Genomic DNA, 49,011 nt, shown 5'->3' with positions numbered 1-49,011 from the left:
TGGAACACCAGACGGCGCCAGATACGACTCGAGGGACACACCCCGGAGGAGTTCCGGAGCATGTCCCTCGCGGTCTAGGGCTGTATCCTAATTAACAACGTCCAACAAACGGGGCGCAGTTCATCGTGGTCGGGGCATCTGATCGTCCATCATCGCAATGATTACTTGGTGACAGCCTTCTTCAGCAGGGAACCGGCGGAAATGCGAACACCGTAGGTTGCCGGGATCTCGATGGTTTCGCCGGTGCGCGGGTTGCGTCCGGTGCGTGCGGCGCGCTTGACGCGCTCAGCGGAGAACAGGCCGGTCAGCTTCAGGCCTTCGCCGGACTGCATTGCCTCGACGAACACGTCCTGGAAAGCGTTCACAGCTGCCTCAGCCTGTGCCTTGGTCAGGTTAGACTTCTGAGCGATCTTCGAGACGAGATCAGACTTGTTGTATGCCATAAAGCATCCTTCTTGGATCAGGGGACATTCTGATTACGAACATCCACGTTCTTTATGATATTAGCGCACTATTATGAGGGAAACGGCATTTTATAAGGGCTTTGGGCGCTTTTTTTATAAATAGGGGGTAAACCGAAGCGTACGGGGGCGTTTGTCAGATCAAATTGTGCCTGTCGAGCCATTTCATAGCCAGCGCGCCGACCGGAATTCGCAGCCAGTAGAAGGCGATTCGGTAGACGAGAGTAGCGGACACGGCAATGGTGGAGGGAATGCCCACGGCGGTGAACGCCACCGACAGCGCGGCTTCCACGGCACCCAGACCACCAGGTGTGGGAACTGCGGACCCCAAAGTATTGGCAAGCAGGAAGATGAACGTGGTCTCTATGGGATTCGTGTGATACCCAAACGCCATCAACGCGGCCCAGAAGCCCAGTCCGGTCGCAAGGTTGAGCACCAAAGCGCCCGCTATGCCGAAAGCCAGTTCCTTCGGACGTGCGAGAACGTCGACTAGATTGCGTGCGTAGGCCTTTGCCATCGGAAGATATTTCTCGGTCACCAAATGACGTACCGGAGGAATCGCCATGGCCGCCGATACGACCAGCGCGACGAGGGCGATCACCATGATCAGCGTATTCGTCGGAATCATGCCGGACAAGGTATTGCGCCCCGTGAACAGGCCGATCATCAGCAGCAGCACGATGGTGGTGCCTCCCTGCACGGCCCAGACCGCGCTCATAACCGCCGTCGCAGCGGTGCTACGATAGCCGCTTTTACGTAGGAACTGAAGGTTGACGAACGCGGGACCGACACCGGCCGGCATGGAAACGGCGGTGAAGCCGGATGCCATTTGAGAGCAAAACAAGCCGATCGTATTGCGCTTGTCAGAATCCATGAACACACCCAAGGTGATGGCGGAACCTAGCCATGCGATAAAACCGAGAGCAACGCAAACCAAGGCCATAGCAAGATTCGCGTCTCTGACCGCTTTGATCATCTCGGCCGGCTGTATCTGTGTGAACACCACATATACGGCAACCACCAGCAAGGCGATGGCGAAGAAGGAACGGAAGCTGAATCGCGATAGCGTGACCTTTTCCATCGAATCCGCAACATCCTGCGGGGCGAGCGCGGAAATCCGTGTACGTAGATCGGAAAGCATCTTCTTATCCCAACCCGGCAGAGTGCGCGTCGCGGCGGGAACGGCGGCTTTTTGCACAAAAGGCGCCAGATTGATGAGCTGCTCATCGCCCCAGGTCCTGCGAGCGCAGGCGATCGCACGGTCGACGCCGTTCAATGTCGCAAGCAATACGAGAAGCTGTACTTTGTCAAGGGCGAAGTTTGGCGATGCGCTGCCGTAGTCGCCATTCTGCCATCCGGCAATTACCGGTTGATTGTTTTCCATGCGAGACAAGGTGTCGGGGGTGATGCGCCGATGTGTGAAACCATGGCGATGTGCTGCTGCGAGGTATTCCATGAATGTTTCCATGTCATGGTCGGACATGGTGTTTTGGTTGCATTCCAATGGCATGTGGTTGCGGTGGAATACCAGAATGGAGGATTCTCCATAGTCGGCCACGCCGTATACGCTCGGAGTTTTCAGGCCGGCGTTGGCTAGGCCGAGAATCATGGCGTAATGGTGGTGCGTGGCGTCGACGGAGGAACGGTCACGGCGCATGGAAACACCGGTCAGGCGAAGCCACTGCCACACCTGATTGAGGTAGCCGGCTGCATGTACCTGATTGTCGAGCACGGAAACGGTGTATTGCGTGCCTTCATAATCGACGACATCGTAAATACGGGAATTTTCGATTAAATCATCATCTAATGTGGCTTTCAATACTCCTGAATCGGCGTATGGGGCGACTCTGCGTGTAAGTAGTGATACGTCAATGCCGATGGAACGTAATGATTGCTCGATCTGTGTGCCCCAGGCGCCATTGTTCTGCGTGCCGATGGCGAAACGAATCAGCATGCCGATAACGCGGCCTATGGCATAGGATGTAATGGCGCCGGCCAGCGAATTCCATGAAAGCACAACCATCAGCATCGCCACGGCGTACAGTACGTTCCATCCCCATTTGGTGCATGAGCGGATACGACGTGGGCCTGAAACGGTGAGGAATGACGTCATGGCGGCGTAAAAATCGGGAAGCAGTCCGGTGCCTACGGATGTGCTGTTGGATTGTAGCGGAATGATCAGCATGGCATTGTTGGAATTGCTGATCAGTGCGGATACGCCCCATACTGCGAAGAATCCGAAGATGAGGGACATCACGGAAACCACGCTTTGCAGCCATTCTTTGGATGCGAGCAGCTGGATGAGCACGCTGACGGTGATGCATACGATGGCAAGTTGCTGCAGTAGGGAGGATGGCACATCCGTCAGCCAGCTGACCACGCGTCCTGCGGAGCGAACGTCGGATTCCACGCCGGATGCGGTGCCGTGCAGATACACGGAGAACAGTATTACGCCTATGCCGAGCACCAGTGCGAAGAACGCATGTGTTAAATCGGCGAAATCACGGCTGCGTTTCGGTGGCACATCGTCGATATGCGGTTTGGGCTTATTGGCTTCGGGGGAGTGAGACACTGTTGACTTGCTCCATACGTATGAGATTGGCTTCAGGTGGGTCATATTGCCCCACTGCATTCGATAATACGCCTTGAGGGTGGCTACGAAATACGTGGCCACCCTCAAGATGCATGGTTTTTAGTGTTTATTCGACAGTCGTGATTCAGCGGTCGAAATCCACCAGCTTGCCGGCGACACCGGTATATGTTGCCGGAGTCAGTGCCTTCAAGCGAGCCGCTGTGGCATCGTCGAACGCCTGCTGGTCGATGAACTGTTCGACGGCGTCCTTGGAGATTTCATGGCCGCGCATGAGTTCCTTGACCTTCTCGTACGGCTTGTCCATGCCTGGCAGACCTGCCAGTTCGCAGGCGCGCATGGCGGTCTGAATCGGCTCGCCAAGCACCTCCCAGTTGGAATCCAGCTCGGCTTCGATGGCGATGTCGTTCGGATGAATGGAATTCAGGCCGCCCATCAGATTGTTGAGTGCCAGCACGGAATAGCCCAGTGCGGAACCGATATTGCGCTGTGTGGTGGAATCGGTCAGATCGCGCTGCCAGCGGGACTCGACGAGCGTTGCGGACAAGGTGTCAAGCAGCGAGCAGGAGATCTCCAGATTCGCCTCAGCGTTTTCGAAACGGATCGGATTGACCTTGTGCGGCATGGTAGAGGATCCGGTGGCGCCCTTGACGGGAACCTGGGCGAACACACCACGGGAGATGTACATCCATACATCCACACACAGGTTGTGCAGAATGCGGTTCGTATGGCTGATGGTACCGTACAGCTCGGCCTGCCAGTCGTGCGATTCGATCTGCGTGGTCAACGGATTCCAAGTCAGACCCATGCGGTTGGTGACGAACTCACGGGAGACGGCAACCCAATCCACGTCCGGGCATGCGGCCAAATGCGCGCCGAACGTGCCGGTAGCGCCATTGATCTTGCCGAGATATTCCTGAGCCTTGACCTTGTTCAGCTGGCGGTTCAGACGGTACACGTACACCGCAAGCTCCTTGCCCAGCGTGGTCGGGGTAGCCGGCTGGCCATGGGTCAGCGACAGCATGGCCTTGTCGCGGTATTCCTCGGCCTTCTGAGCCAGATGGTCGAGGATGGCCTGTGCACCCGGCAGCCACACGTTCTCGATGCCGTTCTTCACGCAGCGGGCAATGGACAGGTTGTTGATGTCTTCGGATGTGCAGGCGAAATGCACCAGGGTCTTGAGCCCGGTCAGCTGGGTTTCATGGCCGAGCACGTCGGCGGCCTTGTCAAGCTGATCGTCGATGTAATATTCCACGGCCTTCACGTCATGATGGGTTTTGGCCTCATGAGCAGCATGCTGAGCGATGCCTTCGGCGCCGAAATCCTCAGGAATGGAGCGCAGGAACGCCTGCTCCTCATCGGTAAGCGGCTTGACGCCCGGAACGATGGTCTGGTTTCCGTTGCCTTCAAAACCGTTGGCAAGCAGAATCATCCATTCGACTTCCACACGCATGCGCTCGCGGTTCAATGCCGGTTCGCTCAAATATTCGACAAGCGGAGCGGTCTGCCCATGGTAGCGGCCGTCAAGAGGGGTCAGTGCGATTGCAGGGGAAATATCAGTAAGCTTCATAGGCAACAGCATACGTTCAGCCGTAAACGAGATTCGGATATCTGTCCGTTCGGTGGATGACGCCTATCCTGCGTTATCGGTTCCGCTCGGCTGCGGCTGACCGCTGTGTGCTTTCATTTGCTCATGCGTCCTTCGAAATACATGACCTCCTGCAGGTCGCCGTCGAGAATCTCATCGAAATGTCGTTCGTGGGTTTTCACGGCGGATGATCCCATATCGGTTGCGTTCTGGTATGCGGCTTGATGATATTTCAGCCAATGCGTGATCTCCTTGTTGTCGGGAGCATCTGTGACGGGAGTTCCCGCGAACGTTGATTCCGGATTGTTGTCGGACTTGCTTGCGGTGCCGCGTACGGTCAGCCAATGTTCGGAATTGGGGTTGGCCGCGCCGTCGAGGGCTGCCACAAGCTCGTCGTCCATTTCCACGCTGGTCACCCACGTTTTGTCTGGAATCGGATGGTTGGCGACGGGCGATCCGGCGGTGACCACATGTTTGATGTCATAATCGTCCTTCAGATCCGATGCGATGGTGGCGGCGACGATGCCGCCCTGCGAATGCCCGATCAGTGCGACCGGCTCATCGGATTTGATGCCGGCCTGCTTCAGGGCCTCCTGGACCATGCGTGCGCTGTCCGCCTCCATACGCTGCTTGCTGTGGGAGCTCATAAGCTCAACGTTCTGCGGCCATCCGAACGGGGAGTCCGGCTGGCCGTCGGTACCGGGAATGGTGACGAGCCATGAGTTGGTGCCATCGGTTCTGCGGTATTTGGAGATGGCGATGGTACCGTACTCAAGCCCGCTGTCGAGATCGGCTTTGCCGAGACGTTCCTCGCCGAGACGCCGAAGATCTTCCATCGCTTCGCTCACGCTATGCGATTCTCGAACCACTTCGGTTTTCGGCCGGACTCGGGTGACGGTGAGGTTGTTGCCCTGAATCAGGTTGTAGCCACGCGACGTTGCGTTGGAAATGGTGCCGGCCGCATGGTTGACTTCGTCGGTATGCAGCAGGCCTTTGACCTTGCCGTATCTGCTGAGCGCGGCGCCGGCCGCGCCCATAATGCCTTCCTGCGCCCAATCCAACGAATCCAACAGGTAGATGGGGTTGGATTTGCCTTCGTTGATGGAACCCATCACGTATCCCAAGGCGGACATGGCCGTGCCGATAAGTATCGACTCCTTCGGGAATGCTGTGATCGTCAATTGCAGAAGTTCGTTCAAGGCCTTTCTGCCGGCGTCATCGACATGGGAATACAGGGATTGCGCACGAATGATCAATGCCGATAATTCAGACAATCGTGCCGCCATCGCTCCCAGTGCGCTCGCGTGGCCGTCGCAACGTTCGATGAGTTGATCGTATGGCAATTCGATATGATCTGCGGCATTGCAGTAGGAGTTTGATCCGGATAGCAGGACGACGGCCGATGACGCATAGGGATAGGTGGAAAGCTGAAGCCTCAATGCCCGGAACGAGTCATGGGCGCGGTTTAGCTCGTCGGCCGCATGGCTGAGCGCTTTCGCGGCACGCAGATAGGCTTCGGTTTCCTCTGTGGAATATTTGCATCCGCCGCTGACTCTGGCGGTCACTTGCCAGCTCATACCGCACCTACCGACCATAGGATGCGTGAGGTGTCGTTGAGCGCGTCTCGCAGCGCCAAGGATTGCTTGCGTAACTCATCGAGCCGCGCGCGATATGATTCGGCGGCGATTCCCGCCCAATTGGGTAGTGAACTGGATGCGAGCGCGGCGTCGAGATCGTCGAGGCGCTGTGATGCGGAAGTGAGTTTGGCGTTGATCAGCGTTTGGGTGGCATGTATGCCGGTACGGCAATGGCAGGGCATGCCTGGCATCGAGGTCAGGGCGTTGATGGGGTCGTAGCCCAGTGAGGGGACAAACGGGTATGCGATTGAAGTGTTCATAGCTGTATTGGAACACGTCGGTCGGCTGTCGTGGTGTGGAGGGCGAGGCCTGTGGTCGGAGGATGGTCAAAAAAACAAGTTGCCGGCGTGTCGTCGTTGGAAAATCAACGAGAGCACGTCGGCATGCCTGTGGATAACTCTTTGAAAGAGACCCCCTTTACCAAGGTTTTGCAGGTGAGGACGTTCCGTCGGAATCCTGTTTGGCGGCAGAACCGGAATCATTGGAATCGGATTGGGTGGATTGCGCGTTCTGCGCCAGAAGCTCCTCGACTTTCTGACGCTGCTCGTCGGTCAATGTGCTTCCGTTGCCTTGATTGCCGTCGGTGACGGACTGCCTGCCTTCGATGGCGGTGTCGGTATCGGATTTTCCTGAATCCTGCATTGAATGGATCTTCTTGCGTATGGATTCGGTTAGTTTTGCCGAGATGGCGGCGTTATGTTCGATGGATGAACGCACGTTCGGCAACAACAACACGCCTGCCGCTCCGGCTTCACGGAATTGGGCGTCGGTCTGCTGCTGTTGGGTCTGCAATTTGTCGAAATCGGCGTCCTGCTGCTGGCTGGCCTTGATATTCGCGTTCAGGCTGTTCGTGGCTTGATTGTAGTTGCTTACGGAAGCGAGATTCACTATGGCAAGCGCGCCCACGGCGATTGAAATGGCCGCGGTGACGGCGATGATGATGCGGACAGGCAAGGATGCGCGTGCTTTGACGGTCGTGTTCACAGCAGCCTCCTGGATTGCGTGATCCATGCTCCGGCTTCGAAAGCCAGGAGCAGCGCCACGGCAATGGCGAACGGCCAGACCACGGCGACGGTTCTCGTGCGTTGTTTGGTGGTTTGTGTGACGCGCCATTTGTCGGATGCCTCTTTGGAGGCTCCGTCGTTCATGGTTGTTGTCGCATTGAGTTGGATGGCGGTTCCGCTGAGTTCGTCGGCGATGGTGTTCATTTCGTCGGCGTTCATGCGCGATACGCCGGGTTCGCCGGTTTCCGGATCGGTGACCCACTGGCCGTCTCCTTCGTTCACGCCGTCGCCGGTCACGGGGATGTTACCCCCTTGTTCGCTGCCGACGGCAATGGTGAACGCGTCGGAAAGGTAACGGCGTAATGATGAGAACGTACGACGTGTTTTCGAAGATGTTTGTTCGCCGTCCGAAATCAGGTACAGCACAATAGCATCATCCGGATGCTGCTCATGAATCGACTTGCATGTCAACAGCAACTGGTCAATCGGCACATCCAAAGTCGAACCGGCCGAAACGGAAGTCGATTCCGGTGCGAGCGTATCCGCCCAATTGTCGATCGCTTTCGAATCGGGTGTCAATGGAACATCCAATGTCCCCGAAGCTCCAAATCGCAATGCCGCGAAACTGGAATTCGGGTACATGGCGGTGATGTCTTTCACGGCCTGCTTGGAAACATCCAGACGGCTGAGTTGCTCGGCGGAACCGTATTGCGCGTCCTTGACCGCCATGGAACCGGTCACGTCGACCGCCACCACCACATCGGTGGCGTTGATCGCGCGGCTATTCGTGGACGAGACGATGCTTGGGGTCAATGCCATAACGGCCACGAGCATGCAGGCAAGGGAACGTCTTGCGCAAGCCCAGACGGTTTCGTCGCTTTGTCCCCGTCTGCGGATATGCAGCACGATCTGCGCGACTGCGCAAGCCAGCATGGTCACGGCGATCGCCAAGCCGACGGGCCAACCCAAAGCGGGGGAGAGCGTCAGATGATTCATCGCTTCAACCTCCAAGCCAATATCAGCCAGAACACCATTACCACAGCCAGCGCCAATGTCCACCATCCGGGCGCGTCCGACATGGCGGCTCTGCTGCTTGACGCGCTTTCCTGGCTGCGGCGTGATTCGATTTGTCTGACCAGTTCGGCAACGGAAGCGCCGTTCGATTGCGTGAGAAACACACCGTCATGTGATTCGATTTCGGATTTGAACTGATTGGTGGTCTGCTCCGATTCGCTTTGCTGTGGTCCGGAGAAAAGCCCGTCAACCGTGATTTCCGCCTGTTTGGTCAGGTCGAGTGCTTCCTGAAGCGTGTATGTCGGATCTCCTGAAACGACATTATCGGTGGCGAGCACAATGGAAGCGGCACGTTGGCGGGACGAGGTGTCCGCATTGGCGCTGCCGTAGGCGAAGCCGGGCAGCATGGCCGCACAGCTCACTACGCCGTCGCCGATCAGGGAAGTGGCGTCCTTGCGATTCTGAGTGCCCTCCAGCCAGTCGGAAATCGCCTGATAGTCGCTGTCTTTCATCTTGTCGATATCATCTTGCGATTCAACGCCCTTCAGTATCGTGCTGGCCTTGTCGAGCTGCTCGGATACCAGCTCATAATCGTCGGTCAGCGGAAACACGGTACGTGACGTGGAATTGAAAATACTCAATCCGATGCGTTCGCCCTTGAAGCTATCAACCAATCTGCGGTAGGTGTCGATCACTTCTCGGTCGTAAGGCAACGTCGATCCAGACACGTCCAAGCACAGCACGATATCGCGGCTGCTTGCGCGTTCCTCTCCTTCGTCCACGGTGCTGGGGCGTGCCACCAGTGCTATCGTCAGTGCCAACGCGACCACCAGCAGAACAGCGGCCATGCGCGACAGCGTGCGCCACTGCCGGAACAGCTTCGACGCGGTTTCGGTGTTGAGATCGTCATCCAAGCTGAACGTTCGTGCGGCTCCAGTATCGGCATGTTTGCGTTTTGCGTCGACCAGCACCATGACGGCGACGACGGCCAATGCCACGATCAGTCCTGCGAAACCGGCCCACGGCCAGTGCCATGACAATTTCATTCATCGCCACCTTTCCACAAGATTGGCAACCCACTCTCCAGCTTGTTCGACAGTGGCCTCCCCGGCGGTGTGATTGCGTTCGGCGTCAGCGAATTCCAGAGGATACAACGCTTCGATGGTCTGCCTGAGCAAGGTGAGACCATGCTGATTGCCTGTCGTGCGTGGAGTCGCTTCAATGTCGGTGAGCGTTTGGCTGCGCACATCGCTGCCGGTGGCTGCGGATGCGAAATCCCTTGCGATGGCTGCAAGCAAAGCGAACGCGTTCTCCCTTGTAAGATCGCCCTTGGCGTGACGGGCAACCACATCATCGATGCGTTCGTGCCATACCGACGTGCCCGTGGCCGCATCATGACGTCCATGATTGGCTTTTTTCGTGGGCTTGCGGTTCGGACGCGACAGCCACACCACGAGAATGACGAGTGCCGCGGCAATGGCGAGGCACACTGCGATGACGATGCCCAGGCCCGTTTCGATATGAATCGGATCCATCGTGTCGAAACCGTTGTCGGACAAGGTGATGATCATGCCTTGCCTCCCAGGGTGAGTGCGGACGGGGCTTTCAGCTGATTGCGCGTGGAGCGGGCCAGGGAAACGGATACCATCCGAACGAATTCGCGGAACATGCGTTCGCTTGAATCGGCACGGATCACGGTGGAACCGCAACGATTCAACTCATGCCGGACGGATGCGGACAGATATTCGCGGTGCGTGCGAACCTCCTGTGCTGTTTTGCCAGTGCGTAGGAACGCGGGGACGCGACGATCGCTGCCCGCGTCGAACACCGTGCGTGCGTGTGTGTCGTCGAATGGATTGATGGTGGCCACGTCGATAAGCACCATAGGGTGGGTTCTTGCGATCCTGCGGATGGATTCCATATGACGTTCCTCGAGTGCGTGCTCGTCGGTGGCGAGTATGACCAGCGCATCCCTGTCGCGAATGCGGCGGGCATACTCCAGCAGGGCGTCGATATTGCGGGGCTTGCTCCAATCACGTTGCAATGCATCGTCCAACGTATGCTCGAATTGCGCGAGTCCGCCATTAAAAGGCACGCGAGTGATCGAGCCTGCGTCGCCGAACACGATGGACACTTCGTCCCCTCGGCGCAGGCTGAGTGCGGCGAACATGCACAAGGCGTTGGCTGCGACTTGGTGCGCCTGCTCACCGGAAACGCAGGTACCGGTCATCTCCTGCCCGACATCGAGCAGAAGCCAGGCCCGCGAGGTGCATGGGCGTTCCCGCTGCACCACCATTGGGCGTCCGGCACGGGCACTGGTCTTCCAATCAATCCGTTTCGCCTCGTCTCCGGGCTCGTAGACGCGGATGTCCATGACATCGTCGGCGCCGAAACGTTTGTCCGATGCATGTGCTCCCTCAAGAGTGCCAAGTGCTTTACGGACGGTCGGCAGACTCAACGTGGTTCCGAGAGCCTCGATCTTGCTGCGGATCGGATCTTCGGAACGAATTGCGCCGATCATGGAACGGGAACCGCCTGAACGATGGAGTCCACCACCTGGTCACTGGTGATGCCGTCGGCAAGAGCTTCAAACGTTAGCAGAATGCGATGGCGCAGCACCTCATGGGCGAAGGTTTTGACATCTTCCGGAATCACATAGTCGCGTCCCTGCATCAGTGCGTTGGCCTGTCCGATGCGGATCAGCGCGATGGATGCGCGCGGCGAGGCTCCGAGACGCACCAGCGTGGACAGTCCTTGCACCGGCTTGGTGCCTGCCCCTCGTGATGTGGCCGCGATATCGACCGCATATTTCATGATCGCGTCGGAGACATGCACGCGGCGGGCGGCGGAGCGCAGGAATTCGACGTCGCTGATGGATACGACATCTCCGGTGAGCACTCGTGAATCGAAGGTGTCGGAACCGCGATGGGTAAGCATGGAGAGCATGCGCTGCTCTTCTTGGGCGGTCGGATAGGTCATGACCGCCTTCATCATGAAACGGTCCATCTGCGCTTCAGGAAGGTTGAATGTGCCTTCCTCCTCGATGGGGTTCTGCGTGGCGATGACCATGAAAGGCTTCGGCAGCGCAATGCGCTGGCCTCCGATGGTGGTGGCTCCTTCGGCCATGGCTTCAAGCATGGCCGACTGTGTTTTCGCGTTCGAACGGTTGATTTCGTCGAGCAGCACGAAATTGGCGTGGATGGGTCCGATCTGCGTGGAGAACTTCTGTGTGGCGAAATCGAAGACCTGGGTGCCCACCAGATCTGACGGCATCAGGTCTGGGGTGCACTGCACCCTTTTGAACGATCCGGACACAGAGGTCGCCAGCGTTTGCGCTGCCGTGGTCTTGGCCAGACCAGGAACGGATTCGATGAGAATGTGGCCGCCTGCCACCAGTGTGGTGATCAGCGATTCGCGAAGATTGTCCTGCCCCACCAAGGTCTGTGCGAAGCGTGCGCGGATTCGTGCGCCGATCTGCCTCGCGCGGTTGATGTCTTCCGTAGACAACGTGCTTGGTTTGCTGACGGCCGGCATGGGAATGGGGACCGGGGCCGGTGCCGGATTTTTTGGAGGGAATAAAGCCATGATTGCTACTGTAACGGGTTAAGCTGACGGAAGGGACCAATTCACAGGCTTTTCACCTGCGGCGATGAGCGCTTGATTGGCGCGTGAGAACGGCTTGGATCCGAAGAATCCATATCGTGCTGACATGGGGCTTGGGTGGGGCGACTTGATGATGAACGCATTGGTGAGCAGCGGCTCCAACGTTTGCGCCTTACGTCCCCACAGAATGGCGACCAAGGGTTTGACGCTGCCGTCGGGATTGCAGCGGTTGTTGAGCGCCCTGATCGCAGCGTCAGTGACGATCTCCCATCCTTTGTCTTGGTGGCTGCCGGGCTTGCCCGCTTCGACGGTCAGACACCTGTTCAGCAGCATGACGCCCTGGTTCGTCCAAGGCGTCAGATCGCCGTTCGCTGGCATGGGGATGCCGAGATCATCCGTCAGTTCCTTGTATATGTTGGTCAGGCTGCGAGGTATCGGCTTGACTTCCGGTGCCACGCAGAAGCTCAGTCCCACCGGATGTCCGGGGGTGGGGTAGGGGTCCTGTCCTACGATAAGCACCTTGATGCTGTCGAACGGAATGGTGAACGCGCGTAGAATATTCGCGCTAGCCGGAAGGTATCGGCGTCCGGCTGCGATCTCCCCTCGGAGAAAATCGCCCATGTGGTGCACCTGTGGCTCGACTTCGGCGAGGGCGTCCGCCCATCCGGACTCCACGAGGTCTTTCAATGGTTTGATGTGCGCTTGTGTCATGAACCTTACTGTACGACGTGTTGCGGTCCAGACGGTTGGCATGGTCTGGTTTTCACGGGATGGTTTCACGAACGTGCGGAATAGGGTGGGAATGCGGTTTGATTGCGTTCTGACTGAGGTGGTCGGTACACTTGGCAGATAAGTGTGTGAGAAACGAGGTTTGCAATATGGCTAAGCAGGACAAGGAGACCTACGATTCCTACGAGAAGGATGTGTACGATAATCCTCCGTCGGGGCCTATGGGCGTTCACCGTGGCGCGCGTTCTGCGGCGTCCCGTGCCGTGCCGTACGTCATTGTCATCATCGTGGCGCTGCTTGCTGGTCTGCTGTTCTGGGGCGTTTACTCGGGTGAGATCAACAATCTGAAGATGCCGTGGTCGTCGCAGGAGAGTTCGACTGCTTCAAGTGCCGAAAAGGCCAAGAGCGCCAAGAGCGGCAAGAGCGGCAAGAGCAAGTCCGAGTCCCGATCCGACTCCGCTTCTGGCAATGAGGCGGACGCATCCAATACCGATTCGTCGACCGGCTCGCAGCAAAGCGAACAAAACGAGCAAAACGCCGAACAGAATGCCGAGCAGACGGATAACGCTACTGCGCAGCAGGTCGTGAACACGGGCACCGAGGTGCGCGTGGTGAACGCGACGAACATCACCGGTTATGCGCAGAGCAAGGTCGATGTGCTGACCCAAGCCGGGTACACCAGCGTTTCCGCCAGTAATCCGACGGGAAACGTTCCCTCGCAGACCGTGGTTTGGTATCAGAACGAAACCGATAAGGCCACCGCCGAGAATGTCGCCCAGACCTTGGGAATCTCGAATGTTCAGCAGAGTAATGGGCTTGTCACGCCGATCGTCGTGGTGTTGCTGGACTGAAAAACGCCGTGGCAAACATGTGAAGCCTTGTTCTCCTCGTGGGGGGCAAGGCTTTTTGTTTCCTTGAAATTCCAATGATTATGGCGTTTTTTATGAGGTTTGGTTTCTTGCTTACAGCGCAACCATCGACATTGAGTTTGGCACTCTCGTCCTGAGAGTGCTAATCTGCCAATTAGCACTCGAGGAGTGAGAGTGATAACTGGCAGCTGACGGCTGGTGCGTTCTTCGCTTCGAAAGTGGGAATAATACCGTGTAGCCATATGTGGAGGAACAATGGCAAAGATCATTGCATACGACGACGAAGCTCGTCAGGGAATGCTCGCGGGTCTCGACAAGCTCGCTGACACCGTCAAGGTCACCCTCGGTCCGAAGGGCCGCAACGTGGTTCTCGACAAGACCTACGGCGCTCCGACCATCACTAACGATGGCGTTTCCATCGCCAAGGAAATCGACTTGGATGACCCGTACGAGCGCATCGGCGCCGAACTGGTCAAGGAAGTCGCCAAGAAGACCGACGACGTCGCTGGCGACGGCACCACCACCGCAACCGTGCTCGCACAGTCCCTGGTGCACGAAGGCCTGAAGAACGTCACCGCCGGTTCCAACCCGATCGCTCTGCGTCGTGGTATCGAGAAGGCTTCTGAGGCTATCGTCAAGGAGCTTATCGCAGCTGCCAAGGATGTTGAGACCAAGGACCAGATTGCTGCCACCGCAACGATTTCCGCAGCCGATCCGGAAGTCGGCGAGAAGATCGCCGAAGCGCTGGACAAGGTCGGTCAGGATGGTGTTGTGACCGTTGAAGACAACAACCGTTTCGGCTTGGATCTGGACTTCACCGAAGGCATGCGTTTCGACAAGGGCTACATCGCCCCGTACTTCGTGACCAACGCCGAAGATCAGACCGCAGTGCTTGAAGAGCCGTACATCCTGCTGACCTCCGGCAAGGTGAGCTCCCAGCAGGACGTCGTGCACATCGCCGAACTGGTCATGAAGACCGGCAAGCCGCTGCTGATCATCGCCGAGGACGTCGACGGCGAGGCTCTGCCGACCCTGATCCTGAACAACATCCGCGGCACCTTCAAGTCCTGCGCCGTCAAGGCTCCGGGCTTCGGTGACCGCCGCAAGGCCATGCTGCAGGATATGGCCATTCTGACCGGCGCACAGGTCGTGTCCGACGAACTGGGTCTCAAGCTCGACTCCGTCGACATGTCCGTGCTCGGCACCGCCAAGAAGGTCATCGTCTCCAAGGATGAGACCACCATCGTGGCCGGCGGCGGCTCCAAGGAAGACGTGGCTGCCCGCGTGGCCCAGATTCGTGCCGAAATCGCCAACACCGATTCCGATTACGATCGCGAGAAGCTGCAGGAGCGTCTGGCCAAGCTGGCTGGCGGCGTTGCCGTCATCAAGGTTGGCGCTGCTACCGAAGTCGAGGCCAAGGAACGCAAGCACCGCATCGAAGATGCCGTGCGCAACGCCAAGGCGGCCATCGAAGAAGGCCTGCTGCCGGGCGGCGGTGTCGCTCTGGTTCAGGCTGCTGCCAAGGCCGAGAACGACGTCAAGCTCGAAGGCGACGAGGCAACCGGTGCGGCGATCGTGTTCCGCGCCATCGAAGCTCCGATCAAGCAGATCGCCGAGAACGCTGGCCTGTCTGGCGATGTGGTGATCGACAAGGTCCGTTCCCTGCCTGACGGCCAGGGCCTGAACGCTGCAACCAACGAGTACGAGGACCTGCTGGCTGCCGGTGTCACCGACCCGGTCAAGGTCACCCGTTCCGCTCTGCAGAACGCAGCTTCCATCGCTGGTCTGTTCCTGACCACCGAGGCTGTTGTGGCCAACAAGCCGGAACCGCCGGCAGCCGCTCCGGCCGCTGGTGCTGACATGGGCTACTGATCCAAAGGTTCGGCAAAGCCTAACGGCATAAGCGAAAAGCTATCAGCGGAGCCCGCTTCCCAAGGTGGAGGCGGGCTCCGCTTCTCTTTGTGCCTGCTACTGCTTTGACCGTATCGGAAGCATCTGCCGCTACTGCGCGAACAGACGCGACGCCTGCATTTCGGTTTCCGAATAGAGCATGGACGCTTGCGAAAGCGCATGTTGAATCGATTCAAGCGACTGCTCCATCTGCTGCTGGGCTGCCCGCCATTGTTCCGCCACCGCATTGAATTGCGTGGCGGCTCCGCCGCGCCAAACGCTTTGCAGATTGTTGAGATTGGCGTACATGCCTTGCACCGATTGACGAATCGCTTGGATGGAGGCGTTCACTGCCGCGCTTGAGGATTGAATCTGTTCGCTGTCCACCTGATACTGTGCCATGATGATCCTTTCGTTGCTACGTTTTGTATGATGGTTTTCGCCGTTCCTCATGCTTGACGCATCCGAACGGTAATGTGGACTGTATGGCAAGAGTGAACGCGATGAACGAAAAAACCAGGGTTGTGGTCGGAGGATGGCCGAATTCGTGCCCTACCGGCGTGTCGCAACAGGGGAAAAACTTTAAAAATCGTTGGAACGAAGCGCTTTGTGCGCTTCTTGCCATGATATTGTGCTGTACTGCGATGATGTGGATAACTCCCGTCGGCAATGCGGATGAGGGTACCGGCACCGGCATCACGGCTACTGAAAACATCACTGACACCCAGAATCTGCTCGGATCGAATGTCGCTGAAATCACGGACGCCATCAGCAAAACGAAGCAGGAAACCGGGGTTTCCGTGCGTCTGCTGTATCTGGCGAGCTTCAACAGCGACGAAAAACCTGCGAAATGGGCGAGTGCATTGTTGGAATCGCTTGATCCGAAGCCGAATACGGTGTTGTTGGCGGTCGCTTCGAATGACGGCAATCTGGTGGTTGCCGTGTCATCGAATTCCGACGAATGGCTGAAAAAGAAGTCGACCGTCGATGCGCTTTCCGATGCCGCGCAGAAACCTCTGATGGAAAGCACCCCGAATTGGTCGAAGTCCGCGACCGATATGATGGATCAGATCGTAGTGCAGAAGAAGACCTCGACGTCGTCGCAGACGGTGCTGTTGGGTGTTGGCGGCATGATCGCCGTATTGGTGTTGCTGATTGTGATTATGGTGGTGTTCCATATTCTGCGCAAACGTGGCGTCATCAAGCGTAAGGTCCGTAAGCATGCGGGGAGGCATGCCGTGGTTACCATGCGTTCCGAGCCGGTGAAGGCGTGGAGCGTTGATGACGAGCCGTTCGCTGATGCGCCTGATAAGGAACCGACGCCAAAGGAAGATTCAGAATCCGTTCAGGAAACATCCAGTGAAAAGAGTGATGCTTAAGGCATGAGCAAGCCTATTGAAGCATCCATTGTCGTTGTTGATGACGAACCGTCCATCCGCGAACTGCTGGTGGCGTCCCTGCATTTCGCCGGTTTTGAAGTGAATACCGCGGCTTCGGGATCCGAGGCCATCGAGGTTATCGAAAAAATACAGCCTGATTTGATCGTGCTTGACGTGATGCTCCCGGATATCGACGGCTTTACGGTGACTCGTCGCATTCGTCAAGAGGGCATCACCACGCCGGTGCTGTATCTGACGGCTCGTGACGATACGCAAGATAAAGTCATGGGCCTGACCGTGGGTGGCGATGATTACGTGACCAAGCCGTTCAGTCTTGAGGAGGTTGTCGCGAGAATCCGCGCCATCCTGCGCCGTACCCAGGAGCAGGTTGAAGACGATCCGATCATTCGCGTCGCCGATCTGGAAATCAACGAGGATTCGCATGACGTGTCCCGCGCCGGCCAGCCGATCGACTTAAGCCCCACCGAATACAAGCTGCTTCGTTATCTGATGGATAACGAGGGACGTGTGCTTTCGAAAGCGCAGATTCTGGATCACGTGTGGCAGTATGATTGGGGCGGAGACGCTGCGATCGTTGAATCGTATATTTCCTACCTGCGTAAGAAGGTCGACGGCCTTACGGTTGAGGATGAGAACGGCGAGAAGCGCAAAGTGGCTCCACTCATCGAAACGAAGCGTGGCATCGGCTACATGATTCGCGCGCCGAAGAACTAAACGGTTCCTACGATGAGTCAGGATATCCGTCAGCCGTCAGCTGACCCGCAGAACGCGCAGAAGAACGCCGCCCAGCCGTGTCCGCAACGTGTGCCCTTGCGTCGGCGGATCGGCAGGAAGGTGCAGGCCATTCCACTGAGTACCAAGCTGGTCACCTGCATCATTGTGCTGCTCACCATTGGCACCATTGGTATTTCCTTTTCCATTCGTACACTTGTAAGCAATTATCTGCTGCAGAAAACCGACAATCAGTTGGTGAATCAGGCGCAGATGATCTTCAATAGCATGGATTCGCTGGACAGCACTACAAGCGAAGATGGCAGGAGCTTGGTGAACACGTACTATGTTGAGGTACGTGACAGCGAATACAGGCGTACGGGAGCGGGATCGGTGCCCATGCTTCGGGAGGGCGTGGTATCCGAGCCGAGCCTGCCCTCCGACGGCAGTATCGATGGGGTTACGCTAGGAGAGCCGTTCACCACGCAGGCGGTGGTGCATGTCACCACCAGTCGGATGCCAGATCATTCCATCATGCAGGCCGCGCAGTCGCCATGGCGTGTAGTGGCGTTGCCCTGGAGCGAGAAAAGCAAAACCGGTGAAGTCAAAAACAGTGGCGTCGTGTTCATCGGATTGTCTCTCAGCGACCAGATTGACACCGCGAACACGTTGACGCGGTTCTGCGCCATGGTCGGCATCGCAGTGGTGCTGATCGGCGTCATCCTCGGCACCATCGTCGTGCAAAGCACGCTTGCTCCGTTGAAACGTATCGAAAAGACCGCGGCGAAGATCGCGGCAGGGGATTTGAGCCAGCGCGTTCCCGACTTGCCGGAGAACACGGAAGTCGGTTCGCTGTCCATGTCGTTGAACGCCATGCTGACGCGCATTGAGGAAAGCTTCCACGCGCAGGAGGAAACGACTGAGAAGATGAAGCGGTTCGTTTCCGACGCCAGTCATGAATTGCGTACCCCGCTTGCTGCGATTCATGGTTACGCGGAACTCTACAAAATGCAGCGTGACATGCCGGGGGCGTTGGAGCGTGCCGACGAGTCCATCGCGCATATCGAGGCGTCCAGCGCGCGTATGACGGTGTTGGTGGAGGATCTGCTTTCTTTGGCGCGTCTTGACGAAGGTCGTGGCATCGATATCACCCAGCAGGTGAAGCTCACTTCCGTGGTGAAGGACGCTGCCGACGATTTGCATGCGCTTGATCCGAATCGTGGCATCACCTGCGGCCAGGTGGTGCTGCAGCCAGGGCAAGATATGAACAATCCCGCGAGGTTGACGTTCCAACCGGGGCAGATGCCGGATATTACGCTGACGGGCGATGCTTCAAGGTTGCGTCAGGTGGTGACCAATATCGTTGGCAATATCCACCGCTATACGCCGGCCGATTCGTCGGTGGAGGTTTCGATGGGCGTGTTGCCGGCTTCCATCAGCCCGGAGTCGTTGTCTCGCATGCCGTCGAACGAGCAGTCGCTGCGTCACTTGGTCGAAGCCATCGAAGTCGGGCAGTCGATGCAGGTGGGTATGAACTATGCGATCGTTCGCTTCAGCGATCATGGTCCCGGCGTTCCGGCCGAGGCGCGTTCAAAGATTTTCGAACGTTTCTATACGGCTGACCCGTCCCGAGCTCGGCAGAAGGGCGGCACCGGCCTTGGCATGGCGATCGCGCAATCCGTGGTCAAGGCGCATCACGGTTTCATCTGCGCTTCCGGCAGCGAGGGAACCGGCTTGACATTGACGGTGGTGCTTCCGGTGGCTCCGGTGGAGCCGCGTCCGTTGACGCAGGCCAGTGACGAACGCAAGGGTGACAAGTGGGGCCGCAGGTCGAAAAAGCAGTGATGCAAACGCCTGAAAAGGCCTGATTTGACGGTTATTGGCGCAAGAGATGGTATATATCCCACCTCTTGCGCTAAACTGTATCTTTGATTTGTAATCGGTGAGCGGTTTTCTTTCGCTTGCCCGAAGGTATGTGGATTACGTAAGAGTGAGGTGACAATGCCTAGCGGACGCGTTCGTTGGTTCGATGCGAACAAAGGCTATGGTTTTATTCAGAACGAGCAGGGCGCCGATGTGTTCCTGCCTGCAGCTGCCCTGCCGGAGGGCGTGAAGACGTTGCGTAAGGGCGCAAAGGTCGAGTATTCCGTGGTGGAGGGCCGCCGTGGCCCGCAGGCGATGGGCCTTACGCTCGTCGCGTCCGCTCCGTCTCTGGTCAAGGCGACGCGACCGAAGCCGGATGATATGGCCGCCATCGTGGAGGATCTCATCAAGCTTCTGGATTCCGCCGGAAACCAACTGCGCCGACATCATTACCCGTCGCCGGCCGAAAGCAAGAAACTGGCCACGCTGATGCGTGCCGTGGCCGACAACTTCGACGTACAGGAATAATTCATGTCCGATACCACAATGGATCCCAGGGCGATCGCTCAAGCGGCGGCCATTGAAGTCGCCGATGAGGATAGTCAGGTCGGCGACTTCGTCGAAGCCATCGATTTGGGAGACAACGTCACTGATTTTCGTTTCGAAACTCGCGTGCGCGGGTATGAGGGATGGCAGTGGTCGGTGACGTTGTATCACGATGTCGAGTTGGATCATTGGACGGTCAATGAGTCGTCGTTGGTGCCTACCGACAAGGCGTTGCGTCCACCGGAATGGATTCCGTGGAAGGATCGTCTCGAACCGACCGACTTGGCGGTGACCGATTCGATCGGCACCGATCCCGACGATCCCCGTATGGAGGAGGGGTTCCGTAAGACGGAACCTGCTGAGACGGGCGAAAACGTTTCTTCCGATGCGGAGTCTGCCGAAACGACGAATGCCAGCGATAATGCCGAGACGGACGCTGACGGGGCTGCCGGCTCGCAAGGCGAGAGCGCTGCAGCATCGGTGACTTCCGAAGAGGATATCGACGAGGCGGTTGAGGAATTCGACCTGTCCCGCCGACACGTGCTTACGTCTTTGGGACGTTCCCAGACCGCGAAACGTTGGTATGAGGGGCCACGTGGACCGAAGTCGTTGTCCACCAAGACGTCGGATGGCAATCCGTGCTCGACGTGCGGATTCTTCATTCCCCTGAAAGGCGAGCTGAACCTCCTGTTCGGCGTGTGCGCCAACAAGTGGAGTCCTGATGACGGTCGTGTCGTGTCCATCGACCATGGCTGTGGCGAGCATTCCGAGATCGAGCCTCCGGAACCGTCGCATCTGTGGGTGCAGTCGAAGCCGGCCTTCGATGATCTTCATATCGACATCATCGCGCAGGCTCCGCGTGACGAGCGCAGTTCCGTCGAACTGATCGAACGGTTGTCAGTGGACGAAAGCAACAATCCGAACGATGAGGAGGAAGCCTCCGAAGCCGATATCGAAGCCAATACCGTGGATGACGACGCGAATCAGGAAGAAGTGCTCGAACACACGGCCCCGCAGGACGAACCTGAAGTGGAAGCCACCGTTGAGCTAGGCGGTGACGAGGATTCGGAAGCCGAAGAGACGCCTGAAAACGATTCGGAAGCCGAATAATCCGGTTTTACTGCAGATAGGGGAGAAGCCCGCATTCCCAACTTGGGGGGCGGGCTTCTCCCCTATCTGCAAACGTTGCAAATGCTTAGTGCACGACGGTGACGGTGCAATCGGCGAAATTGACGATCTGTTTGGAAACGGAACCGAGGAAATGCGCATCCAATCCAGACAGTCCGCGGGAACCGACCACCAAATGGCGTGCGTAACGGGAAGCTGCGATCAGTCCCTTCGCCGCGGAGATATGGAAGGCGTGCGATTCGATCTGGAAATCGTCGGGAATGCCGGCCGTGGGAATCTCCACCGAATCGAGCAGCTCGTCAAGAATGCGTTCCGCACGCTCCTGACCTACGGCTATTGGCGCGATGGCGTTCTCATACCCTTCGATGACACCGAGATCTTTCAGCTGCCAGCAGAACATCACCTGCAGGGGAGCGTGATGCAGCGCAGCCAGATCGATGGCGAACCGCAGGGCGTGTCGCGATGTTTCCGATCCGTCGACGCCAACCACAATCGGACGCTGGCTTCTTGGCAGCGGGGAACCCGGCAGGTCGTATGTCACGGTGTTCTCCGAGGGCGTAAGCGCATTGGCGATGGCATCCTGCACGCTGGATTCCTCGTTGTCGAGAATGCGCACCACGGTGACCGGAACCTCCGCAGCTTCGGCGAGCGAAGCTGAAAGAGATCCGAGGAACCAGCGCGCTACGCGGCCAAGGGAACGGCGTCCTACCACAATCTGCTGCGCGTCCCTGCCTATCTCCAGCAATGCGGATGTTCCTGTGGCCTTGACCGATGTGAGTTTGACATGATCCTCATTGATGGTCATGCCTTGCGAAGCCTCGGAAACCCAGTCACGAAGCTTCTGCGCGATATCATGACGGACTTCGGCCCATTGTTCTTCGTCTTCCGGCTCTGATCCCATATCCCAGGAATGGGACCAGGCGAACACTGCATTGACCTGCTGGCCGGTAAGCGATGCCTCGTTCAGCGCCCAGCGTAATGCGGCGAAGGATTCGTCGGAACCGTCAACGCCGACGACGATATCATGGAGACGAGTGTCTGCGATCGATCCGGAACCGGCCGCATTTAGGGTGGTGTCGCTCATCTTGGTGACCTCCTTGGTCGTTGCTATATGTCAAGCATATACGTTCGGTTGCGTCGAAAGCGCAATTTACGCGCGGATGAAGCAAACGTCACCGCGAATCGGTAGAGTGTTGAAGGACTAACAAGAGTGGAAGGACAAGCATGTTCGAACGGTTTACCGACCGTGCACGGCGCGTGATCGTGCTGGCGCAGGAAGAAGCTCGTACCCTCCAGCACAACTACATCGGTACCGAGCATCTGCTGCTTGGCCTGATTCGCGAGGGTGACGGCGTTGCAGCCAAGGCGCTGGCCTCAAAGGGTGTGACCTTGGATGACACCCGCAAACAGGTCGAAGAGATGATCGGCAAGGGGAATGCCACGCCGAACGGCCACATTCCCTTCACCCCGCATGCCAGGCAGGTGTTGGAGCTGTCGCTGCGTGAGGCGTTGCAGCTGGGGCACAGCTATATCGGCACTGAGCATATCCTGCTCGGTCTGATTCATGAAGGCGAAGGCGTAGGCACTCAAGTGCTGATCAAGATGGATGTCAATCTTGGCGAACTGCGCAGCGCCACCATCGACTTGATCCGTGGCAATTCCGGTGATGGCAAGGGCGACGGCAAGGGTGATTTGGCCAACGCCGGTGGCGTACAGGATCGCCGCAACCAGACCGGTTCCGCGATTCTTGACCAGTTTGGCCGCAATCTGACCGCCGAAGCTGCTTCCGGCAAGCTTGATCCGGTGATTGGCCGCTCGAGTGAGATCGAGCGTGTGATGGTGGTGCTGAGCCGCCGCACCAAGAACAATCCGGTGCTGATCGGCGAGCCGGGTGTCGGCAAAACCGCCGTGGTCGAAGGCTTGGCGCAGAAGATCAACGCCGGCGACGTTCCGGAGACGTTGAAGGGCAAGCAGGTCTATTCGTTGGATCTGGGCTCCATGGTGGCTGGTTCGCGTTACCGTGGCGATTTCGAGGAACGCCTGAAGAAGGTGCTCAAGGAGATTAAGACCCGCGGTGATATCGTGCTGTTCATCGATGAGATCCACACCATTGTGGGCGCTGGCTCAGCAGACGGTGCTCTTGGCGCTTCCGACATGCTGAAGCCCATGCTGGCCCGTGGCGAGCTGCAGACCATTGGCGCTACCACCACTGACGAGTACCGCAAGTACATCGAGAAGGATGCGGCTCTCGAACGTCGTTTCCAGCCGATCCAGGTGCATGAGCCGAGCATTGCCGAGACCATTGAGATCCTTAAGGGCTTGCGTTCCCGTTACGAGAACCACCACCATGTGACGATCACCGACGGCGCGTTGCAGGCCGCGGCCGAGCTGTCGAGTCGTTACATTCAGGACCGTCACCTGCCCGACAAGGCCATCGATCTGATCGATGAGGCTGGCGCGCGCCTGCGCATCCGTCGACTGACCGCTCCGCCGGAACTCAAGGAACTCGACACGAAGATCGCCAAGCTTGCCGAAGAGAAGGACCAGTCCATCAAGGATCAGGACTTCGAAAAGGCCGCTGAGCTGCGTGATAAGCAGGAGAAGCTGGAATCCGAGCGCAAGCAGAAGGAATCCTCATGGCGTGAAGGCGAATCCGACGTGAAGATGGTCGTGGATGAGGATGTCATCGCCGAAGTGATTTCCCAGACCACCGGCATTCCGGTGTTCAAGCTCACCCAGGCCGAGTCCAAGAAGCTCATGACCATGGAAAGCGAGCTGCACAAGCGCATCATCGGCCAGGATGAGGCCGTGTCCGCATTGAGCCGTTCCATCCGCCGCGCACGTGTTGGCTTGAAGGATCCGAAGCGTCCGTCCGGTTCGTTCATCTTCGCCGGCCCCACCGGTGTTGGCAAGACCGAGCTGGCCAAGACGCTCGCCGAATTCCTGTTCGACGACGAGGACGCGCTGATTCGTGTCGACATGTCCGAATTCTCCGAGAAGTATGCGGCTTCGCGCCTGTTTGGTGCTCCTCCGGGATACGTCGGCTACGAAGAGGGCGGCGAACTCACCGAGAAGGTGCGTCGCAAGCCGTTCTCCGTGGTGCTGTTCGATGAGATCGAAAAGGCCCATCCGGATATCTTCAACACGCTGCTGCAGGTGTTGGATGATGGTCACCTGACCGATGGGCAGGGCCGCAAGGTGGACTTCAAGAACACCATCATTATTCTGACCACCAATCTTGGTACTCGTGACATCGCCAAGGCCGCCAACACCGGCTTCAACTTGGGCGTCAACACTGAGTCGAGCTACCAGCGCATGAAGGATCAGGTCTCCGCGGAGCTGAAGCAGCAGTTCCGTCCGGAATTCCTGAACCGTCTGGACGACATCATCGTGTTCAAGCAGCTCACCGAGCCACAGGTGCGTCAGATCGTCGATCTTGACGTCAAGCAGCTCAATGAACGCTTGTTCGATCGCCACATGTCGCTCGAGCTTACCGACGCTGCCAAGGATCTGCTCGCGCAGAAGGGCTTCGATCCGTTGCTGGGTGCGCGTCCGCTGCGTCGCGTGATTCAACGCGACGTCGAAGACGCCATTTCGGAGAAGATCCTGATGGGCGAACTCGAAGATGGTCAGCGCGTGAAGGTCGACGCGGAAGGCGAAGGCATTCTGGGCGAGTTCACCTTTACCGGTGAGACGTTCGAAGAGCCGAATGCAGAGCCTGCTGAAGCTGAAGTTGCACCGGCTGAAGCTGAGGCACCTACCGAATCGACGGAATCCGCCGAGTAAACAGATCAAACTGGCACGTTGTAGTCGCAACAACGAAAGGTCCTGAAATCTTGGGAAAGGTTTCAGGACCTTGTTTTTATTATTGGAATCTCATATGACTGCATTCGCGGATGCAAATCGGTTCTTTCGTCATGTGAAGCCATATATGAAATCGCATAATATGAAAGATGCAAAAGGGCTGGTATGCCAACGGTTTCGTCGCATACCAGCCCTTTTTGATACAGTCGTCGGATCCAGGGAATTTACTTGATGGCGTTCAGCCACTGCTCCTTGGTGGCCTTCTCGGATTCAAGCTTGGCTTTCTTCTTCGGATCGGATTCGGCTGCGATCTTCGCGTCAAGCTCGGCGAGCTGTGCGTTGAGCTGCTCCTCGAAGGAGGACTTGCGGGCGTCGGCTTCCGGATCGGACTGCTTCCACGCGGCATCCTCGACAGCCTTGATTTGCTTGTCGACGGCGTCGAGGCGACCCTCGATGCGGCGTACTTCGTCGCGTGGCACATAGCCGATCTGATCCCATTCCTCCTGAATGGCGGCGAGGGCCTGACGAGCCTGCTTGGCGCTTTCCTCATCCTTGACGGGAACAAGCGCCTCGGCCTTGACCAGCAGTGCTTCCTTCTTGGCGAGATTCTCCTTCTCAGAGGAGCTGATCTGATCACGATCTGCCTGACGCGCGTTGAAGAATGCGTCTGCGGCGGCGCGGAAACGCTCCCACATGGCGTCATCATCACGACGACCGGCACGACCGGCCTTCTTCCAACGATCCATCAGCTCGGTGAACTTGCGGGAAGTCTCAACCCAAGCGGTGGAATCCTGAAGCGCCTCGGCCTCCGCGATGATGGCTTCCTTGGCCGCCTTGGCGGAATTGCGTTCTTCGTCACGGCTCTGCACCCACTTGCGGCGAGCGAAATTAAACTTGGTGCGGGCCGCGGAGAAGCGGGACCACAGGGCATCTGCGTCTTCCTTGTCGATGCGGATGTTGTTGCGCTGGTGTTCCTGCCACTGCTGGAAGAGTGAACGGAACTTGTCGGCAGTGGAACGCCAGTTGGTGTTTTCGTCAAGGGAATCAGCCAATGCTTCGGCCTTCTCCACAATGACGGTGCGCTCCTTAAGAGCCTTGGCGATGGCGGCCTTGCGTGCCTCGGTCAACGCAGTTTTCTTGGCTGCGCCTTCCTCCTTCAGTGCCTCGAACTGGGCCTTGAGAGCGGCCAGATCGCCCACCACTGCCGGCTGTTCGGTTTCCGCGGACAACGCCTTGATGGTTTCGTCGATTTCGCGGGACTTCACACCATTGGACTTGAGCTTGTTGGCGAACAGGTCCAGCTTGGCCTTCAGATCAAGGTAACGGCGGGCATACAGGGCCAGCGCCTCTTCCTTGGAGACGTCAGGGAACTGGCCGACCTCGCGTTCTTCTTCGCCGTCCTTGACGAACACGGTGCCATCATCGGCGACACGGCCGAACGCTTCGGCGGCCTTTACATCAGCATCGGAGAATCCGGTGGACGCTGCCGCCGGGGCGGTGTGCTGCGGAGCCTTCTTGGCGAAGGCCGCAGGGCTCGGAGCGTGCGGCTTCATTGAAGCAGGGCTCGGAACGGCCGGTTTGCTGGCCTTGACTGCGGGCGTCGTCGCCTGCTCGGTGGTTTCATTAATGTTCTCGGACGCGGTGACATTCTCGTCGGCCATGGCCAGCTCCTTTAAGTAAGCTTCATGTAGTGCAGGGGATGCGAATCATGCGAACGTGCTTCCAAAGCCTGAAAAACGCGATGCATTTTCCGCAACCTCATTTATTATAGGGAATCGTGGCAAAAGGCGCATCTATTTCAGGATTTCCAGAGTGGCTCCCCTCTGAACGTGTTGTGGAGCAGCGTGTTATCGACACGCTCCGTGAAGTATTCGAGCTCAATGGCTTCATAGGCATTGAAACTCGTGCGGTTGAGCAGGGTTCGAGCCTGCTCAAAAAAGGCGAAACCAGCAAGGAGATTTACTTGCTGAGCCGTCTTCAGGAGGTCGGTCATGAGTCCGACACTCCGATTGAAGATCGTCTTGGTCTGCATTTTGATTTGACTGTTCCGCTGAGCCGTTATGTCGTTGAGCATTCGGGTGATTTGGCGTTCCCGTTTAAGCGTTGGCAGATTCAGAAGGTCTGGCGCGGCGAACGTCCTCAGGAAGGGCGTTTCCGCGAGTTCGTGCAGGCCGATATCGATGTGATCGGCAATGGTGATCTACCGGATCATTATGAGGTTGAGTTGCCGCTGGTCATGGTATCGGCTTTGGAACGTCTGCGCGAGTTCGGTCTGCCGAAGGCCACCGTGCATGCGAACAACCGCAAGCTCTCCGAAGGTTTCTACCGTGGTTTGGGCCTGAACGACATCGAAGGCGTGCTTCGTGAGATCGACAAGCTCGACAAAATCGGTGCCGACGAAGTGGCCAAGCTGCTGGTGGAAGGTTGCGGAGCCAACGAGAATCAGGCTCGTGCGTGCCTTGAGCTCGCGGAGCTCACCGCCGCTGATGGTGCGGAGCTGTCCAGCAAGTTCGACGCGTTGTGCGAGAAGCACGACATCGCCAATGATTCCGAGGCGTATGCGCTCGCACGTCAGGGGCTTGACACGTTGGCGATGATTGTTGACGAGGCCGCTCGTATTCGCCCGGGTTCCGTGATTGCGGATCTGAAGATCGCTCGCGGCTTGGATTACTATACCGGTTCCGTGTATGAGACGTTCCTTGACGGTGCGGCCTCGCTCGGGTCCATCTGCTCCGGAGGTCGTTACGACAACCTCGCATCGCAAGGCAGCAAGAAGTACCCGGGTGTGGGCCTGTCCATCGGCCTGTCCCGCTTGGTTTCGTACATGCTGCACACCGCCGGTGCCCACGCGAATCGTGTGTCCCCGGCTTCTGTGCTCGTGGCCGTGTGGAATGAGGAGGACCGTTCCGCGTCCAATCTGATTGCCAACCAGCTGCGTGCCCGTGGCATCGCCGCTGACGTGGCTCCGACCGCAGCCAAGCTCGGCAAGCAGATCAAGTATGCCGACAAGCTCGGCATACCATACGTGTGGTTCCCCGCAGACGAGTCCGCGCAAGACGCTTCGGATGAAGTCAAGAACATTATCACAGGTGACCAGCATCCGGCCGACGTACAGTCTTGGGAGCCGGATACTGTGTATGCCCAGCAAACCGTTACTGTAGAAGCCTGAAATCACAAGACTTCACAAGAGAATAAGGAATAGGGGAAGCATGAGCCAGACGGCTTATAGAACACATCATGCAACCGAAGTGACCGAGGAACTCGTCGGTCAGAAGGTGACGCTCTCCGGTTGGGTTGATCGTCGTCGCGACCACGGCGGCGTGGCCTTCATCGATCTTCGCGACAACACCGGTTTGGTGCAGGTTGTCATTTATGACGAGGACATGGCACGTCCGCTGCGTTCCGAGTTTGTGATTCAGGTTGTAGGCGAGGTCCGCCTGCGTCCGGACGGCAATGAGAACGATCATCTGGCCACCGGCAAGATCGAGGTCGTTGCCGAAAGCATCGAGGTGCTTGCTAAGTCCGATGCGCTGCCGTTCCAGGTGTCCACCGCTTTGGAGAACGAGTCCGAGAACAAGCTGCCGGGTGAGGAAGTTCGTCTCAAGTACCGTTATCTCGATCTGCGTCGTCCGTCCATGCAGCGCAATCTGAAGTTGCGTTCCCAGATGTCGAAGGCCGCACGCCACGCTCTGGAGGAGATGGGCTTCGAAGAGGTCGAAACTCCGACCATGATCAAGTCCACGCCGGAAGGCGCCCGCGATTTCGTGGTGCCGGCCCGTTTGGTGCCGGGTTCCTGGTACGCATTGCCGCAGTCCCCGCAGTTGCTCAAGCAGCTGCTCATGGTCTCTGGCGTGGAACGCTACTACCAGCTGGCGCGTTGCTACCGTGATGAGGATTTCCGTGCCGACCGACAGCCGGAGTTCACCCAGCTTGATATGGAAATGGCATTCGTGGATCAGGAAGATGTGATGGCCATGGCCGAAAAGGTCATCGCTGCCATTTGGAAGTCTGCAGGCTATGAGATCCAGCTGCCGATTCAGCGCATCACCTGGCAGGAAGCCATGGATAAGTACGGCTCCGACAAGCCGGATCTGCGTTTCGGCAATCCACTGATCGAGCTGACTGACTACTTCAAGAACACTCCGTTCCGCGTGTTCCAGGCTCCGTACGTCGGCGCGGTGCTCTTCAAGGGTGGTGCAGCCACGCCTCGCCGCCAGTTCGACGCTTGGCAGGATTGGGCCAAGCAGCGTGGCGCCAAGGGCCTTGCCTACGTGGTGTTCGCTGAGAACGGCGAGCTCAAGGGACCTGTTGCCAAAAACCTGTCTGAAGAGGAACGCGCTGGCCTGAAGGAAGCCGTTGGCGCGGAAGACGGCGATGCCGTGTTCTTCGCCGCAGGCCGCCGCACCTCCGCTCAGGAGCTGCTGGGTGCCGTGCGCGTGGAATTGGCTGATCGTGCCGGTCTGCTCAAGCCCGACGATTTCGCGTTCACCTGGGTTGTGGACTTCCCGCTGTTCAAGGCCGCCGACGATCCGGATGATGACGATGTGGCGGTCGGCCACTCCAAGTGGACTTCCATGCACCACCCGTTCACCATGCCGTCCAAGGATTGGATCGACACCTTCGACAAGGATCCGGAACACGCCATGTCCGATTCCTACGACATCGTGTGCAACGGTAACGAAATGGGCGGCGGTTCCGTGCGTATCCACCGTGATGACATTCAGGATCGTGTGCTCGATGTGCTGGGCATCACCCCTGAAGAGGCTGCCGACAAGTTCGGCTTCCTGCTTGAAGCCTTCAAGTACGGTGCTCCGCCGCACGCTGGCATCGCTCTCGGTTGGGATCGTACCGCCGCTATCCTGGCTGGTGCTGACTCCATCCGCGACGTCATCGCCTTCCCGAAGGCTGGCGGCGGTCGTGATCCGCTGACCGGCGCTCCGGCTCCGATTTCCGACGAACAGCGTGCGGAAACCGGCGTTGATTATGATCCGGAAGAAGACGAAGACTGATAGCGTTTTCGCTTTGAGATGACAGGCTGTCTTTGCATGAGAGACCGTGCAAGGACAGCCTGTTTTTATTGTTTGCGTTGTCTATTTTCTCTTGCTGCCGGTATGGTGGAGCAAAGATGAGTATCTGAAATATTATGAGAAAGAACTGAATCTGTAGTATGAATTTGAAGCAATCGTTGGAAAAACATGATTTTCATGGTGTCTGGATGCGACTTCTCGCGTTGGCGATGATACTGATTGTGGCAGTGAGTGCACTCGTCGCATCCCCAGCCAGTGCTAACGCCGCCGAAGTCGGAGATCCCTCCGCAGTCAAGGGCAAAACCTACGCGGTTGGTACTGATACCACGTTCGCACCGTTCGAATATCGGGAGAACGGCAAGATGACCGGTATCGATATGGAACTGATTCGTGCCATCGCCCAAGAAGAAGGATTCGAAGTCACCATCCAATCATTGGGTTTCAATGCGGCATTGCAGGCTTTGAGTTCCAATCAGGTGGATGTGGTGATCGCAGGCATGTCAATCACCGACGAACGCAAGGCGACTTACGATTTTTCCAATCCTTACTTCCAGTCCGGCATTCAAATGGCCATCGCTGAAAACAACGATAGTATTACCAGCTACAAGGATCTTGACGGTAAAACCGTTGTTGCGAAAACCGGTTCGGAAGGCGAATCCTACGCCAAGCAGCATGCGAACGAGTATGGCTACACCGTGACTTCCGTGGACCAGTCATCAACCATGTACGAGATGGTCAAATCCGGCAATGCGGATGCCGTGTTCGACGACTATCCGGTGCTTGCCTACGGTGTTTCCCAAAACAACGGTTTGAAGATCGTGACTCCGAAGGTGCCGCATGGTGAATACGGCATGGCCGTGAACAAAGGCAAGAACGCCGATCTGCTGGCCGCCATCGACGATGGTCTGAACAAGCTCATCGCTTCGGGCGAGTATGAGACGATTGTCGCACAGTATTTGGGTGCCGATGGCGCGAAGGAACAGGTCGAGGCGATTTCCGGCAAGGTCACCGACAACGGTGCCGACGGTGAGGCGCAGAAGAAGGTCGGTTTCTTTGGTCTGGTCAAACAGTCGATGCCGGCTTTGCTGACTGGTCTGAAGAACACGCTGTTGATCACGTTGCTGTCGTTTGTGATCGCACTGGCGTTGGGTGTTGCTTTCGGCTTGATGAAAGTATCGGAGAACAAGATTCTGAGAGGCGTGTCCAAGGTTTATATCGCAGTGTTCCGCGGCACTCCGATTCTGGTGTGGGCGTTCTTCTTCTATTTCGGTGTGCCGCAGCTTATCGGACACAGTGTGAACATTTGGGTTGCAGGTGCGTTGACGTTGTCGCTCAATTCCGGCGCATATCTGGCGGAGATCGTGCGTGGCGCCGTGCAGTCCGTTGACTCTGGTCAGATGGAGGGAGCACGCTCGCTTGGCCTCAACCATCATCAGGCCATGGCGCGTGTAATCATGCCTCAGGCCACTGCAATCGCCATGCCGTCGATCATCAACCAGCTGGTCATTATGATCAAGGATTCCTCGCTGCTGCTGGCCATCGGCTTTGGTGAATTGCTGTATCAGGCGCAGCAATTGTATGCGGCGAACTTCCGCGTCACCGAAACGTTGCTGATCGTCGGTGTGATGTACTTCGTGGCCATCACCATCCTCACATGGCTGGCCAATATCGTTGACAGGAAGGTGAATCGATGAGCGAGAACTGCAATCACGGCAACAATGATGGCGAAGTGATCATCGACGTCAAGAATCTGCATAAAAACTATGGTCATATGGAAGTCATCAAAGGCGTCGATCTTACGGTACGCAAGGGCGAGGTGATCTGTATCATCGGACCGTCTGGTGCCGGCAAATCCACCATGTTGCGTTGCCTGAACGGACTTGAACAGGCATCCAGCGGCCAGATCGTGGTCAACGGTCATGATCTGGGTGATCCGCATGTGAACATCGACCAGGTTCGAGAGCAGGTTGGCATGGTGTTCCAGCATTTCAACCTGTTCAACAACATGAGCGTGATTGACAACATCACGCTTGCGCCGAAACTGGTGCACAAGGAAACCGACGAGCAGGCGCGTGAACATGCGATGGCATTGCTGAAAACCGTGGGATTGGCCGAAAAGGCCGATGTCATGCCTCGCTCGTTGTCTGGCGGTCAAAAGCAGCGTGTTGCCATCGCACGATCCTTGGCCATGCGTCCGAAGGTCATGCTGTTCGACGAGGCCACGTCGGCGCTTGACCCGGAGATGGTCGGTGATGTGCTCGAAGTCATTCGTGAGCTGGCCGAAGACGGCATGACCATGGTGCTGGTGACCCACGAGATGGGTTTCGCCCGCGAAGTGGCCACCCGCGTGATCTTCACCGACGCCGGCGTGATCGAGGAGGAAGGCACTCCGGACGAGATCTTCAACCATCCAAAGAGCGAACGATTGAAGACGTTCCTTTCCAAAGTGCTCTGAGTGCTCTCTTGGCCCCGGCGATTGCTTAATCGCTGATCGCGGATGAAATGCTGCGATCGTGTGACGGATGGTCATACGAATCTGCATGTAAAAGACAGGCGAATGTAGGGTGAAATTCATCTTGCGTTCGCCTGTTCGGCTCTTTCTCGTTGCTTGGCGTTCCTACGTTGGTATGCATGAGCATTGGTGATACGTGGCGTCGCGTTGTGGATGGTTTCAAATCCAAGGTGCCCGAACGAGTGGTGTTCGGTGCGGTGGTTGTATTGTTCGTAATAGCGGTGCTGGCTATCGAATTGCCACGATGGTGGTAGCTGCCACGTACGGCGCTCAAGATATCGGTATTGCGGTCGATAACGCGCTATGATGCATTTTGAGACAACGTCGTCTCACATTTCGAGCACGTCAGGGGGTGGTAACAGCCGCAGAAACATGGCTTTCATATACTATCCGTATGACAGATATCAAAGAAACGCAAGAGACGCGCCCGATCATGCCGGGTACGGAAGACAGCGACCGCCCGCTGGTCGAATTGACCCACGTTGAAAAGCACTACGGTGACTTGCATGTGCTCAAGGACATCAACCTCACCGTCAAGAAGGGCGAGGTGCTGGTCATCGTCGGTCCATCCGGTTCCGGCAAATCCACCATGTGCCGCACCATCAACCGTTTGGAAACCATCGATTCCGGCGACATTCGCATCGACGGCAAGCCGTTGCCTCAGGAAGGCAAGGAGCTCGCCAGCCTGCGTGCCGAGGTCGGCATGGTGTTCCAGTCGTTCAACCTGTTCGCCAACAAGACCATTCTTGAAAACGTGACGCTTGCGCCGATCAAGGTGCGCCACATGGATAAGAAGGCGGCCGAGGATCTCGCCATGGATTTGCTTGCCCGCGTGGGCGTGGCTTCCCAAGCCTCCAAGATGCCGTCACAGCTTTCCGGCGGTCAGCAGCAGCGTGTCGCCATCGCCCGAGCGCTCGCCATGCAGCCGAAGGTCATGCTGTTCGACGAACCGACGTCCGCACTTGATCCGGAAATGGTCAACGAAGTGCTTGACGTCATGGTGGAGCTGGCTCACGAAGGCATGACCATGCTGTGCGTGACCCACGAAATGGGCTTCGCGCGCAAGGTGGCCGACAAGGTCGTGTTCATGTCCGACGGCCAGATTCTTGAGCAGAGCACGCCGGAGGACTTCTTTGAAAATCCGAAGACCGATCGTGCCAAGGACTTCCTGTCGAAGATTCTCACCCACTGAAATGACTGACGGGAATAAGACAGAAGAAGGATTTTCGATATGAAACTTTCTATGAGGGCGAAGCGTATGCTACGCAGGGTTATAGCGACCTTCTGCGCATGCGCATGCGTGTTCGCAGTGTCCGCCTGCGGCGCGGACGACGCCGATGGCAAGATTCGCATCGGTATCAAATTCGACCAGCCTGGTCTGGGCTTCAAAAAGTCCGGCACGTATGTCGGCTTCGACGTTGACGTAGCCAAGTACATCGCCAAGAAACTCGGCTATTCCGAAGACCAGATCGTATGGAAGGAGGCACCGTCGAAGCAGCGTGAAGCCATGCTGCAGAACGGTGACGTCGATTACATCGTCGCCACGTACTCCATCACCGACGAACGCAAGAAGGTCGTCTCCTTCGCCGGACCGTATTTCGTGGCGGGTCAGGATCTGCTCGTTCGTAAAGACGAAACCTCCATCAAGGGACCTGAGGATCTGAACGGCAAGCGTTTGTGCTCCGTGACCGGTTCCACTTCCGCGGTCACCGTCAAGGAGAAGTTCGCCAACGAAGTGCAGCTCATGGAGCAGCCTGGTTACGCGGAGTGCGCTACCGCACTGTTCTCTGGCATTGTTGATGCGGTGACCACCGACGACATTATTTTGGCTGGTCTGGCCTCCGCGTCCCGCGGCCGTCTGCGCGTGGTCGGCAAGCCGTTCACCCAGGAGTATTACGGCGTCGGCATCAAGAAGGGCGATACGAAGCTGGCCACCCAGATCAACAACGCCATCGCCGATATGATCCAGGATGGTTCTTGGCAGCGTGCCATTTCCGACAACACGAAGGGCACCGCATACACGCCGAACGCGAAGTACAATCCGCCGGAGCCGACTGAGGGGGAGAGATAATGGAAGCGTTCATCTCATTGTTCAGCCAGTACAATGTGCCGGCTGCGTTCTTGGTGAACATTGAACTGACCCTGTGGTCGGCGTTGTTCTCCACGATTCTTGGCGTCATCCTCGTGATGATGCGCATCTCGCCGGTCGCGTCGCTGCGTATGGTCTCGGGTGCTTACGTCGAGCTGTTCAAGAACCTGCCGTTGACCATCATCATGGTGTTCATGGTGCTGGGTGCCTACGCGCAGCTGAAGCTCAGCTTCTCCGACACGTTCGCCACCAACTTCTTCTGGCTTGCCGTCACCGGTTTGAGCCTGTATACGGCGGCCTTCGTGTGCGAATCGCTGCGATCCGGCATCAACACCGTGCCGCTTGGCCAGGCTGAAGCCTGCCGTGCGCTGGGATTGAACTTCATGCAGTCCGCCACCCAGATCATTCTGCCTCAGGCGTTCCGTGGCTCCGTGGCACCGCTGGGCAACACGTTGATCGCATTGCTGAAGAATTCCACGGTTGCGGCCGCGGCTTCCGTCGCCACCGAAACCTCGTCGTTGATGAGCGAAATGATCGAATACCGTTCCGACGTGATTGTTCCGATCTTCCTGATCTTCGCATTCGGTTATGTGATTCTGATCATTCCGATCGGCATGCTGACCACGTATCTGTCCAACAAGCTCGCGGTGAGGAGGTGACGCACCATGGCAAGCGATGAAAGCGCGGTGCTGTTCGACCAGCCCGGTCCTAAGACCCGTAAAACCATTCGTATCGTCAACTGGATTGCCGGCATTGTCTTCGCAATCGTAGTTGTGCTCATTCTCATGAGGCTTCACAATCCGCCGGATGGCGAGAACCAGCTGAGCTGGGAGTTGTGGAAGCCGGCGCTTGACGCTGAAGCATGGACCGATTTCTATCTGCCCGGATTGTGGGCCACGATTCGAGCTTCCGTGTTGGCAGTGATCGGCGCAGTGCTGTTCGGTCTGATTTTCGGTATCGGCCGTCTGCTGCCGAATATCGTGATTCGTGCGATTTCCGGCGCCATCGTTGAGTTCGCACGTGCGGTCCCTGTGCTGCTGCTGATGATCTTCTTCTGGCGTTGGTTCGCTTTCGCAGGCATGTCAAGCCCCGCATACTGGGCTGTGGTGCTCGCATTGGTGATCTACAACGGTTCCGTGGTGGCCGAGCTGGTTCGTTCCGGTGTCGGCAACCTGCCGAACGGCCAGCGTGAGGCGTCGCTCGCCTTGGGCTTGACCCGCACGCAGTCGCTGATGGAAATCGAAGTGCCACAGGCCATCTACGCCATGCTTCCTGCCGCCGTGACGCAGTTGGTGGTGGTACTGAAGGATACCGCTCTCGGCTCGATCATCATGTACACCGATTTGCTGCAGGAATCGCGTCGACTTGGTTCGATGTACTTCAATATTCTGCAGACATTGGTTGTGGCTGCCGTCATCTACTTCATCGCATGCTGGCTGCTGAGCCGTCTTGCGGAATGGCTGCCGGAACGCATGCAGAAGCACACTGCGGCACCTGCCGAACCGGAACCGGTCGCTCCGATCGCCATTATGGATCCGTCGAACGTGAACCAGATCGCCGTGGCTAGGGAAGGTGTGCCGCTTGGCGGTGCCCAGCGCCTGTACCATGTGCACCATCGTGGTTCCAACGCGTCGATTCGCCATTGGCGTCAGACCCGCTATGTTCAGGGATTCGATGAGACGCATCCGGAAAGCCAAGTCGAGTTCGATAAGAACGGCAGGCCGATCAAAGATACGTCCAAGCAGGACAAGCTGAGATTCGACAAGCCGAAGTCAGACAAATCAAAGGGTGATAAGCCCAAGCGGTGACGTCATTTGATCTGAGAAGACCGATAGGGCGCTGGTTTCTTGCAAAGAGCGAGGAATCAGCGCCCTATTGCGTGAAAGAAGTCAGACAAAACGTCAGAAAAGCGGGATGCGGCGATTGGGTGCGGCGATGCCACGGTTCAATCGCCGCATCGTCTATCATAGGGGACAAGCGAGGAGGCTTGACATGTCAGACAAAGACAAGGATGCGAAGACGTCGTCCATTGCGAAGACGTTGAACAAGGTTGAGGACAGGCTTGAGAAGGGGGAGAACTGCAGTTCCGTTGCCGAAGGGCTTGCGAATGTTGCCAAGGCCAGCGAGTTGCTCAGTTCCGTGTGGACGCTTCCGCCCAGTCAGTTATTGCGATTCCATCATGATACGAGGGTCGCTGCAATCGATGGCGATTCCACGCCGGGTTTCGACGGCAACAAAGATGATGCGGAACGATTCATTGCGATCAGTTCTTCTGAAATCGCACGATATCAGCGGCTTATGTACGCCAATGGAGTGAAAGGTTCCCGCCGTCGTCTGTTGATTATTCTGCAGGGCATGGATGCTTCCGGCAAAGGCGGCATCGTGCGTCACGTATTCAGCCAGGGCGATCCGATGGGCATGCATTATCACGGTTTCGGTGCTCCCAAAGGCGAGGAAAAGGACCACGATTATTTGTGGCGCATCAAACGGGAACTGCCGCAGAATGGTTGGATCTCCATTTTCGATAGATCGCACTATGAAGATATCGTCATGCCGCGCATTTACAAAACCTATCCGGAAGAGGTATGGCAGGCGCGATATGACGAAATCAACCGATTCGAATCGCAATTGGTCGCGGACGGATGCTCCATCATCAAAATATTCCTTGTGGTGAGCAAAGAGGAGCAGAAGGAGCATTTCCTCGGCAGGCTGGAGGATCCGACCAAATATTGGAAGTTCGACCCCAGCGACCTTGAAGCGCGTGCCCGTTGGAACGACTACATGGCCGCATGGCAGGACGTGTTCGCGCGTACGAGCACCGAGCAGGCGCCCTGGTACCTGGTGCCTGCCGACAATCGTTGGTATTCAAGGGCGGTTGTGTCTGAACTGCTCCGTAACGTATTGAAGAACATGAACATGATCTGGCCGCCCCTGGAAGTCGACGCCGACGAGATGCGACGTCAGTTGGAAACGCTGTAGTCGAAGAACACGACTTCGCCGCTCGACTGTGTGGTATCCAGATCGACGGTTCCGGTGATGGCCCAATCATGGTCGCCATCGGAATCGTCGATGATCTGACGCACTTTCCAGCTGTGTTCGCTGTTCTCCTTGGAATCGTCGAGGATGAACAGCTCGCCGCTACGGGCTTTCGCATCCGTGTTGACGTATTCGTGTTCATCGTAGAAGTCGTCGAGCGCATCCTCCCATTCGTGCACGCCATAACCCCAGTCTTTGTCAAGCGCGCCAAGTTCATCGGGCTTGTCGAGATCCATAAGCTGTACGCGGCGGAACATGGCATTGCGTACGAGCACGGTGAGGCCTCGACGATCTTCCACCACGGCCTGCTTCGCACCGGGCGCGGCCAGGTTCGCGGCGGCTTCGGAAGCGTCGGTGCCGGCTCCTGCGTTCTCCCACTCGTCGACCAGCGAGGAGTCGATGGAACGAACCACAACGCGCAGCCAGGAGATGATGTCCCGTAACTGTTCGTTACGCTTCTCCAAAGGAACGGTACGTGCCAGCGTGCGATATGCGTCAGATAGATAGCGCAGCAGCGTGCCTTCGGAGCGGGCGATGTTGTAGCGCGAGATGTAACCAGTGAAATCGGAGGCCGTTTCGACCATGTCCCGGATCACCGATTTCGGGCTCAACCAGTAATCGTTGGCCCAAGGCACATCATGGCGGTACTCGTCGAACGCCGCTTGAAGCATGTCTTCCAGTGGTTTCGGATAGGTGATTTCCTGCAAGCGGTCCATGCGCTCGTCATAGTCGAGGCCATCTTCCTTCATGCGAATCATCGCCGCATCGCGAGCTTGACGTTCCTGCGCGCGCAACACCTGCTTCGGGTCCTCCAACGTGGCTTCCACCATGGAAATCACGTCAAGCGCGTAACTTTCCGATTCCGGATCAAGCAGTTCCAACGCGGCCAGCAGGAACGGGCTCAACGGTTGGTCAAGTGCGAAATCATCCGGCATGTCGACGGTCATGAAATAGTCCTTGCCGCCATCGTCGCGGTCTTCTGTTTCGATCACATTCGTGTCGAACAGCGTTTGGAAGATCTCGTCGGCACGATCATGAAGACGCTCCTTCTGTTCCGGAGTCTGCGCCGAATCGTCGATCAGGCGATCGATGCGGTAGCGTGCGTCGCCGCCCTGCGCCACTTCGTTCAACACCATGGAATGCGTGACCTTCATATGTGGCACCAAAGTTTCAGGGGCCGCGTCGATCAGCTTGTCGAACGTGTTCTCATTCCACGTGACAAAACCTTCCGGCGCCTTCTTGCGCTTGACTTTCTTGAGTTTCTTCGGGTCGTTGCCTGCCTTGGCGAGAGCCTTGGCGTTCTCGATTTCGAATTCCGGTCCTTCGGCGATGACCAACCCTTCCGTGTCGAAGCCCATACGGCCCGCACGTCCTGCGATCTGATGGAATTCTCGGGCCCGCAGTTTGCGCATTTTCGTGCCGTCGAACTTGGTCAATGCGGTCAGCACCACGGAATGGATGGGCACGTTGATGCCGACGCCCAACGTATCTGTGCCGCAGATCACCGGCAACAGACCCTGCTGGGCGAGCTGCTCGACCAGACGACGATAGCGGGGGAGCATACCCGCATGGTGAATGCCGACTCCGGTGCGCAACAGACGTTGCAAAATCTTGCCGAATGCGGTGGTGAACTTCGTGCCCTTGATCGCCTCCGCAATAGCGGCACGTTGTTCCTTGCTGGACACGCCCGTGCTTGCCAGGGCGTTCGCCGTCTCCAATGCGGCGTCTTGGGAGAAATGCACCACATAAATCGGTGTTTCGCCTCTGCCGAACGCCAGTTCGACGGTCTTCTCCAACGGGTCGAGCGTGTACTCGTACGTCAACGGCACCGGGCGCGGCGCATCGGCGATGATGTCGACGTCCGTATCCGTCATATCCTCCAGTTTGTCGGCGATCGCATCGACGTTGCCCAATGTGGCGCTCATCAGCAAAAACTGCGTGTTCGGCAACGTCAGCAGCGGAACCTGCCAAGCCCAACCGCGCTCCGCATCGCCATAATAATGGAATTCGTCCATCGCCACACAGCCGACATCGGCATGACGGCCCTCACGCAATGCTTGGTTCGCGAGAATCTCCGCAGTGCAGCAGATGATCGGAGCATCGGCGTTGATGTGCGTGTCTCCGGTGATCATGCCGACGTTCTCACGACCGAACACCTCCACCAGATCAAAGAACTTCTCAGACACCAACGCCTTGATCGGAGCCGTGTAATACGAGCGACGGCCCGTGCACAGCGCCGCGAAATGCATGCCCAACGCCACCAGTGATTTGCCGGAGCCGGTGGGTGTGTTCAAAATGACATGGTCGCCTGCGAGCAGGTCCATGATGGCCTCTTCCTGATGGGGCCACGGCTCAACGCCTTTGATGTCCGCCACCCACTCGAAAAAGCGCTCGTAGATCTCGTCCGTGTCGATGTTGCGCTCGCCATCGCTCCAACTCGGCGCCAACGCGCCCAAAGAACCGTAATTCATATCGTCAGCCATGATTGCCAGTCTACCGTCTGGCATGAACTCGAATGTCGAACGTGTGTTCGAATTATTGCGTATGTTGCGGTACAGTAGAAGTTATGACTGAGGATTTGTTTGGCGCGATGGACGCTCCCGAAGACATGACGCGTCCGCTGGCCGTGCGTATGCGTCCGTCGAGCGTGGACGAGGTGGTGGGCCAGTCGCGGGTGTTAGGGCAGGGCTCTCCTCTGCGCAGGCTCGCCAATCCGGCGTCCAAAGGCTCGCTGACGGCACCGAGCTCCATTATTCTGTTCGGGCCTCCAGGGGTCGGCAAAACCACGCTCGCCTATATTGTGGCCAAACAATCCGGTCGAGTCTTCGAAGAGCTTTCCGCAGTCACCTCCGGCGTCAAGGACGTGCGGGACGTGCTCAGACGTGCCCATGACCGTCTTGTCGCGGAAGGCAAGGAAACGGTACTGTTCATCGACGAGGTGCACCGGTTCTCCAAATCGCAGCAGGACGCATTGCTGCCAAGCGTGGAAAACCGTGACGTCACCTTCATTGCGGCCACCACGGAAAATCCAAGCTTTTCCGTCATCAAACCGTTGTTGAGCCGATCCGTGGTTGTCAAACTCGAATCGCTGGAACCCGACGATTTGAAAACGCTCATCAATCGGGCTGTGGAAAGTGAGCACGGGCTTAAGAACGAAGTCAAAATCAACGATGAGGCCATCGACGAAATCGTGCGCATGGCCGGAGGTGACGCACGAAAAACATTGACGATCCTCGAAGCGGCCGCAGGGGCGCTTACTGGTGACAAAGCGCGTAAAAAAGGCGCAAAACGACCGACTATCACCCCTGATGTGGTGTCGCAGGTCATGGATGTGGCCACCGTGCGCTATGACAAAGACGGCGACGACCATTACGACGTCATCTCCGCATTCATCAAATCCATGCGTGGATCCGACCCGGACGCCACCATGCACTACCTGGCACGGATGTTGCGCGCGGGCGAGGATCCGCGATTCATCGCACGGCGCATTATGATCGCAGCTTCCGAGGAAGTCGGTATGGCGGCTCCGCAGATACTGCAGGTCACCGTCGCGGCGGCACAAGCCGTGGCCATGATCGGCATGCCCGAGGCGCGCATCATTCTCGCGGAAGCCGCGCTCGCCGTTGCCACCGCTCCGAAGTCGAACGCCAGCTACAACGCCATCAACAGCGCGCTCGCCGATGTGGACGCGGGACTGATCGGCCAAGTGCCATTGCATTTGAGGAACGCGCCGACCGCCTTGATGAAAAGTTGGGGAAATCATGAGGGGTATCGCTATGCCCATGATTGGCCAGGTGCCGTAGCTCCGCAGCAATACATGCCGGACGAGCTGGTAGGGCGGGAATATTACCATCCGAACGATCGCGGTTACGAGCACGAGATCAAACCGAGATTGGAGAAAATTCGCAAAATCCTGCATGAGAAGGATGGTGGTCAAACCGGTGACTCTGATCGAGCCTAGTGTGGTGTCAGTTCTCATTCTTCGTTGCCGTTGGACTAGGGGTCCGCTAAAATTCTTCGTTGGGGTTGATGCCTGCTTGCTATGAGCAAGGCCCATGCGTCAATCGCGGCGTCGCACATGGCCGCAGGAAAAAGTGCGCGGAAAGTGATTATGCAAGAACGGAATACAACGCTCGAAACCACCAGCCATATCAGTCGAAACAGTAGCGAAAACGTCAGAAAAATGCCAGACGAACGCATCCCCGGCAAACTCATCGGAGCGATTGTGGCGGTCGGCTCCCTCGCCTTCATTGGCATTCTCACCGAAACCGTCATGACGGTACTGTTCCCGCAACTCATGCGGGAATTCAACGTCGATACCGCAACTGTGCAATGGATCACCACCATCTATCTGCTGGTGGTGGCCGCAACCATGCCGTTGTCGTCGTACCTCAACCGTCGGTTCAAGCATCGCACGCTGTTCCTTGCCGCGGTGTCGCTTGCGGTGCTCGGTTCGTTGATCATGATCGTCGGCCATGCGTTCCCGGTCATTCTCACTGCCCGCGTGATTCAAGGCATGGGTTCCGGTGTGGCCACGCCGCTGATGATCAACATCATTCTTGAGCAGTCGCCAAAGAGCAAGGTCGGACGATTGATGGGCGTTGGCTCGCTGGTCATTACTGTGGCTCCGGCAATTGGACCGACCGTGGGCGGCGCGGTGTCGAGTATTCTGCCATGGCGTGCGATTTTCGTAATCGTCATTCCGGTTATTCTGATGATTTCGCTGCCTGTCGGTTTGAAATGCATCGAACAGCATCGTCCGACGGAAGAAGCGCGTCTCAATCCGTTGCAGTTTGTTTCGATTGTGCTTGCGCTGTGCGGATTGGTGATGTTCCTGAATCAGGCTGGTGTTGCGGTCAGCGCTGCGGTTGCCGGCAGTAGCGCCACGGTGTCGGCGGTGTTCGCCGTGGTGAGTCTGATAGTTGGGTTGGGTTCGCTGTTGTTCTTCGGCTGGTCGTCGAAGCGTTCGTTCTCGCCGCTGATTCGTTTGGGATGGCTACGTGATCCGATGGTGTTGTTGCATTTGGTCGCCTATATGCTGCTGCCGATCGTCGGCATTGGTTTTGGCTATGTGATCACCAATGTGGCGCAGCTTTCGTTGGGCACCAGCGCGTTCCTCGCCGGTGCTTTGGTGTTGCCCGGCGCTTTGATCGGTGCGTTCTTCGCACCGGTTGGCGGTATGCTGTATGACCGTTTCGGACCGGTGCGTCCGATTCTCGTCGCGTTTTTCGCCGCGATTTGCGGGCCGATTCTGTTGCTGGTATTTTCCATGCGACTGACATCCGTCATGCTTGCCGGTTTCTATTTCATTTTCGGGCTTGGCTATTCGCTTGGTTTTTCCAATATCATGACCAACGCGTTACGCAATATCGCGCCTCATTTTATGCCGGACGGCAATGCGGTGTTCAATACCTGCCTGCAGTTTGGTGGTGCCGCTGGCACGGCGCTCTTCTCCACGATTCTGTCGGTGGCCCAGTCCGGTTCGGGCGAAGAGGGCAGTGATGCGTTCCGTCATGCCACAGCTGTCGGCGGAAGTTGGACGTTCGCCACGATGATTGTCATTGTCTCCGTAGCTATCTGCTGCCTGATTGCGGCGTTCCGAATCGGTGCAAAACGTAAATAACCGGCTATAGAAAAAGCCTGTAGCGTAATGTGAGGAAAGCGTTTCGTCAGGAAATGCCGGCTTGCTATGCTGTCTCTACCATTATCGAGAGGACAGCAATGAACAACCAACGTCCGCATGGCAGCATTACCGCCGGCCTGCTCAAGCCAATCACTGCAGCGCTTTCCATCGTCGCGCTGCTTGCGGGCTGCGGATCCGTGGAAACGAAAGATACCGTAACCAAAGTCGCCAGTGCCGATAAGGTGGTTAGCGTCAACGTTACGGAACCGTCGAACGGTCTGCTGCCAAGCGATACCAGTGATATGTCCGGATGGAAGGTCGTCAGCCAACTGTACGACGGTCTGGTCACATTCGACACGGAAGGCAATGAAACACTGGTCGAAGCCGAATCGATCACGCCGAATGATGACGCTTCCGAATACACCATCGTGCTCAAGCCGAATTTGACCTTCTCTAATGGTGAGAAGATCACTGCCGACACGTATGCGAAAAGCTGGTCGTTCGCGGCCAACGCGGCCAACGGGCAGGTGGGAGCCTCCATTTTCGAAGACATTCAGGGCTACGATGAGCTGCAGGATGCTGAAGGTTCCAAAACCGCGCAGCTATCCGGCCTTACCGTGGTCGACGACACCACGCTGAAGGTCAAGCTCAAAGCGTCGAACTCGGCGTTCCTGTACAAAATCGGAGACATCGCCTTCTTGCCGATGCCGTCCGAAGTCATCAAAAATCCCAAGGCATACGGACAAAAACCGATCGGCAACGGCCCGTACAAGCTGAAGGCGTACAAAAGCGTCGAAGAAATCATTCTTGAAAAAGATGACTCCTACAAGGGGCCGCGCGAAGTCAAGAACGCAGGCATCGATTTCAAGGTGTATCACAGCCTTGACGCGGCCTATTCGGATCTGCTGGCAGGCAATCTTGACGTGCTCGATTCCATTCCTACCTCCGCGCTGAAAACCTATCAGAACGAAAGGAACATCACCGCCGTCAGCAAGCCCGGTCCGTCGTTCTCAGCATTTACGATTTCGCAGAATCTTAAGCATTTCCAAGGCGAGGAAGGCAGGTATCGCCGTCAGGCCATCGCACATGCCATTAATCGTGAAAACATCGCCGACGTGATTTTCGGCGGTACCGTGACGTCCGCAATCGATTTTCTCGCTCCCGTGATCAAAGGATACGATACCGATCTCGACGCTGGTGGCGTGCTTGCGTACGATGAGGCGAAAGCTAAGGAATTGTGGGCGAAGGCGGATGCGATTTCGCCATGGAATGGAACGTTCCGCATCGCATACAGCGCCGATGGCGCCGACAAGGAATGGGTGGAGGCCGCGGTCAATTCCATTCGCAACGCTCTTGGTATCGATGCTGAAAGTTACCCATTCTCCACGTCCAAAGAGCTGAGGAGCGCCATTCAGGAGCGCACCATCGATGCGGCGTTCAAGTCGGGCATGCAGTCAGACTACCCGCATCCGGAAGGTTATTTGGTGCAGGCATATGACTCTTCGGCCGCGGATGGCAAGGGTTTGAACAACGGTGATTACAAGAGCGACGAATTCGATGCGCTGATCGATCAGGCGGCTGCGGAAACCGATTTGGACAAGGCCGTGATCCTGTATCAGCAGAGTGAGCGTGTGTTGCTGAAGGATCTGCCGGTGATTCCTTTGTGGTATACCAACGTGACCGCGGCTTCGGCCAAAGGTGTGGAAGTGAACTACAACTATATGGGCGTTCCCGAATACAACACCATCGTCAAGTAAGTTCGTCAAGCAGTCCCTCAAAGACGCATATCGAGGTGCGCGAAGACTCCACTGTGAGCGCAATTTCATCACCCGTCGCTTCGAAGCGGTAGGCTGTGAAACTATAGAGAACATAGGAAAAGGAGACAAGGTGAGCAACCTCAGTGCACCCCTGCCCGTCATGGCCGGCGAAGATATGCCGGCCGGGCCCGCCGATCCGATTTTCAACCGTCTGCTGAAGGACCGCATCATCTGGATGGGTGAGGAAGTCAAAGATGAGATGGCCAACCGCATTTGCGCGCAGATGCTGATGCTGGCCGCCGAAGATCCTAAGAAGGATATTTGGCTGTACATCAATTCCCCGGGTGGTTCCATCACCGCAGGCATGGCCATTTACGACACCATGCAGCTCATCGAGCCTGACGTGGCGACCGTTGGTCTGGGTATGTGCGCATCCATGGGCCAGTTCCTGCTGAGCTCCGGCACCAAGGGCAAGAGGTTCCTGACCTCTCACGCCCGCGTGCTCATGCACCAGCCTTCTGGCGGCATCGGCGGTACTGCAACCGACGTGCGTATCAACGCCGAGCTGATCATGGATATGAAGAAGACCATGAGCGAGCTGACGGCTGAGCAGACCGGCCACACGGTTGAGGAAATCTACCGCGACAACGAGTACGACCACTGGTTCACCGCGCAGGAAGCGTTGGAATACGGCTTTGTGGACAAGCTCGTTTCCACGCATGACACGATGAACGCCACCAAGGGAGAGTGAACATGGCAAGCGAAGAATCCCAGTTCGTAGCCCGCGCGGAACGACTTGCAGGTCCGGCCGGAGTGGTCGGATTCCAAGCCGCCGCCGCCCGTGAGGCTGCTTTCGCTCCGCAGAATCGTTATGTTCTGCCGCAGTTCGAAGAGAAGACCCCATACGGTTTCAAGAGGCAGGATCCGTACACCCGCCTGTTCGAGGATCGCATCATCTTCATGGGCGTGCAGGTCGACGACACGTCCGCCGACGATATCATGGCCCAGCTGCTGGTGCTCGAAAGCCAGGATCCGAACCGTGACGTGATGATGTACATCAATTCCCCGGGTGGTTCCATGACGGCCATGACCGCCATCTACGACACCATGCAGTACATCAAGCCGGACGTGCAGACCGTGTGCCTCGGCCAAGCCGCTTCCGCGGCCGCCATCCTGCTGGCCGCCGGTGCCAAGGGCAAGCGTCTGATGCTGCCGAACGCCCGCGTGCTCATTCACCAGCCGGCCATCGATCAGGGCTTCGGCAAGGCCACGGAAATCGAAATTCAGGCCAAGGAAATGCTTCGTATGCGCGAATGGCTGGAAAACACGCTGGCCAAGCATACCGGTCGTGATGTGGAGAAGATCCGCAAGGACATCGAAGTCGACACCTTCCTGACCGCACCTGAGGCCAAGGAATACGGCATCGTCGACGAAGTGCTGGAACACCGTAACTGAACGGCGCATATGAGAGGTTCCATCTGAAGTCGCATCTTCACAAATCAATACCCCTGCCGGGCGTCGGCAGGGGTATTGTGTTTTTCAATGACGATTGCATGACATCGGTTGCTCAATGGCAGGTACGCAAAACAAAGGGGTGCGAATGGGACGAGTGGTCAGCTACAACGACGAAGTGTCACGGTGCACGTTCTGCGGTAAAACGGAAAATCAGGTACGCAAGCTCGTTACCGGATCGGGTGCGGCCATTTGCGACGAATGCATCGAGCTATGCGTCGACATCATTTCCGAGGAGCGTGTCAAGGACGCCCAGCTGAACACGTTGCAGTTGCCGAAACCGGCCCAGATCAGCGCCTATCTCGACAACTACGTGGTTGGGCAGGATTCAGCCAAACGCACGCTTTCCGTGGCCGTATACAACCATTACAAGCGCGTCAACATGGAAATGCGCGAATCCGCGGAATTAAGAGATCGGGCAACCCGCAAAAACGACGATCCGTTGGCTGGCGTGCAGGTGGCCAAATCGAATATTCTGCTGCTGGGGCCTACCGGCGTAGGCAAGACGTATCTTGCGCAGACGCTGGCGAAAGTCATGAACGTGCCGTTCGTGATCGCCGACGCCACTACGCTCACCGAAGCCGGTTATGTGGGCGACGACGTGGAAACTGTGCTGCAGCGCCTTATCCAGGCCGCTGACGGCGATGTGGCGCGAGCGCAGCAGGGCATCATCTATATTGACGAAATCGACAAGATAGCGCGCAAAAGCGGCGAAAACACGTCTATTACACGCGATGTGTCAGGTGAAGGCGTGCAGCAGGCCCTGCTGAAGATTTTGGAAGGCACTGTAGCTTCCGTGCCTGTGGAAGGTTCACGCAAACATCGAGAAATGGAAACGGTGCAGATCGACACCCGCGACATTCTGTTCATTTGCGGTGGTGCTTTCGTTGGACTTGCCGATATTGTGGCACAGCGCCTGGGTGCTCGCGAAAGCGGATTTGGTGCGGCCTGGCATGATCACGAGGTGCCGAAGCGTGAGTTGCTTGCCCAGGCATCGGCCGACGATCTTGCCGATTTCGGCTTATTGCCTGAATTCATCGGCAGATTGCCGGTGGTGAGCGTGCTGGAGGAGTTGACGGAAAACAATTTGGCGCGCATTCTGGTCGAACCGGAAAACGCTTTGGTCAAGCAGTATCAGAAGCTGTTTGCGATTGATGGGGTGACGTTGACGTTTACCGAAGGCGCAGTGAGGCAGATTGCGGCCACGTCGATTCGCAGGGGCACGGGTGCCCGAGGCCTTCGATCGATTATTGAGAAGACCTTGGAAGATACGATGTTCCAGTTGCCAAGTATGACCGGCGTGTCGGAAGTGGTGGTGGATGAGGCTTCCGTCAATGGCTCCGGCACTCCGAAACTGCTGAAGGTTTCGACGGAGGAGATTCCCCGCAGACGCGCCGCGTGAGAATTCGGATTTTGTGGGGCTGAAGCAAACGTGAATCTCTCTATGAAATCCATGAAAATAAGCGCGACACGCCGAGATTTTGTTTCGTGGTCATTTGGGTGTATCTTATTCGAGTTGCCGAAAACAAGCAACGTTGCGCGAGTAGCCCAGCGGATTAGAGCAGCTGACTACGGATCAGCAGGTCGCAGGTTCGAATCCTGTCTCGCGCACTGGCCACCGGTCATCAGGTGGCATAAAGAAATGAGATGACGTTGCGCGAGTAGCCCAGCGGATTAGAGCAGCTGACTACGGATCAGCAGGTCGCAGGTTCGAATCCTGTCTCGCGCACATGAACCTCCCTCGCGAAATGCGAGGGAGGCTTTCTTTTTTGAGAGTAACGGCGGCACTGCTGTGAATAGTGTTCGAATCCATGCGATTGACGCAAACCCGCCGGTACGTCTATGCAAAGCGGCTGTTGCAGAGATACGTTCGGTTTCTCTCCGGGCGAACGGCGCGGTACAAGAAAAGCCGCCATGCCGAATAAAACCGTGAATCCCAGTGAAAAAGACGGTTTGGAAACATAAACGCCGACACCTCTCGGTACACTGGAACCGCTATTGAAGCGTCTGCGCATGCCAATACCGCAGACGCTTTTCTTAAGTGAATGGCGGTCCGCGGATACTCGCGGCAACAGACGGGAGAGCAATGACCGAACGTAAGCAGGGACTCTGGGCGAAAATACGATATATCGCCGCTTCCGATCGCATATCGGGTTTGATCATGCTCGGTTTCGCACTCGCCGGTCTGCTGCTTGCGAACCTGCCGTTCACGTCACATGCGTTCGAAGAACTGGAGAACTTCCACGTCGCCATTCCTTACACCAATATCGACATGGGATTGGGCCACTGGGTGCAAGACGGCCTTCTGACGGTGTTCTTCCTGACCGTTGGACTGGAATTGAAGCAGGAACTTACTACCGGCTCGCTGTCGAATCCCAAGGCGGCTGCGGTGCCGATGCTGTGCGCGGTCGGTGGCATGATGGCTCCGCCGGTGCTATTCCTGTTGACGCTGTTCCTGTTCTCCGGTTTCGGTTCCGATCCGCTGGTCATCGCTTCCGGAACGAATTTCACATTTGGTGAGATGTCCCACGGTTGGGCGGTTCCTACAGCCACGGATATCGCGTTCTCGCTGGCCGTGCTTGCCTTGTTCGCCAAGGCGTTGCCAGGCTCCATTCGTG

42 protein-coding genes and 2 tRNA genes (1 of these 44 cut by a window edge) are annotated in these 49,011 nt (G+C 57.2%); 28 read left to right on the top strand and 16 right to left on the bottom strand.

Translation table 11 applies throughout. From position 1 onward, the window contains the following. The coding region (locus tag NBH13_RS08725) for an IS3 family transposase (protein WP_350446133.1) at positions 1 to 78 on the top strand (78 nt) is incomplete at its 5' end. Positions 79 to 161: 83 nt separating this feature from the next. On the opposite strand, the gene NBH13_RS02765 is transcribed toward NBH13_RS08725, so the two are convergent. The 12 genes from NBH13_RS02765 to NBH13_RS02710 all read right to left on the bottom strand — a co-directional run bounded on the left by NBH13_RS02765 (position 162) and on the right by NBH13_RS02710 (position 12,608). Further along, complete coding sequence (locus tag NBH13_RS02765) at positions 162 to 443, bottom strand: HU family DNA-binding protein (protein WP_003808664.1); 282 nt, start codon at positions 441 to 443, stop codon at positions 162 to 164. 154 nt (positions 444 to 597) lie between these two features. Next, positions 598 to 3,093: a lysylphosphatidylglycerol synthase transmembrane domain-containing protein gene (locus NBH13_RS02760; protein WP_236824281.1), complete on the bottom strand. Its 2,496-nt coding sequence runs from the start codon at positions 3,091 to 3,093 to the stop codon at positions 598 to 600. A gap of 85 nt (positions 3,094 to 3,178) precedes the next feature. Beyond that, a complete protein-coding gene (gene purB, locus NBH13_RS02755) occupies positions 3,179 to 4,621 on the bottom strand; it encodes an adenylosuccinate lyase (protein WP_099595450.1) in 1,443 nt (480 codons plus the stop codon). Positions 4,622 to 4,734: 113 nt separating this feature from the next. Further along, positions 4,735 to 6,216: an esterase/lipase family protein gene (locus NBH13_RS02750; RefSeq protein WP_180753647.1), complete on the bottom strand. Its 1,482-nt coding sequence runs from the start codon at positions 6,214 to 6,216 to the stop codon at positions 4,735 to 4,737. Beyond that, on the bottom strand, positions 6,213 to 6,536 hold the full coding sequence (locus NBH13_RS02745; protein ID WP_099570785.1) for a hypothetical protein: 324 nt from the start codon (positions 6,534 to 6,536) through the stop codon (positions 6,213 to 6,215). The genes NBH13_RS02750 and NBH13_RS02745 overlap by 4 nt, the downstream gene beginning before the upstream one ends. A gap of 157 nt (positions 6,537 to 6,693) precedes the next feature. Further along, on the bottom strand, positions 6,694 to 7,287 hold the full coding sequence (locus NBH13_RS02740; RefSeq protein ID WP_250778836.1) for a DUF6466 family protein: 594 nt from the start codon (positions 7,285 to 7,287) through the stop codon (positions 6,694 to 6,696). Continuing rightward, positions 7,257 to 8,276: a vWA domain-containing protein gene (locus NBH13_RS02735; protein WP_250778834.1), complete on the bottom strand. Its 1,020-nt coding sequence runs from the start codon at positions 8,274 to 8,276 to the stop codon at positions 7,257 to 7,259. Before NBH13_RS02735 ends, NBH13_RS02740 begins: the two co-directional genes overlap by 31 nt. Continuing rightward, entirely contained in the window at positions 8,273 to 9,340 is a 1,068-nt protein-coding gene (locus NBH13_RS02730) for a vWA domain-containing protein (RefSeq protein ID WP_250778825.1), read from the bottom strand. The genes NBH13_RS02735 and NBH13_RS02730 overlap by 4 nt, the downstream gene beginning before the upstream one ends. Further along, positions 9,341 to 9,865: a hypothetical protein gene (locus NBH13_RS02725; protein WP_250778823.1), complete on the bottom strand. Its 525-nt coding sequence runs from the start codon at positions 9,863 to 9,865 to the stop codon at positions 9,341 to 9,343. Further along, positions 9,862 to 10,815, bottom strand: a complete 954-nt coding sequence (locus NBH13_RS02720) for a DUF58 domain-containing protein (protein WP_250778822.1) — start codon at positions 10,813 to 10,815, stop codon at positions 9,862 to 9,864. The genes NBH13_RS02725 and NBH13_RS02720 overlap by 4 nt, the downstream gene beginning before the upstream one ends. Then, positions 10,812 to 11,879 carry an AAA family ATPase gene (locus NBH13_RS02715; protein WP_250778820.1) on the bottom strand — a complete coding sequence of 356 codons (1,068 nt, stop codon included), beginning with the start codon at positions 11,877 to 11,879 and terminating at the stop codon, positions 10,812 to 10,814. Before NBH13_RS02715 ends, NBH13_RS02720 begins: the two co-directional genes overlap by 4 nt. A gap of 18 nt (positions 11,880 to 11,897) precedes the next feature. Next, positions 11,898 to 12,608: a uracil-DNA glycosylase gene (locus NBH13_RS02710; protein WP_099595442.1), complete on the bottom strand. Its 711-nt coding sequence runs from the start codon at positions 12,606 to 12,608 to the stop codon at positions 11,898 to 11,900. Positions 12,609 to 12,775: 167 nt separating this feature from the next. Between NBH13_RS02710 and NBH13_RS02705 the strand changes: the two genes are divergently transcribed. After that, positions 12,776 to 13,477, top strand: coding sequence for a LytR C-terminal domain-containing protein (locus NBH13_RS02705; protein WP_099570777.1), 702 nt, complete (start codon positions 12,776 to 12,778; stop codon positions 13,475 to 13,477). A gap of 273 nt (positions 13,478 to 13,750) precedes the next feature. After that, positions 13,751 to 15,367, top strand: coding sequence for a chaperonin GroEL (gene groL, locus NBH13_RS02700; protein ID WP_099570776.1), 1,617 nt, complete (start codon positions 13,751 to 13,753; stop codon positions 15,365 to 15,367). Between the two features lie 129 nt (positions 15,368 to 15,496). Here groL and NBH13_RS02695 read toward each other — a convergent pair whose 3' ends face one another. Continuing rightward, entirely contained in the window at positions 15,497 to 15,787 is a 291-nt protein-coding gene (locus NBH13_RS02695) for a WXG100 family type VII secretion target (protein WP_003836531.1), read from the bottom strand. A gap of 83 nt (positions 15,788 to 15,870) precedes the next feature. On the opposite strand from NBH13_RS02695, the gene NBH13_RS02690 reads away from it, so the two are divergent. The 5 genes from NBH13_RS02690 (at position 15,871) to NBH13_RS02670 (ending at position 21,015) form a co-directional block, all read left to right on the top strand. Continuing rightward, positions 15,871 to 16,764 carry a TPM domain-containing protein gene (locus NBH13_RS02690; RefSeq protein WP_250778818.1) on the top strand — a complete coding sequence of 298 codons (894 nt, stop codon included), beginning with the start codon at positions 15,871 to 15,873 and terminating at the stop codon, positions 16,762 to 16,764. A 3-nt stretch (positions 16,765 to 16,767) separates the two neighbouring features. Next, positions 16,768 to 17,499, top strand: a complete 732-nt coding sequence (locus NBH13_RS02685) for a response regulator transcription factor (protein ID WP_003836535.1) — start codon at positions 16,768 to 16,770, stop codon at positions 17,497 to 17,499. Between the two features lie 12 nt (positions 17,500 to 17,511). After that, positions 17,512 to 19,341, top strand: a complete 1,830-nt coding sequence (locus tag NBH13_RS02680) for a HAMP domain-containing sensor histidine kinase (protein ID WP_099570774.1) — start codon at positions 17,512 to 17,514, stop codon at positions 19,339 to 19,341. A 156-nt stretch (positions 19,342 to 19,497) separates the two neighbouring features. Further along, entirely contained in the window at positions 19,498 to 19,887 is a 390-nt protein-coding gene (locus NBH13_RS02675; RefSeq protein WP_003836539.1) for a cold-shock protein, read from the top strand. A gap of 3 nt (positions 19,888 to 19,890) precedes the next feature. Continuing rightward, positions 19,891 to 21,015: a DUF3027 domain-containing protein gene (locus NBH13_RS02670; RefSeq protein WP_144171472.1), complete on the top strand. Its 1,125-nt coding sequence runs from the start codon at positions 19,891 to 19,893 to the stop codon at positions 21,013 to 21,015. 85 nt (positions 21,016 to 21,100) lie between these two features. Here NBH13_RS02670 and NBH13_RS02665 read toward each other — a convergent pair whose 3' ends face one another. Beyond that, positions 21,101 to 22,117, bottom strand: coding sequence for a universal stress protein (locus NBH13_RS02665; RefSeq protein WP_099570772.1), 1,017 nt, complete (start codon positions 22,115 to 22,117; stop codon positions 21,101 to 21,103). A gap of 140 nt (positions 22,118 to 22,257) precedes the next feature. On the opposite strand from NBH13_RS02665, the gene NBH13_RS02660 reads away from it, so the two are divergent. Beyond that, positions 22,258 to 24,819 carry an ATP-dependent Clp protease ATP-binding subunit gene (locus NBH13_RS02660; RefSeq protein ID WP_144164741.1) on the top strand — a complete coding sequence of 854 codons (2,562 nt, stop codon included), beginning with the start codon at positions 22,258 to 22,260 and terminating at the stop codon, positions 24,817 to 24,819. Positions 24,820 to 25,061: 242 nt separating this feature from the next. Here NBH13_RS02660 and NBH13_RS02655 read toward each other — a convergent pair whose 3' ends face one another. Continuing rightward, positions 25,062 to 26,498, bottom strand: coding sequence for a DUF349 domain-containing protein (locus NBH13_RS02655; protein ID WP_250778816.1), 1,437 nt, complete (start codon positions 26,496 to 26,498; stop codon positions 25,062 to 25,064). Positions 26,499 to 26,614: 116 nt separating this feature from the next. Between NBH13_RS02655 and hisS the strand changes: the two genes are divergently transcribed. The 10 genes from hisS (at position 26,615) to NBH13_RS02610 (ending at position 37,444) form a co-directional block, all read left to right on the top strand. Further along, a complete protein-coding gene (gene hisS / locus NBH13_RS02650) occupies positions 26,615 to 28,006 on the top strand; it encodes a histidine--tRNA ligase (protein WP_144164737.1) in 1,392 nt (463 codons plus the stop codon). Between the two features lie 40 nt (positions 28,007 to 28,046). Then, complete coding sequence (gene aspS, locus NBH13_RS02645; RefSeq protein ID WP_033501290.1) at positions 28,047 to 29,846, top strand: aspartate--tRNA ligase; 1,800 nt, start codon at positions 28,047 to 28,049, stop codon at positions 29,844 to 29,846. A gap of 158 nt (positions 29,847 to 30,004) precedes the next feature. Beyond that, the gene (locus NBH13_RS02640; RefSeq protein ID WP_250778814.1) at positions 30,005 to 31,558 is read left to right on the top strand and encodes an ABC transporter substrate-binding protein/permease; all 1,554 of its coding nucleotides are present in this window, start codon (positions 30,005 to 30,007) and stop codon (positions 31,556 to 31,558) included. Further along, entirely contained in the window at positions 31,555 to 32,319 is a 765-nt protein-coding gene (locus NBH13_RS02635) for an amino acid ABC transporter ATP-binding protein (RefSeq protein WP_004223673.1), read from the top strand. The genes NBH13_RS02640 and NBH13_RS02635 overlap by 4 nt, the downstream gene beginning before the upstream one ends. A gap of 176 nt (positions 32,320 to 32,495) precedes the next feature. Beyond that, positions 32,496 to 32,630: a hypothetical protein gene (locus NBH13_RS08670; protein WP_255298649.1), complete on the top strand. Its 135-nt coding sequence runs from the start codon at positions 32,496 to 32,498 to the stop codon at positions 32,628 to 32,630. A 179-nt stretch (positions 32,631 to 32,809) separates the two neighbouring features. After that, positions 32,810 to 33,568: an amino acid ABC transporter ATP-binding protein gene (locus tag NBH13_RS02630; protein ID WP_171842644.1), complete on the top strand. Its 759-nt coding sequence runs from the start codon at positions 32,810 to 32,812 to the stop codon at positions 33,566 to 33,568. Positions 33,569 to 33,607: 39 nt separating this feature from the next. Continuing rightward, entirely contained in the window at positions 33,608 to 34,447 is an 840-nt protein-coding gene (locus NBH13_RS02625; protein WP_181982039.1) for a glutamate ABC transporter substrate-binding protein, read from the top strand. Further along, complete coding sequence (locus NBH13_RS02620) at positions 34,447 to 35,124, top strand: amino acid ABC transporter permease (protein ID WP_004223681.1); 678 nt, start codon at positions 34,447 to 34,449, stop codon at positions 35,122 to 35,124. Before NBH13_RS02625 ends, NBH13_RS02620 begins: the two co-directional genes overlap by 1 nt. A 6-nt stretch (positions 35,125 to 35,130) precedes the next feature. Beyond that, positions 35,131 to 36,273: an amino acid ABC transporter permease gene (locus tag NBH13_RS02615; RefSeq protein WP_118269873.1), complete on the top strand. Its 1,143-nt coding sequence runs from the start codon at positions 35,131 to 35,133 to the stop codon at positions 36,271 to 36,273. A 184-nt stretch (positions 36,274 to 36,457) separates the two neighbouring features. Next, positions 36,458 to 37,444 (top strand): PPK2 family polyphosphate kinase, encoded by a 987-nt coding sequence (locus NBH13_RS02610; protein ID WP_022244898.1) that lies wholly within the window; start codon positions 36,458 to 36,460, stop codon positions 37,442 to 37,444. Here the strand turns inward: NBH13_RS02610 and NBH13_RS02605 are convergent. Beyond that, complete coding sequence (locus NBH13_RS02605) at positions 37,426 to 39,984, bottom strand: DEAD/DEAH box helicase (RefSeq protein ID WP_250778813.1); 2,559 nt, start codon at positions 39,982 to 39,984, stop codon at positions 37,426 to 37,428. The two genes, NBH13_RS02610 and NBH13_RS02605, sit on opposite strands and share 19 nt — an antisense overlap. Positions 39,985 to 40,067: 83 nt before the next feature. On the opposite strand from NBH13_RS02605, the gene NBH13_RS02600 reads away from it, so the two are divergent. The 9 genes from NBH13_RS02600 to nhaA all read left to right on the top strand — a co-directional run. Further along, entirely contained in the window at positions 40,068 to 41,462 is a 1,395-nt protein-coding gene (locus NBH13_RS02600; protein WP_250778811.1) for a replication-associated recombination protein A, read from the top strand. A gap of 222 nt (positions 41,463 to 41,684) precedes the next feature. Continuing rightward, a complete protein-coding gene (locus tag NBH13_RS02595; RefSeq protein ID WP_250778809.1) occupies positions 41,685 to 43,124 on the top strand; it encodes an MFS transporter in 1,440 nt (479 codons plus the stop codon). A 98-nt stretch (positions 43,125 to 43,222) separates the two neighbouring features. Then, positions 43,223 to 44,881, top strand: a complete 1,659-nt coding sequence (locus tag NBH13_RS02590; RefSeq protein ID WP_250778806.1) for a peptide ABC transporter substrate-binding protein — start codon at positions 43,223 to 43,225, stop codon at positions 44,879 to 44,881. A 130-nt stretch (positions 44,882 to 45,011) separates the two neighbouring features. After that, positions 45,012 to 45,632, top strand: a complete 621-nt coding sequence (locus tag NBH13_RS02585) for an ATP-dependent Clp protease proteolytic subunit (protein ID WP_022244890.1) — start codon at positions 45,012 to 45,014, stop codon at positions 45,630 to 45,632. Positions 45,633 to 45,634: 2 nt separating this feature from the next. Then, positions 45,635 to 46,336: an ATP-dependent Clp protease proteolytic subunit gene (locus tag NBH13_RS02580; RefSeq protein WP_099570755.1), complete on the top strand. Its 702-nt coding sequence runs from the start codon at positions 45,635 to 45,637 to the stop codon at positions 46,334 to 46,336. A gap of 145 nt (positions 46,337 to 46,481) precedes the next feature. Beyond that, positions 46,482 to 47,795: an ATP-dependent Clp protease ATP-binding subunit ClpX gene (clpX, locus tag NBH13_RS02575; protein ID WP_250778805.1), complete on the top strand. Its 1,314-nt coding sequence runs from the start codon at positions 46,482 to 46,484 to the stop codon at positions 47,793 to 47,795. Between the two features lie 135 nt (positions 47,796 to 47,930). Next, positions 47,931 to 48,004, top strand: a tRNA-Arg gene (locus NBH13_RS02570). 44 nt (positions 48,005 to 48,048) lie between these two features. After that, a tRNA-Arg gene (locus tag NBH13_RS02565) sits at positions 48,049 to 48,122 on the top strand. A gap of 357 nt (positions 48,123 to 48,479) precedes the next feature. Beyond that, positions 48,480 to 49,011 carry the start of a Na+/H+ antiporter NhaA gene (gene nhaA / locus NBH13_RS02560; RefSeq protein WP_099570753.1) on the top strand. Its footprint extends 839 nt past the window's final position, so 532 of the gene's 1,371 nt are visible here — the first part of the coding sequence; the start codon lies at positions 48,480 to 48,482; its stop codon lies beyond the right edge, outside the window.

Origin of the sequence: Bifidobacterium intestinale (assembly GCF_023656765.1) — a bacterium.
GTDB classification, from domain to species: Bacteria; Actinomycetota; Actinomycetes; order Actinomycetales; family Bifidobacteriaceae; genus Bifidobacterium; species Bifidobacterium hominis.
The sequence above is the reverse complement of the archived record's forward strand: the minus strand, read 5'-3'. Positions and strand labels throughout refer to the sequence as shown.

Excerpts from the sequence above, each read along its gene's own strand:
- NBH13_RS02580 (WP_099570755.1), top strand. The coding sequence starts at position 45,635 with ATGGCAAGCGAAGAATCCCAGTTCGTAGCCCGCGCGGAACGACTTGCA.
- NBH13_RS02595 (WP_250778809.1), top strand. The coding sequence starts at position 41,685 with ATGCCAGACGAACGCATCCCCGGCAAACTCATCGGAGCGATTGTGGCG.
- NBH13_RS02640 (WP_250778814.1), top strand. The coding sequence starts at position 30,005 with ATGAATTTGAAGCAATCGTTGGAAAAACATGATTTTCATGGTGTCTGG.
- aspS (WP_033501290.1), top strand. The coding sequence starts at position 28,047 with ATGAGCCAGACGGCTTATAGAACACATCATGCAACCGAAGTGACCGAG.
- NBH13_RS02715 (WP_250778820.1), bottom strand. The coding sequence starts at position 11,879 with ATGGCTTTATTCCCTCCAAAAAATCCGGCACCGGCCCCGGTCCCCATT.
- NBH13_RS02740 (WP_250778836.1), bottom strand. The coding sequence starts at position 7,287 with ATGGATCACGCAATCCAGGAGGCTGCTGTGAACACGACCGTCAAAGCA.
- NBH13_RS02730 (WP_250778825.1), bottom strand. The coding sequence starts at position 9,340 with ATGAAATTGTCATGGCACTGGCCGTGGGCCGGTTTCGCAGGACTGATC.
- NBH13_RS02605 (WP_250778813.1), bottom strand. The coding sequence starts at position 39,984 with ATGGCTGACGATATGAATTACGGTTCTTTGGGCGCGTTGGCGCCGAGT.
- NBH13_RS02695 (WP_003836531.1), bottom strand. The coding sequence starts at position 15,787 with ATGGCACAGTATCAGGTGGACAGCGAACAGATTCAATCCTCAAGCGCG.
- purB (WP_099595450.1), bottom strand. The coding sequence starts at position 4,621 with ATGAAGCTTACTGATATTTCCCCTGCAATCGCACTGACCCCTCTTGAC.
- NBH13_RS02660 (WP_144164741.1), top strand. The coding sequence starts at position 22,258 with ATGTTCGAACGGTTTACCGACCGTGCACGGCGCGTGATCGTGCTGGCG.
- NBH13_RS02745 (WP_099570785.1), bottom strand. The coding sequence starts at position 6,536 with ATGAACACTTCAATCGCATACCCGTTTGTCCCCTCACTGGGCTACGAC.
- NBH13_RS02750 (WP_180753647.1), bottom strand. The coding sequence starts at position 6,216 with ATGAGCTGGCAAGTGACCGCCAGAGTCAGCGGCGGATGCAAATATTCC.
- NBH13_RS02760 (WP_236824281.1), bottom strand. The coding sequence starts at position 3,093 with ATGCAGTGGGGCAATATGACCCACCTGAAGCCAATCTCATACGTATGG.
- NBH13_RS02725 (WP_250778823.1), bottom strand. The coding sequence starts at position 9,865 with ATGATCATCACCTTGTCCGACAACGGTTTCGACACGATGGATCCGATT.
- NBH13_RS02690 (WP_250778818.1), top strand. The coding sequence starts at position 15,871 with ATGGCAAGAGTGAACGCGATGAACGAAAAAACCAGGGTTGTGGTCGGA.
- NBH13_RS02720 (WP_250778822.1), bottom strand. The coding sequence starts at position 10,815 with ATGATCGGCGCAATTCGTTCCGAAGATCCGATCCGCAGCAAGATCGAG.
- NBH13_RS08670 (WP_255298649.1), top strand. The coding sequence starts at position 32,496 with ATGAGCATTGGTGATACGTGGCGTCGCGTTGTGGATGGTTTCAAATCC.
- NBH13_RS02630 (WP_171842644.1), top strand. The coding sequence starts at position 32,810 with ATGCCGGGTACGGAAGACAGCGACCGCCCGCTGGTCGAATTGACCCAC.
- NBH13_RS02680 (WP_099570774.1), top strand. The coding sequence starts at position 17,512 with ATGAGTCAGGATATCCGTCAGCCGTCAGCTGACCCGCAGAACGCGCAG.
- NBH13_RS02655 (WP_250778816.1), bottom strand. The coding sequence starts at position 26,498 with ATGGCCGACGAGAATGTCACCGCGTCCGAGAACATTAATGAAACCACC.
- clpX (WP_250778805.1), top strand. The coding sequence starts at position 46,482 with ATGGGACGAGTGGTCAGCTACAACGACGAAGTGTCACGGTGCACGTTC.
- NBH13_RS02710 (WP_099595442.1), bottom strand. The coding sequence starts at position 12,608 with ATGACACAAGCGCACATCAAACCATTGAAAGACCTCGTGGAGTCCGGA.
- NBH13_RS02665 (WP_099570772.1), bottom strand. The coding sequence starts at position 22,117 with ATGAGCGACACCACCCTAAATGCGGCCGGTTCCGGATCGATCGCAGAC.
- NBH13_RS02735 (WP_250778834.1), bottom strand. The coding sequence starts at position 8,276 with ATGAATCATCTGACGCTCTCCCCCGCTTTGGGTTGGCCCGTCGGCTTG.
- NBH13_RS02625 (WP_181982039.1), top strand. The coding sequence starts at position 33,608 with ATGAAACTTTCTATGAGGGCGAAGCGTATGCTACGCAGGGTTATAGCG.
- groL (WP_099570776.1), top strand. The coding sequence starts at position 13,751 with ATGGCAAAGATCATTGCATACGACGACGAAGCTCGTCAGGGAATGCTC.
- NBH13_RS02685 (WP_003836535.1), top strand. The coding sequence starts at position 16,768 with ATGAGCAAGCCTATTGAAGCATCCATTGTCGTTGTTGATGACGAACCG.
- NBH13_RS02670 (WP_144171472.1), top strand. The coding sequence starts at position 19,891 with ATGTCCGATACCACAATGGATCCCAGGGCGATCGCTCAAGCGGCGGCC.
- NBH13_RS02635 (WP_004223673.1), top strand. The coding sequence starts at position 31,555 with ATGAGCGAGAACTGCAATCACGGCAACAATGATGGCGAAGTGATCATC.
- NBH13_RS02600 (WP_250778811.1), top strand. The coding sequence starts at position 40,068 with ATGACTGAGGATTTGTTTGGCGCGATGGACGCTCCCGAAGACATGACG.
- NBH13_RS02705 (WP_099570777.1), top strand. The coding sequence starts at position 12,776 with ATGGCTAAGCAGGACAAGGAGACCTACGATTCCTACGAGAAGGATGTG.
- NBH13_RS02620 (WP_004223681.1), top strand. The coding sequence starts at position 34,447 with ATGGAAGCGTTCATCTCATTGTTCAGCCAGTACAATGTGCCGGCTGCG.
- NBH13_RS02765 (WP_003808664.1), bottom strand. The coding sequence starts at position 443 with ATGGCATACAACAAGTCTGATCTCGTCTCGAAGATCGCTCAGAAGTCT.
- NBH13_RS02610 (WP_022244898.1), top strand. The coding sequence starts at position 36,458 with ATGTCAGACAAAGACAAGGATGCGAAGACGTCGTCCATTGCGAAGACG.
- NBH13_RS02615 (WP_118269873.1), top strand. The coding sequence starts at position 35,131 with ATGGCAAGCGATGAAAGCGCGGTGCTGTTCGACCAGCCCGGTCCTAAG.
- NBH13_RS02675 (WP_003836539.1), top strand. The coding sequence starts at position 19,498 with ATGCCTAGCGGACGCGTTCGTTGGTTCGATGCGAACAAAGGCTATGGT.
- NBH13_RS02590 (WP_250778806.1), top strand. The coding sequence starts at position 43,223 with ATGAACAACCAACGTCCGCATGGCAGCATTACCGCCGGCCTGCTCAAG.